52 protein-coding genes, 5 tRNA genes and 1 riboswitch (1 of these 58 running past the window's edge) are annotated in these 55,495 nt (G+C 72.7%); of the genes, 27 read left to right on the top strand and 30 right to left on the bottom strand.

Annotated features, from left to right (window positions below):
* Positions 1 to 166 precede the first annotated feature (166 nt).
* Genes bioD through ACWD6N_RS18625 form a run of 3 tightly spaced genes read left to right on the top strand, consistent with a single transcriptional unit; the run spans position 167 to position 3,195 of the window.
* A complete protein-coding gene (bioD, locus tag ACWD6N_RS18615; RefSeq protein ID WP_354963306.1) occupies positions 167 to 871 on the top strand; it encodes a dethiobiotin synthase in 705 nt (234 codons plus the stop codon).
* 54 nt (positions 872 to 925) lie between these two features.
* Entirely contained in the window at positions 926 to 2,521 is a 1,596-nt protein-coding gene (locus ACWD6N_RS18620; protein ID WP_354963042.1) for a sensor histidine kinase, read from the top strand.
* A complete protein-coding gene (locus ACWD6N_RS18625; RefSeq protein WP_354963041.1) occupies positions 2,518 to 3,195 on the top strand; it encodes a response regulator transcription factor in 678 nt (225 codons plus the stop codon). Before ACWD6N_RS18620 ends, ACWD6N_RS18625 begins: the two co-directional genes overlap by 4 nt.
* 29 nt (positions 3,196 to 3,224) lie before the next feature.
* On the opposite strand, the gene ACWD6N_RS18630 is transcribed toward ACWD6N_RS18625, so the two are convergent.
* From ACWD6N_RS18630 to ACWD6N_RS18650, 5 genes are all read right to left on the bottom strand, one after another.
* A complete protein-coding gene (locus ACWD6N_RS18630) occupies positions 3,225 to 4,025 on the bottom strand; it encodes an ABC transporter permease subunit (protein ID WP_354963040.1) in 801 nt (266 codons plus the stop codon).
* Complete coding sequence (locus tag ACWD6N_RS18635; RefSeq protein ID WP_354963039.1) at positions 4,022 to 4,954, bottom strand: ATP-binding cassette domain-containing protein; 933 nt, start codon at positions 4,952 to 4,954, stop codon at positions 4,022 to 4,024. The genes ACWD6N_RS18630 and ACWD6N_RS18635 overlap by 4 nt, the downstream gene beginning before the upstream one ends.
* A gap of 89 nt (positions 4,955 to 5,043) precedes the next feature.
* Entirely contained in the window at positions 5,044 to 5,892 is an 849-nt protein-coding gene (locus ACWD6N_RS18640) for a polysaccharide deacetylase family protein (protein ID WP_354963038.1), read from the bottom strand.
* A 35-nt stretch (positions 5,893 to 5,927) separates the two neighbouring features.
* Positions 5,928 to 7,115, bottom strand: a complete 1,188-nt coding sequence (locus ACWD6N_RS18645; protein ID WP_354963037.1) for a cytochrome P450 — start codon at positions 7,113 to 7,115, stop codon at positions 5,928 to 5,930.
* A gap of 9 nt (positions 7,116 to 7,124) precedes the next feature.
* Positions 7,125 to 7,793 (bottom strand): class I SAM-dependent methyltransferase, encoded by a 669-nt coding sequence (locus ACWD6N_RS18650; RefSeq protein WP_354963036.1) that lies wholly within the window; start codon positions 7,791 to 7,793, stop codon positions 7,125 to 7,127.
* A 150-nt stretch (positions 7,794 to 7,943) separates the two neighbouring features.
* Between ACWD6N_RS18650 and ACWD6N_RS18655 the strand changes: the two genes are divergently transcribed.
* Positions 7,944 to 8,828 carry a hypothetical protein gene (locus ACWD6N_RS18655; RefSeq protein ID WP_354963035.1) on the top strand — a complete coding sequence of 295 codons (885 nt, stop codon included), beginning with the start codon at positions 7,944 to 7,946 and terminating at the stop codon, positions 8,826 to 8,828.
* Between the two features lie 116 nt (positions 8,829 to 8,944).
* On the opposite strand, the gene ACWD6N_RS18660 is transcribed toward ACWD6N_RS18655, so the two are convergent.
* From ACWD6N_RS18660 to ACWD6N_RS18670, 3 genes are all read right to left on the bottom strand, one after another.
* Complete coding sequence (locus tag ACWD6N_RS18660; protein WP_354963034.1) at positions 8,945 to 11,875, bottom strand: M36 family metallopeptidase; 2,931 nt, start codon at positions 11,873 to 11,875, stop codon at positions 8,945 to 8,947.
* A gap of 225 nt (positions 11,876 to 12,100) precedes the next feature.
* Positions 12,101 to 12,679: a TIGR03086 family metal-binding protein gene (locus ACWD6N_RS18665; RefSeq protein ID WP_354963033.1), complete on the bottom strand. Its 579-nt coding sequence runs from the start codon at positions 12,677 to 12,679 to the stop codon at positions 12,101 to 12,103.
* A 94-nt stretch (positions 12,680 to 12,773) separates the two neighbouring features.
* On the bottom strand, positions 12,774 to 13,376 hold the full coding sequence (locus ACWD6N_RS18670) for a TetR/AcrR family transcriptional regulator (protein WP_354963032.1): 603 nt from the start codon (positions 13,374 to 13,376) through the stop codon (positions 12,774 to 12,776).
* Between the two features lie 373 nt (positions 13,377 to 13,749).
* Here ACWD6N_RS18670 and ACWD6N_RS18675 point away from each other — a divergent pair.
* From ACWD6N_RS18675 to ACWD6N_RS18685, 3 genes are all read left to right on the top strand, one after another.
* Positions 13,750 to 13,822, top strand: a tRNA-Gly gene (locus tag ACWD6N_RS18675).
* 34 nt (positions 13,823 to 13,856) lie between these two features.
* Positions 13,857 to 13,927, top strand: a tRNA-Cys gene (locus ACWD6N_RS18680).
* A gap of 14 nt (positions 13,928 to 13,941) precedes the next feature.
* Positions 13,942 to 14,016 (top strand) — tRNA-Val (locus tag ACWD6N_RS18685).
* Between the two features lie 76 nt (positions 14,017 to 14,092).
* On the opposite strand, the gene ACWD6N_RS18690 is transcribed toward ACWD6N_RS18685, so the two are convergent.
* Positions 14,093 to 14,620: a PadR family transcriptional regulator gene (locus tag ACWD6N_RS18690; RefSeq protein ID WP_354963031.1), complete on the bottom strand. Its 528-nt coding sequence runs from the start codon at positions 14,618 to 14,620 to the stop codon at positions 14,093 to 14,095.
* A 61-nt stretch (positions 14,621 to 14,681) separates the two neighbouring features.
* Between ACWD6N_RS18690 and ACWD6N_RS18695 the strand changes: the two genes are divergently transcribed.
* Complete coding sequence (locus tag ACWD6N_RS18695; RefSeq protein WP_354963030.1) at positions 14,682 to 15,434, top strand: alpha/beta fold hydrolase; 753 nt, start codon at positions 14,682 to 14,684, stop codon at positions 15,432 to 15,434.
* Positions 15,435 to 15,459: 25 nt separating this feature from the next.
* Here ACWD6N_RS18695 and ACWD6N_RS18700 read toward each other — a convergent pair whose 3' ends face one another.
* Complete coding sequence (locus ACWD6N_RS18700; protein ID WP_354963029.1) at positions 15,460 to 15,945, bottom strand: GNAT family N-acetyltransferase; 486 nt, start codon at positions 15,943 to 15,945, stop codon at positions 15,460 to 15,462.
* Between ACWD6N_RS18700 and ACWD6N_RS18705 the strand changes: the two genes are divergently transcribed.
* Positions 15,928 to 16,110, top strand: coding sequence for a zinc-binding dehydrogenase (locus tag ACWD6N_RS18705; RefSeq protein WP_450004997.1), 183 nt, complete (start codon positions 15,928 to 15,930; stop codon positions 16,108 to 16,110). The genes ACWD6N_RS18700 and ACWD6N_RS18705 overlap by 18 nt on opposite strands.
* A gap of 57 nt (positions 16,111 to 16,167) precedes the next feature.
* On the opposite strand, the gene ACWD6N_RS18710 is transcribed toward ACWD6N_RS18705, so the two are convergent.
* On the bottom strand, positions 16,168 to 17,148 hold the full coding sequence (locus tag ACWD6N_RS18710) for an ArsR/SmtB family transcription factor (RefSeq protein ID WP_354963027.1): 981 nt from the start codon (positions 17,146 to 17,148) through the stop codon (positions 16,168 to 16,170).
* Between the two features lie 70 nt (positions 17,149 to 17,218).
* Between ACWD6N_RS18710 and ACWD6N_RS18715 the strand changes: the two genes are divergently transcribed.
* Entirely contained in the window at positions 17,219 to 18,034 is an 816-nt protein-coding gene (locus ACWD6N_RS18715; protein ID WP_354963026.1) for an isocitrate lyase/PEP mutase family protein, read from the top strand.
* Positions 18,035 to 18,172: 138 nt separating this feature from the next.
* On the opposite strand, the gene ACWD6N_RS18720 is transcribed toward ACWD6N_RS18715, so the two are convergent.
* On the bottom strand, positions 18,173 to 18,415 hold the full coding sequence (locus tag ACWD6N_RS18720; RefSeq protein WP_387325239.1) for a DUF6458 family protein: 243 nt from the start codon (positions 18,413 to 18,415) through the stop codon (positions 18,173 to 18,175).
* A gap of 148 nt (positions 18,416 to 18,563) precedes the next feature.
* Here ACWD6N_RS18720 and ACWD6N_RS18725 point away from each other — a divergent pair.
* The 3 genes from ACWD6N_RS18725 to ACWD6N_RS18735 all read left to right on the top strand — a co-directional run bounded on the left by ACWD6N_RS18725 (position 18,564) and on the right by ACWD6N_RS18735 (position 19,896).
* A tRNA-Gly gene (locus ACWD6N_RS18725) sits at positions 18,564 to 18,636 on the top strand.
* Positions 18,637 to 18,683: 47 nt separating this feature from the next.
* Positions 18,684 to 18,758, top strand: a tRNA-Val gene (locus ACWD6N_RS18730).
* A 145-nt stretch (positions 18,759 to 18,903) separates the two neighbouring features.
* Positions 18,904 to 19,896 (top strand): NAD-dependent epimerase/dehydratase family protein, encoded by a 993-nt coding sequence (locus ACWD6N_RS18735; RefSeq protein WP_354963024.1) that lies wholly within the window; start codon positions 18,904 to 18,906, stop codon positions 19,894 to 19,896.
* Between the two features lie 34 nt (positions 19,897 to 19,930).
* Here ACWD6N_RS18735 and ACWD6N_RS18740 read toward each other — a convergent pair whose 3' ends face one another.
* Positions 19,931 to 20,908 (bottom strand): Acg family FMN-binding oxidoreductase, encoded by a 978-nt coding sequence (locus ACWD6N_RS18740; RefSeq protein WP_354963023.1) that lies wholly within the window; start codon positions 20,906 to 20,908, stop codon positions 19,931 to 19,933.
* A 219-nt stretch (positions 20,909 to 21,127) separates the two neighbouring features.
* Between ACWD6N_RS18740 and ACWD6N_RS18745 the strand changes: the two genes are divergently transcribed.
* Positions 21,128 to 21,766, top strand: coding sequence for a response regulator (locus tag ACWD6N_RS18745; RefSeq protein ID WP_089017008.1), 639 nt, complete (start codon positions 21,128 to 21,130; stop codon positions 21,764 to 21,766).
* A gap of 15 nt (positions 21,767 to 21,781) precedes the next feature.
* Here ACWD6N_RS18745 and ACWD6N_RS18750 read toward each other — a convergent pair whose 3' ends face one another.
* The 5 genes from ACWD6N_RS18750 to ACWD6N_RS18770 form a co-directional block, all read right to left on the bottom strand.
* Positions 21,782 to 23,458, bottom strand: a complete 1,677-nt coding sequence (locus tag ACWD6N_RS18750) for a sensor histidine kinase (RefSeq protein WP_387325519.1) — start codon at positions 23,456 to 23,458, stop codon at positions 21,782 to 21,784.
* Between the two features lie 94 nt (positions 23,459 to 23,552).
* Entirely contained in the window at positions 23,553 to 24,548 is a 996-nt protein-coding gene (locus ACWD6N_RS18755; RefSeq protein ID WP_387325516.1) for an Acg family FMN-binding oxidoreductase, read from the bottom strand.
* Positions 24,549 to 24,689: 141 nt separating this feature from the next.
* Entirely contained in the window at positions 24,690 to 25,547 is an 858-nt protein-coding gene (locus ACWD6N_RS18760; protein ID WP_354963022.1) for a universal stress protein, read from the bottom strand.
* A gap of 10 nt (positions 25,548 to 25,557) precedes the next feature.
* Entirely contained in the window at positions 25,558 to 27,951 is a 2,394-nt protein-coding gene (locus tag ACWD6N_RS18765; RefSeq protein ID WP_354963021.1) for a phosphoketolase family protein, read from the bottom strand.
* A gap of 72 nt (positions 27,952 to 28,023) precedes the next feature.
* The gene (locus ACWD6N_RS18770) at positions 28,024 to 28,884 is read right to left on the bottom strand and encodes a universal stress protein (protein WP_354963020.1); all 861 of its coding nucleotides are present in this window, start codon (positions 28,882 to 28,884) and stop codon (positions 28,024 to 28,026) included.
* A gap of 168 nt (positions 28,885 to 29,052) precedes the next feature.
* Between ACWD6N_RS18770 and ACWD6N_RS18775 the strand changes: the two genes are divergently transcribed.
* The 6 genes from ACWD6N_RS18775 (at position 29,053) to ACWD6N_RS18800 (ending at position 34,355) form a co-directional block, all read left to right on the top strand.
* Positions 29,053 to 29,289 carry an HTH domain-containing protein gene (locus tag ACWD6N_RS18775; protein ID WP_074318164.1) on the top strand — a complete coding sequence of 79 codons (237 nt, stop codon included), beginning with the start codon at positions 29,053 to 29,055 and terminating at the stop codon, positions 29,287 to 29,289.
* The gene (locus tag ACWD6N_RS18780; protein ID WP_387325232.1) at positions 29,289 to 29,867 is read left to right on the top strand and encodes a Clp protease N-terminal domain-containing protein; all 579 of its coding nucleotides are present in this window, start codon (positions 29,289 to 29,291) and stop codon (positions 29,865 to 29,867) included. Before ACWD6N_RS18775 ends, ACWD6N_RS18780 begins: the two co-directional genes overlap by 1 nt.
* Positions 29,868 to 29,965: 98 nt before the next feature.
* On the top strand, positions 29,966 to 30,970 hold the full coding sequence (locus ACWD6N_RS18785; RefSeq protein ID WP_354963019.1) for a diacylglycerol/lipid kinase family protein: 1,005 nt from the start codon (positions 29,966 to 29,968) through the stop codon (positions 30,968 to 30,970).
* On the top strand, positions 30,963 to 31,964 hold the full coding sequence (locus ACWD6N_RS18790) for a YihY/virulence factor BrkB family protein (RefSeq protein WP_387325229.1): 1,002 nt from the start codon (positions 30,963 to 30,965) through the stop codon (positions 31,962 to 31,964). The genes ACWD6N_RS18785 and ACWD6N_RS18790 overlap by 8 nt, the downstream gene beginning before the upstream one ends.
* 80 nt (positions 31,965 to 32,044) lie before the next feature.
* Positions 32,045 to 33,535, top strand: a complete 1,491-nt coding sequence (locus ACWD6N_RS18795; protein WP_354963017.1) for a phosphatase PAP2 family protein — start codon at positions 32,045 to 32,047, stop codon at positions 33,533 to 33,535.
* A 10-nt stretch (positions 33,536 to 33,545) separates the two neighbouring features.
* Positions 33,546 to 34,355, top strand: coding sequence for an endonuclease/exonuclease/phosphatase family protein (locus ACWD6N_RS18800; RefSeq protein ID WP_354963016.1), 810 nt, complete (start codon positions 33,546 to 33,548; stop codon positions 34,353 to 34,355).
* A gap of 417 nt (positions 34,356 to 34,772) precedes the next feature.
* Here the strand turns inward: ACWD6N_RS18800 and ACWD6N_RS18805 are convergent, their stop codons facing one another.
* On the bottom strand, positions 34,773 to 35,735 hold the full coding sequence (locus tag ACWD6N_RS18805) for a TIGR03557 family F420-dependent LLM class oxidoreductase (protein ID WP_354963015.1): 963 nt from the start codon (positions 35,733 to 35,735) through the stop codon (positions 34,773 to 34,775).
* 380 nt (positions 35,736 to 36,115) lie between these two features.
* On the opposite strand from ACWD6N_RS18805, the gene ACWD6N_RS18810 reads away from it, so the two are divergent.
* Entirely contained in the window at positions 36,116 to 37,480 is a 1,365-nt protein-coding gene (locus tag ACWD6N_RS18810; RefSeq protein ID WP_450004998.1) for a cellulase family glycosylhydrolase, read from the top strand.
* 45 nt (positions 37,481 to 37,525) lie between these two features.
* Here the strand turns inward: ACWD6N_RS18810 and ACWD6N_RS18815 are convergent, their stop codons facing one another.
* From ACWD6N_RS18815 to ACWD6N_RS18845, 7 genes are all read right to left on the bottom strand, one after another.
* Positions 37,526 to 37,855: a DMT family transporter gene (locus tag ACWD6N_RS18815; RefSeq protein ID WP_354963013.1), complete on the bottom strand. Its 330-nt coding sequence runs from the start codon at positions 37,853 to 37,855 to the stop codon at positions 37,526 to 37,528.
* 7 nt (positions 37,856 to 37,862) lie between these two features.
* Positions 37,863 to 39,146, bottom strand: a complete 1,284-nt coding sequence (locus ACWD6N_RS18820; RefSeq protein ID WP_354963304.1) for an RNA polymerase sigma factor — start codon at positions 39,144 to 39,146, stop codon at positions 37,863 to 37,865.
* Between the two features lie 3 nt (positions 39,147 to 39,149).
* Positions 39,150 to 39,542 (bottom strand): YciI family protein, encoded by a 393-nt coding sequence (locus ACWD6N_RS18825; protein ID WP_354963303.1) that lies wholly within the window; start codon positions 39,540 to 39,542, stop codon positions 39,150 to 39,152.
* A 114-nt stretch (positions 39,543 to 39,656) separates the two neighbouring features.
* Positions 39,657 to 41,795, bottom strand: coding sequence for an alpha-galactosidase (locus ACWD6N_RS18830; protein WP_354963012.1), 2,139 nt, complete (start codon positions 41,793 to 41,795; stop codon positions 39,657 to 39,659).
* The gene (locus ACWD6N_RS18835; RefSeq protein WP_354963011.1) at positions 41,792 to 42,703 is read right to left on the bottom strand and encodes a carbohydrate ABC transporter permease; all 912 of its coding nucleotides are present in this window, start codon (positions 42,701 to 42,703) and stop codon (positions 41,792 to 41,794) included. The genes ACWD6N_RS18830 and ACWD6N_RS18835 overlap by 4 nt, the downstream gene beginning before the upstream one ends.
* Positions 42,700 to 43,656, bottom strand: a complete 957-nt coding sequence (locus tag ACWD6N_RS18840) for a carbohydrate ABC transporter permease (RefSeq protein WP_354963010.1) — start codon at positions 43,654 to 43,656, stop codon at positions 42,700 to 42,702. The genes ACWD6N_RS18835 and ACWD6N_RS18840 overlap by 4 nt, the downstream gene beginning before the upstream one ends.
* Before the next feature lie 21 nt (positions 43,657 to 43,677).
* Positions 43,678 to 45,003, bottom strand: coding sequence for an ABC transporter substrate-binding protein (locus ACWD6N_RS18845; protein WP_354963009.1), 1,326 nt, complete (start codon positions 45,001 to 45,003; stop codon positions 43,678 to 43,680).
* A 284-nt stretch (positions 45,004 to 45,287) separates the two neighbouring features.
* On the opposite strand from ACWD6N_RS18845, the gene ACWD6N_RS18850 reads away from it, so the two are divergent.
* From ACWD6N_RS18850 to ACWD6N_RS18860, 3 genes are all read left to right on the top strand, one after another.
* Positions 45,288 to 47,291 carry a beta-galactosidase gene (locus tag ACWD6N_RS18850; protein WP_354963008.1) on the top strand — a complete coding sequence of 668 codons (2,004 nt, stop codon included), beginning with the start codon at positions 45,288 to 45,290 and terminating at the stop codon, positions 47,289 to 47,291.
* A 36-nt stretch (positions 47,292 to 47,327) separates the two neighbouring features.
* Positions 47,328 to 48,104 (top strand): DeoR/GlpR family DNA-binding transcription regulator, encoded by a 777-nt coding sequence (locus ACWD6N_RS18855; RefSeq protein ID WP_354963007.1) that lies wholly within the window; start codon positions 47,328 to 47,330, stop codon positions 48,102 to 48,104.
* Positions 48,105 to 48,156: 52 nt separating this feature from the next.
* A riboswitch (ZMP/ZTP riboswitch) is annotated at positions 48,157 to 48,239 on the top strand.
* A gap of 54 nt (positions 48,240 to 48,293) precedes the next feature.
* Positions 48,294 to 49,139 carry a bifunctional 5,10-methylenetetrahydrofolate dehydrogenase/5,10-methenyltetrahydrofolate cyclohydrolase gene (locus tag ACWD6N_RS18860; protein WP_354963006.1) on the top strand — a complete coding sequence of 282 codons (846 nt, stop codon included), beginning with the start codon at positions 48,294 to 48,296 and terminating at the stop codon, positions 49,137 to 49,139.
* Here ACWD6N_RS18860 and ACWD6N_RS18865 read toward each other — a convergent pair.
* Entirely contained in the window at positions 49,136 to 49,372 is a 237-nt protein-coding gene (locus tag ACWD6N_RS18865) for a hypothetical protein (protein WP_387325513.1), read from the bottom strand. The two genes, ACWD6N_RS18860 and ACWD6N_RS18865, sit on opposite strands and share 4 nt — an antisense overlap.
* Positions 49,373 to 49,739: 367 nt before the next feature.
* Entirely contained in the window at positions 49,740 to 50,474 is a 735-nt protein-coding gene (locus tag ACWD6N_RS18870; RefSeq protein WP_387325215.1) for a TetR/AcrR family transcriptional regulator, read from the bottom strand.
* 43 nt (positions 50,475 to 50,517) lie between these two features.
* Between ACWD6N_RS18870 and ACWD6N_RS18875 the strand changes: the two genes are divergently transcribed.
* The 3 genes from ACWD6N_RS18875 to ACWD6N_RS18885 all read left to right on the top strand — a co-directional run bounded on the left by ACWD6N_RS18875 (position 50,518) and on the right by ACWD6N_RS18885 (position 53,424).
* Complete coding sequence (locus tag ACWD6N_RS18875) at positions 50,518 to 51,543, top strand: ATP-binding cassette domain-containing protein (RefSeq protein ID WP_354963004.1); 1,026 nt, start codon at positions 50,518 to 50,520, stop codon at positions 51,541 to 51,543.
* On the top strand, positions 51,540 to 52,322 hold the full coding sequence (locus ACWD6N_RS18880) for an ABC transporter permease (RefSeq protein WP_354963003.1): 783 nt from the start codon (positions 51,540 to 51,542) through the stop codon (positions 52,320 to 52,322). Before ACWD6N_RS18875 ends, ACWD6N_RS18880 begins: the two co-directional genes overlap by 4 nt.
* Positions 52,323 to 52,464: 142 nt before the next feature.
* Positions 52,465 to 53,424, top strand: a complete 960-nt coding sequence (locus tag ACWD6N_RS18885; RefSeq protein WP_450004999.1) for a sporulation protein — start codon at positions 52,465 to 52,467, stop codon at positions 53,422 to 53,424.
* 74 nt (positions 53,425 to 53,498) lie between these two features.
* Here the strand turns inward: ACWD6N_RS18885 and ACWD6N_RS18890 are convergent, their stop codons facing one another.
* Together ACWD6N_RS18890 and ACWD6N_RS18895 are read right to left on the bottom strand one after the other, a co-directional pair.
* Positions 53,499 to 53,876 (bottom strand): hypothetical protein, encoded by a 378-nt coding sequence (locus ACWD6N_RS18890; protein WP_354963001.1) that lies wholly within the window; start codon positions 53,874 to 53,876, stop codon positions 53,499 to 53,501.
* Between the two features lie 173 nt (positions 53,877 to 54,049).
* Positions 54,050 to 55,495 carry the 3' portion of a glycerophosphodiester phosphodiesterase family protein gene (locus ACWD6N_RS18895; RefSeq protein WP_354963000.1) on the bottom strand. It continues 597 nt past the right edge of the window, so 1,446 of the gene's 2,043 nt are visible here — the last part of the coding sequence; the start codon falls outside the window, past its right edge; the stop codon is at positions 54,050 to 54,052.

A 55,495-nucleotide genomic window follows, 5' to 3' on the forward strand; every position in this document is an offset into this window, starting at 1 on the left:
CCCGCAGTCGCGAACCGAGATGGCCCCGTGAGCGCTAGGAGTGAGCCGGTGTTGCGAGCCCCGCAGTCGCGAACCGAGATGGCCCCGTGAGCGCGAGGAGTGAGCCGGTGTTGCGAGCCCCGCAGTCGCGAACCGAGATGGCCCCGTGAGCGCGTGGCAGGGGGTGGTGCTGGTCACCGGTACCGATACCGGTGTCGGCAAGACGGTGGTGACCGCGGCGATCACCGCCGCCGCGCAGGCCGCCGGGCTGCGGGTGGCCGTGGTCAAACCAGGTCAGACCGGTACGGCCGGCGGTGAGCCCGGCGACGTGGACGCGGTCAACCGGCTGGCGGCGCCGCTCACCGGTCGCACCCTGGCCAGCTATCCAGACCCGCTCGCGCCGCTGGCCGCCGCCCGGGTCGCCGAGCTGCCGCCGCTGGAGCTGTACACCGCCGTGGACGCCGTCCGTGGCGAGACCGACAAGCACGACCTGGTGCTGGTCGAGGGGGCGGGCGGACTGCTGGTGCCGATGGGGCTGCGCCCGTCTGGTGAGCCGTGGACGATGGCCGACCTGGCGGTGTCGCTCGGGGCGCCCGCCGTGGTGGTCGCCCGTGCCGGGCTGGGCACCCTCAACCACACCGCGCTGACCCTGGAGGCGCTGGACCGCCGGGCGGTGCCCGCCGGCGTGGTGATCGGCGCCTGGCCGAACACGCCGGAGCTGGTGCACTGGACGAACCTCACCGACCTGGTGCCGAACCTGCTCGGCGCGGTGCCCGCCGGTGCCGGCGCGATGGACCCGGGGGTGTTCCGGCGCTCCGCTCCGGGCTGGCTGACGCCGTCGCTGCACGGCGTGCTCGACGACTGGCGTGCCTGGGCCGAGGAGAGCGGCTGAACACCTCACTTTCGTCAGTGTCCGCCCAGGTCGAGCGTGGGTAGCGTGGCCGCCGTGAGGATCGCGAGGTGGCTGGCGGACGGGGCGTCGGGGGTGGTGCGGCGACAGGGTCTGGCGGATGCGCTGCTCTGGGCGGTGCTCGCCGCCCCGATCGGGTACGCGAGGCTGACCCCGCCGCACTCGCGGCACAACCTGGAGTTGCTGCTGGCTGGGCTGACGGTGCTGGCCGTGGCGGTGGCACTGGGACGGCGTCGGCCGCTGGTCGGGCTGCTGCTGGTGGTGCTCGGGTCACTGGTCGACGGCAACTTCGTGTTCGCCATCCCGGTGTTCAGTTACCTGACCGGGCGGCGCAGCGCCGGGGCGGCCCCGGCGGCCGTGCTGTTCGGCGTGATCGCGGTCGGTGGCACGACGCTGAACCTGGGTTTGCTCGGCACCGGGGCGGGCACCTGGTTCCTGCTCGCGTCGGTGCTGCTGTTCGCCGGGGTGTTTCCGTGGCTGGTCGGCCGGTACCGCCGGCAGCAGCAGGAGCTGGCCGACGCGGGCGGCCGGCACGCCGAGGCGCTGGCGCGCGAGCAGCGCGGCGCCGCCGAGCGGATCCGGTTGCGTGAGCGCGCCCGGATCGCCGAGGAGATGCACGACTCGCTCGGTCACGACCTCAGCCTGATCGCGCTGCGCGCCGCCGCGCTGGAGCTCGCCCACGACCTCGATCCCGGGCACCGTGCGGCGGTGGGGGAGCTGCGGACCAGCGTCGCCGCCGCCACGGAACGGCTGCACGGCATCATCGGGGTGCTCCGGGAGGAGGGCGGCCCGGCGGGGCTCCGACCGGCCGGCGAGACCGTCACCGACCTGGTGGACGGGGCTCGGGAGGCCGGGATGGCGGTGCGGCTGGACGCGCCGCCCGGTGCCGTGGAGCTGCCCGGGATGACCGGGCCAGCCGCGCACGGGGTGGTCCGGGAGGCGCTCACCAACGCGGCCCGGTACGCCCCGGGCGCCCCGGTCACCGTCACCCTCGCCCCCTTCGGGGACGGGATCGAGGTGCGGGTGCGGAACGGGCCGCCACCGGCCGGCCCGCTGCCCAGCCCGCCGTCCTCCGGCAGCGGTCTGCTCGCCCTCGCCGAGCGCGTCCGGCTGGCCGGCGGCGTCCTGGACACCGGTCCGCACCCGGACGGTGGTTTCGCGGTACGGGCCCGGCTGCCGCTGTCCGCCGACGCGGCGGACGTCGTTCCCGCCGAGCCGTGGTCGGCCGTGGTTGCCGAGCCCGGCGTGGGGACCGGCGGTGGTGCTGTCGACGGGGTGGAGCGGCCGGTCGACGCCGCGCGTCGGCTGAGCGAGGCCCGCCGCCGGGTACGCCGCAGCCTGTTGACCGCGCTCGCCGCCCCGGCGGGGCTCGCGCTGGCCCTGTCGCTGGTCTACTACTCGTTCGCCACGGCCGGCACGGTGCTGGACGAGTCGGCGTTCGACCGGATGCGGCCCGGCACCCCGCGCTCCGATCTGGCCGATCTGCCCCGCCGGGCGCTCACCCCGCCAACGGGCGCGGAGAAGGTCGGTTGCGAGTTCTACACCGACGGCAACTTCCCCCTCGCCGAGCCGACCTGGCGGCTCTGTTTCACCGATGGCCGGCTGGTCAGCAAGGAGCGGATCGCAGGATGACCACGGATACCTTCGCGGCCACGCCGGTTCGGGTGGTCCTCGCCGACGACGAGGCGATGATCCGGGCCGGCGTCCGCGCCATCCTCGCCGCCGACCCGGGCATCGAGGTGGTCGCCGAGGCCGGCGACGGGCGGACGGCCGTGGAGCTGGTGCGCGCGCACCGGCCCCGGGTGGCGCTGCTGGACATCCGGATGCCGCGCCTGGACGGGTTGGCCGCCGCCGCCGAGATCCGCCGGGTGGCGCCGGACACGGCCACGCTCATGCTGACCACCTTCGGTGAGGACGACCACGTGGCCCGGGCGCTCGGGCACGGTGCCAGTGGGTTCCTGCTCAAGGCCGGCGACCCGCGCGAGCTGATCGCCGGGGTGCACGCGGTCGCCGAGGGCGGGGCGTACCTGTCGCCTCGGGTGGCCCGCCGGGTGATCGAGCTGGGCGCCGGGCGGTTGGCCCGCCGGCCCGCCGCGCGGGACCGGACGGCCGGGCTGACCGAGCGGGAGCGGGAGGTGCTGGCCCTGGTCGGGGCGGGGCTGTCCAACGCGGAGATCGCCCGCCGGCTGCACCTGGTGGAGGGCACCGTGAAGAGCTACCTGACCAGCATCTTCACCCGGCTGGATGTCCGTAACCGGGTGCAGGCCGCGATCATCGCGTACGAGGCGGGGCTGGTCGACGGCTGAGCGGGGGCCCGGGAGCCCCCGCTCAGCGCTCAGGCGTCGCGGCGGCGCAGCGCGGCCCGGCCCAGCAGCAGCGCCGCGCCGGCCCATCCGGCGAGCAGCAGCAGCCCGATCGCGGCCGGGTACGGCTCGGTGTCGCCGGCCATGAAGTGCGCGCCGGCCACGCCCGGGAAGACGTCGGCGATCCGGTTCAGCACGGTGATGTCCGGTTCCTGGAGCGACAGCGGCACGATCATCAGGGTGGCGAAGAGCACGGTGAGGGTGAGCACCGCGCTGCGCAGCGCCGCGCCGAGGCCGAGCGCGAGGACGCCCACCAGCGCCAGGTACGTCGCCACGGCCACGATGTCGCCGATCGTGCCGGCGGCCGGTGCGCTGCCCCACTCGCCCAGCAGCGGCCGGGCGGCCAGTGCGCCGACGCCGCCGAGCAGCAGCCCGAGGACGAAGATGACCGCGCCGGTGACCACGGCCTTGGCCAGCAGCACCCGACCCCGGGACGGGGTGCACTGCAGCGTGGTCCGGATGGTGCCGCTGGTGAACTCGGCGGTGATCGCCAGCAGGCCCAGCGCCAGCACCGCGTACTGGGTCAGCTCGACCGAGTCGATCAGCACGGTGCCAACGGTGACGATGCCCCGGTCGTCGAGCGGGTCGTCGTTGGTGTTGTCGTTGGCCGCGTAGATGGCGAGCTGTGCGGCGCTCGCGGCCATCAGCACCAGCCCGGCCAGCGCCGTCCACCAGGTGGTCCGCACCGAGAACAGCTTGGTCCACTCGGCGGCCACCGCGCCGCGGAAGTCGGCCGGGGCGGGGCGGGTGTCCGGGATGGTGATCGTGCTCATCGTGCCTCGCTTACGGTCGGGCCGCCGGCGTACTCGACGCTGTCAGCGGTCAGCTCCATGAACGCCTGCTCCAGCGACGCGCCGTGCGGGCTCAGCTCGTGCAACCGCACCCCCAGCTCGTACGCCAGGTCACCGATCCGGTCCACGGCGCTGCCGCTGACGGTCAGCTCGTCGGGCCCGGCCGGCTCGACGGTGGCGCCGGCGGCGGTGAGGCGGGCGGCGAGGGTGGCCAGCCCGTCGGGGTGCGGACTGCGGACCCGGACGGCGACGGCGCTGCCCGCGATCACGTCGTCGATCGGCGCGTCGGCCAGCAGCCGTCCCCGGCCGATCACCACGAGCTGGTCGGCGGTGAGCTGCATCTCGCTCATCAGGTGACTGGAGACGAAGACGGTCCGACCCTGGTCGGCCAGCGAGCGCATCAGCTGCCGCACCCAGCGCACCCCGTCCGGGTCGAGGCCGTTGACCGGCTCGTCGAACATCAGCACCGGCGGGTCGCCGAGGAGTGCGCCGGCGATGCCGAGCCGCTGGCCCATCCCGAGGGAGAGGGTCCGGCCCGGCTTGGCGGCGGCGCGCCCGTCCAGCCCGACGGTGTCGAGCACCTCGTCCACCCGGCGCGCCGGGATGCCGTTGCTGCGGGCCATGGCCAGCAGGTGCGCCCGGCCGGCGCGGGCGGGGTGGATGGCCCGGGCGTCGAGCAGGGCGCCCACCTCGTGCAGGGGGCGCCGCAGCTCCCGGTACGCCCGTCCGCCGATCAACGCCTGCCCGGCGGTGGGGCGGTCCAGGCCGAGGATCATCCGCATGGTGGTGGACTTGCCGGCGCCGTTCGGGCCGAGGAAGCCGGTGACCCGGCCGGGTGCGACGTCGACGGTCAGCGCGTCGACCGCGGTGGCCGCCCCGAACCGTTTCGTCAAGCCACGTAATGTGATCATGCGTTGACGCTAGGCGTGCGGACCGCCGCCCCACTGCGCCCGAACGGCACCACCCGACCCTGACTTTCGTCAAGCCGGGGGCGGTTTGGTCACCGTACGTAGTCTTCCAGCAGCGCCGGTGTGAGCCCGGCCCGGTGGATGGCCTTCAGCGCCGCGAGAAGGTCGTCCATGAGCGCCGGCCGGAAGTGCATCAGCAGGACGTCGCCGGGCCGCACCACCTTCTCCGGGGTCTGGTAGCGAACGACCCCCTTGTGCACGGTCTCGGTCCAGTGGAAGACGGCCTTCATGCCGCAGTCGTGCGCGGCCCTCAGAGTGGTGGCGTCACGATCGCCGAACGGTGGGCGGAACAGTGTCGGGCGCTTGCCGAACAGCGTCTCCAACGTGTCCGCCGCCCCGCAGATCTCCTGCTTCTGGAAGTCGTACGACCTGCCGGGCAGTGACGCGTGCCTGCTGGTGTGATTCTCGACGACCCCACCCGCCGCCTCGATCTGCCGGAAGTAGTCGGTGTGTTCCGCCGCCGCCGGCGAGTTGAGGAACATGGTGACCGGGATGTGGGCCTCGCGGATGAAGTCGATCACCGCGGGCGGACGGGCCAGCGCGCCGTCGTCGATGGTGATGAAGGCGACCTTCTGCTTGGTCGGCAGCCGGTGCCAGAACGGGGCCGGACCGTTCGTGGGCAGCGGCACCGGTTGCGGTGGTGGCGCCGCGGGAAAGACCGGCACCTGCGACAGGTACCAGGCCAGGCTCCCGGGTACGGGCTTCTGCGTCGGCGACGGCGAGGTCGACGGTGTCGGGGGCAGGGCGGACGGGCTGGGCTGGGTCGCGGTGATCTGCCGGGCGTGGAATGTCTGGCCGGGGCTGGCTGCGCAGGGACTCAGCGCCAGCAGGGCCAGAAGTGGGACGACGACACGGATCCGACGGGCGGGGGTGGCTGACACGCCCGGAAACCTACCGAGTTGATGTCAGGAGCCGGTCAGCTCGGTGTGGTGATCCTGTCCTCCCGGCGACGGACGATGAAGGCGTCGGGCATCCGGAAGGTGAGATTGTCGGGACACCACGGCGCGCGGACCACGGTCGTTGCGTCGAGCAGCGGCGCGGCCTCGGCCACCACAACGGCCGCCTCCATCCGGGCCAGCACGTCGCCGACGCAGCGGTGCGCGCCCGCCCCGAACGCCAGGTGCCGGCGCGATCCCCGCTGGCCGGGGCGGAACTCGTCCGGCGATTCGACGACTGCCGGGTCCCGGCCGGCGCGGGCCAGCCAGAGTACGAGGCTGGTGCCCGCCGGCACCGCGGTCCCGCCCAGCGTGCTGTCCGCCGCCGCCACCCGGCGCCAGGTGACGATGGGCGGTTCCAGTCGCAGCCCCTCCTCCACCACGTCGGCCACCGTGACCTCGCCGGTGCGGAGCCCGGCCCGCACCGCGGGTTCGCCGGCCAGCCGGTGCAGGAGCAGGGTGAGGAACTGTGAGGTCGTCTCCTGCCCGGCGACGAGCAGGAAGAAGAGCGCACCGACCACGACGTCCGGCGTGTGCCCGGCCGCGCGGAGTTCGGCGGCCAACCCGCCGCCGGTGGCCGCGAAGTCGCGCAGCACGCCGTGGAACCGGCCCACCTCAGTGGCGAGCGCCAACTGGCGGTCGGCGTCCAGCGGCGCCCAGAACAGCTCCAGTGCGGCCCGCGCGAACTCCTTGACCGCGCCGACCGGCGCGTCCGGCAGCTCGACCAGTCGGGCCAGCACCAGCAGTGGCAGGTCGGCGGCGAGTTCCGCGTAGAGATCGACCGGTTCACCGGCGTCGAGCGTCGCGGTCAGCCGGGCGACCCGGTCCCGGACCAGCGCGGTGAGCCAGGGACGCTGCGCGGCGACCCGAGCGGGGTGCAGCGCGTCGGCGACGATCGACCGGATGGCCGGATGGCTGGCACCGGAGTTGTTGGCCAGGGTGGGCGGCAGCCGGAACCGATGCCCGGCGAGCACCCGCAGCGCCGTCACCGGCATCGGAGTCACCGCGTCCAGCGCGTTGTCCGGCCGGTAGGTGACCGGGTCGGCGAGGACCTCGCGGACCAGCGCGTGGCGGGTGGCCACCAGGTGGCGTACGCCGACGTGGTCGGCCACCGTGGCCACGTCCGGCCACGGTGCCCCGACCGCGGACTCCCAGCTCCGGAACAGCACGCCGACACGCTAGCCGGCGGCTCCCGGCAGGCCGGCCCGCAACCGCCAGACGGTGGTGCGCTTCACCCGGACGCTCTCCAGTGCCTCCGGCACCGGCACGTCGTAGTGGGCCAGCTCGTCGAAGCGGTCCCGGGGCAGGAACGCCCGACCGGGGTCCCCGACCAGCACCAGGGCGCCGGCGCGGGTGGCGCGGAGCAGGAACCGCAGCATCCGGCGGGCCATCGCCTCGCTGTAGAAGGCGTCCCCCGCGAGCACGACCTCGGCGTCACCGGCGTCGCCGTCGAGGATGTCGCCGAACTCGGCGTCAACGCGTACTCCGTTGGCCTCGGCGTTGAGCGCGACTGCCGCGACCGCCAGTTCGTCCACCTCGACGGCCCGCACCGACGCCGCGCCGGCGCGGGCGGCGGCGATGGCCACCAGCCCGGAGCCGGAGGCGAGGTCGAGCACCCGGCGGCCGGCGACCAGCTCCGGATGGTCAGTCACGTAGCGCGCGAGGGCCTGGCCGCCGGCCCAGGCGAAGGCCCAGAACGGTGGGGGCCGGTCACTGCTGAACTCACCCTCGGTCAGCTCCCAGAGCCCGATCGGCTCGTCCGCCTGGTGCAGCCGCACCTCCGGGACGAAGGCGACCGGGGCGAGCCGGGCGTGCAGCCGGACGAACGTGCTGGAGAGTTCGGACACCCGGGAATTGTCCCAGCGACCCGGTGTCCGGCGTGTCGCGGGGGAGCGGTGACCGGTTCACCACCGTCGGTGATAACCCGCCCCGTGCTTGCCGCCCGGTGCGAACACACCCGTCTGGTCGGGTCGAGGCCGCGCTCCTAGCGTTGCGGGGTGGGGACGACCGAACGGAGGACGGCGGTGGTGACGGTGTGGCGGTACGCGCTGAGGCTCGGGGTGGTGCTGGCCTGTCTGAGTGGCGTGGAGCTGGTGCTCGCCGCTCCGGCGCAGGCGGCGTTCACCACCGAGCTGAGTGGGTTGCCGGCTCGGTTCACGGCCGGCGACCAGGTGCGTACGGTCTCCGCGGTGGTCTCCCGGACGGACCGGCGCGGTGGATGCGTGAAGGTGCGCTGGTCGATGGTGCTCAGCGTGCAGGGCATCCGACTCGACCAGGTGAAGATGGACCGGGTGGAGGAGACCGGCGACTTCCCGCTGGAGATCCGGACCGAGGGCGACGTGGCCCGGCTGACCGACCGGCAGCTCGACCCCGGCACTCTCTGCCCGAACCGCACGGTCACCGCCCGCTACCGGTTGGCCTTCGCCGAGGACGTCACCGACGGGCGGGTCACCCTCGCCGCAGAGGCGTACGACGAGAACCTGCGCCTGCTGGCCCGGCAGACGGCCACCCGCTCGGTGGTGGGAGTGGGCGGCACCCCGAGCGCGGCGGCGGAGCCGACCGCGACACCGGCGGAGCCGAGCGACCCGGCGACCGAGCCAGCCGGGGCCGAGAGCGACCCGGCGGAGGAGCCGGTCGGCGACGAAGCGATCGACGCGGCCCCTCCCGCGGCCGGCGCTGGTCGTCCGGTGGCGCAGTCCGGCGGTTTCGGTCTGGTGCAGGCCGCGTTCCTGCTCGGCGGATTGCTGCTCTTCCTGGGGGTGGGGTTGCTGCTGCGGCTGCGTCACCTGACCCGAGCGGCGACCGCCGAGGCGGACGACCCACCGGTGGACCGGCGCTGGGAGCGCCCCCCGACCGACCGCTGGCGGCCGGCCCGCTGGTGACCGGGTCGTGGGGCCGTTGAGGATCTGTCCGGCGTTGGCCGGAGGGCCCGCTGGTGACCGGGTCGCGTTGATCGGGGGCCGTCGGGGCCGGCGGAGGTCCGCCGGCCCCGACGGTGTCACTTCGAGAACGCCTGGAACTCGGCGATCCTGACCTGGTCCCGGGCCGGGCTGGCGGTCGCGCAGTCCGTCGTCGTGGCCGGGTCGTTGTCCTGCTCACCGGCGTAGTGCGGGCCGCCGGTGCACTGGCTGGCCAGCACCTCCAGTCGCAGGTGGGTGGCGAGCGTGGTGGGCACCGCGAACGTCCGGAGGTTGATGTCCCGGCTGTACGCCCGGTACGCCCCGCCGGGGAACGCGTCGCCCGCACTGGTGTAGATCCGCTGCCAGCGCGCCGGATCCGCGCAGTCGGTGGTCTTCGCGTTGCAGGCGGACACCGCGAACGAACGCAGCGCGCTGAGCGCGTTCTGACTGCCGGTGTCCGGGTCCGCGACGATCGCCGGGCGCAGCATCGCGCTGACGTTCACCCGCTTGACCACCTGGGGGGCGTCCCCGGGAAGTGCCACGGTGAGCTGCCGGCCGGCCACCCCGTCCAGCGAGGCCCAGTTCGTCGCCTCGGTGTCGTCGCCGATCCGTTCCAGGTTGACCCCGTCGCCGGTGATGGTGGCGCCGGACGCCGTGGACGCGAGGTTGCGGCTCATCCGCAGGTCCACGTACCCGTCGTGACCGGCCTTCGCGACCACGCTGAGCCGCTGGTGCCCGAAGCCGGGCGCCACGGCGAGCAGGTTGTACGTGCCGGCCACCAGCTCCACGGTGTCCGGCAGCGGCGTCGCCGGGTCGGTGTCCGCCACCGGCACCGCCCGCGCCTCGTACTCCCCGGCGTACACCCGGATCGGCGCGTCGGCGCTGTCGCCCCGCGGCCGTAGGGTGAGCGTCGCGTTGCCGCCGCTCGGCGAGGCGAAGCTCGGCGTCGGGTCGGTGTCGGCGGCGCCGTTGGTGACGGCGTCCCGGCCCATTCCGGAGCGCGCGAACTCGGCCCAGATCAGGTCCTGGTTGGCGCCGCCGAAGCGGAGCAGGTCGGCGGTGAGCATGTTGTCGCGCATGTCGAGCATGCTGACCTGGCTGGCGGCCTGGAGCAGGAACGAGTCGAAGACCAGCTGCGACCAGCGTCGGTTGCCCGGGCACTTGTCCGCGGCGACCTTCCCCTGCGCGCACTCCAGTTGCCGTTGCGGGGTGCCGAGGCCGTACCGCTTCACCAGCGCGGACCGGACCCGGAAGTTGGTGGCGCCCCAGATCTCCCCGTCGGCGTGCACGGCGGGTCCACCGGTGTTGTAACCGATGTCGGAGTAGTTGAGCGGGCTGCGGCTGAGGTCGTAGTTGCGGATGCCGCTGACCAGGTTGCCGGTGACGTAGCCGCCGGTGACGAAGGGCGTCTCGCCGGGGGCCCGCAGCCCGTTCTGGAAGAGGTACTCGGCGGCGAGCAGGTCGCCCCAGGACTCACCCATCGCACCGCCCTGGTGGCCGCCGATCCCGCTGTCCGGGCCGGCGATCATCCGGTTGGTGATCGCGTGGGTGTACTCGTGGCCGATCACCGTCATGTCGTAGTCGCCGTCCACGCACGGCGGGTACGGCCCGCCGGCCTGCGGCTGCCACAGGTACATGTTGGTGGTCGGCGGCAGTCCGTCGCGCGGGGTGCCCTGGTTGGCGTTGTTCCGGTTGCCGCTCAGCGCCCCCTGCTGGGCGCGGCCCTGCTCGGCGTCGCCGCCCAACCCGGCCGGGGTGAGGTTGACGGCCTGGAGGTTCCACGCCGACTCGGTGAAGCCCAGCTGGTACGACCAGTCGTGCATCCGGTTGTGCATGGCGAACAGGTTGGCGATCGACGCGTCCGCGTCGTTGCGCTGGGCGGACGTGAACACGTCCGGGTTGCACTTCGCCTGGTGCCACTGGTCGGTGAACGGGTATTCGTAACGGCGTTCCAGGCTGGGCGGGGCCGGGACGACCGGGGTGCCGGCACCCCAGGACAGCACCGTGTTGGCCGAGTTGCCGCGCGAGGTGAAGGTGGGCGTGCCGGTGGCCGCGTCGACATCCCACGGCTGGCCGGTGGCCGGGTCACGGAAGGCCGCCTGGCAGCCCGGCGCGGGGTCGCCGCACCAGCGCACCCGAGGGTCCTGCCCGGGGCCGAGATCGCGGGGCGGGGTGGCCGGGAAGACGGCCCAGCTCGGGTTGTCGGAGTCGAAGTCGACGAGGTCCTCACGGACCAGCACCTGCCCGGTGATCCCGTCCACATAGGTGGTGAAGGCGGCCGGGTGGTCGGTGTCCGCGCTGATCAGGGTCACCTCGTACCCGGCCCGGGGCCCGTCCAGCGGGGTCGGCACGGCCACCGCGCGCACGGTGTGGCTGGCCACCGCGCTGGCGTCCAGCTTGGCGTCGGTGAGCGCGGCGGCGTACGCCTGCTCGGCCGTGCGGGTGGCCGGTGCGGGTACGCCGGTGGTGCGGGCCAGCGAGGAGCTGACTGAGAGCACCGTGCCGCCGGTGACCGCGACGGTGACCAGGCCGTCCGGCCCGGCCGGCAGGTCGCCGAAGCGCTGCCGCAGGGTGACCACCGCTCCGCTGCCGATCGGCCGGACCAGCACCCGTTCCAGGGCGGCCACCGCGGCGGTGTCCATCCCGAACAGGTCCCGGTTGGCGGCCAGGTAGGCGCGGGCGGCGGCCTCCGGGTCGGTGGGCAGCCCGGTGGCGAGCGGGGCGCGGCCGGGGCCGAGCGCCTGCGGGGTGCCGAGCCGGTTCCATCGCACGTCGGGGTCGGCGGCGCGGGCCAGCCCGCGTTGGCGGGCGTCCGGTGCCGCCGTACCCCGGCGGTTGTCGACGTCGGCGTGCTGGTGCCCTTCGGCGAACGGCCCGGACCGGCGCTCGGCGGACGGCGCGCCGCCGGCGGGGGCTGCGGTGCTGACGCCGGTGGGGAGCAGCGCGGCGACCGTCGCCGTCGACGCCAGGATGGCGATGAGCCGGCGTCGACGCCGGCTCATCGGGGGTGACCACTCCGGTTGTGGCACGGGACCTCCTCGTGGGAGCGGATGACCGGCGGCCGCCGGCCGACGCTGCGCGGTAGCGCATGTGCATCTGTGGATATCAGCCGGTCGGGGTGGCGGCAAGGTCCGGGCACGCCGACGCGCCGACGGATCGAGATAATTTAACTTTACAAAGTAGGCAGCCTAGTAAAATGAGCGTGACGCGCGCCGGCCCTGGCGCTGGTTCCGCCGCTGCGACGGGCGGCGCGCTCAGGCGACCGGCGACCAGTCGGGGTCGCGGCCGAAGGCGGCAAGGAGGCGGTCCTGCTCGTCGTCGCCGGACACCCGCACCCCGCCCCGGACCAGGTCGTCGCGCCGGTAGTCGTCGACCCGGCCGGCGAACCATCGGGCGCACACCCGCACCACGTCTGGGTCCAGCCGCGGCTCGGCGCCGATCGCCACCGCCACGTCCCAGCCGTGCACCATGTGTTCGGCGAGGAGCTGCTGGAGGTACTCGTCGGCCGGGGTGTCACCGGCGGACAGGTGCACGGTGCGATCGCGCGCGCCGGGATGGGTGGCGGCGATCTCGGCCTGCGCGGCGGCCTCCCGCGCCGTGGTGGCCGGGTCGGCGCCGAGCTGGTCGCCGTCGAACCGGCCGCCCACCTCGTCGACGGTCCGGCCGGCGAGCAGCGGCACGCTCCACCGGTCCTCGCCGACCACATGGTTGACCAGGGTGCGCACGTCCCAGTCCGGGCAGGGTGTCGGGTCGGACCACTGGCCGGGCCCGACCTGGTCAACCCGGTCGACGAACTCGGCCAGGCTCCGGCGGTACGCCTCCAGCAGATCCATGCTGCCGATTGTTCCGGGCGGCGTGGCGAGGCGAGTGGTTTTGCCGGGCCCCGGCAGGGTGATCCGCGCTGGCCGGCGGTCGGCCGCCCGCGGATCAGTCCAGGTCGGTCGGGTCCAAGCCGAGCTCCCGGGCGGTGACCAGGCGGACCCACTCGCCGAACTGCCGGCGGGAGATCACCCGGTCGTGCACGGCGAACTGCACGGCCAGGCCGTCCATCACCGCGCTGATCCGCCAGGCGGCCCCGTCCGGGTCGGCGCACTGGAAGGTGCCGTCGGCGACCCCGGCGGAGATCACCGCGGCGAGGTCCTGCCGCCAGCGCAGGTCGAGCCGGCGGGAGACCTTCTCCACCTCCGGGGTGCGTAGCGACTCGGACCAGCCGTCGATCCACATGGACCAGGAGGTGGCCCGCCCGGCCGGGGTGTAGAGCTTGAGGATCCGGCGGAGCTTGGTCAGCGGCGGGGCCGAGGATCGGGTCACCGCGTCCAGCCGGGCCAGATCCTGCTCGACCGCGTACGCGAGCGCCTGCGCGAGCAGCCGCTCCTTGGTGACGAAGTGGTAGAAAACCAGGGCTTGACTGACCCCGGCGGCCTGCGCCACGTCCGCCGTCCGGGTGTTGGCCAGACCGCGCTCGACGATCACGTCACAGGCGGTGCGCAGCAGGGCATCCAGGCGGATCTCGGCCGCACGTCTCGTCACGACCGTTACGGTAGCCCATCCGACCGAACACGAACAGTTACCCGTCACCGTCCGATCCGCGACGCGACAGTCGGAACCCGGACACTTCCAGACGGTGCCTTCCGTCGTTTTCCTGAGGGCGTACGTCGAGGTCCGCCGGCACCAGCTGACGCGCCGGAACGCTCGTCGCCCGCCGCGCCACCCGGCGACGGGCATCTCGACCCCGCGACGTCGGAGTGTGACGGCTGCCAACCATCAGGGCAGCCCCCTAGGAAGCCTGGCGGTGGTGGGGCTGGTCCCGCCCGGGCGGACGCGCCGACGCGGACCCCGAGTTGGCAGTCGTTCACCGGCTCGGCTAAAGTTCTCATCCGTCACCCGGGAACGCCGGGGGCGTGCGGACGTAGCGCAGCTGGTAGCGCATCACCTTGCCAAGGTGAGGGTCGCGGGTTCGAATCCCGTCGTCCGCTCGGAGCTGCCGCCACGTACGACGGGGGCAACCTCGGTGGGGTGGCCGAGAGGCGAGGCAACGGCCTGCAAAGCCGTGTACGCGGGTTCAAATCCCGTCCCCACCTCAGCAACAAGGCACGGGCGATTGGCGCAGTGGGAGCGCGCTTCCTTGACACGGAAGAGGTCACTGGTTCAAACCCAGTATCGCCCACCAGCAGAAAACGGCTCGTTACCGGAATCCCGGTAACGAGCTTTTCTGTATGCGCTCGCCAGGTCGCGAGCTCGCCAGCTCACTGCGTGAGCGACGTCAGCAGCTCCCGCAGCCAGGCGATCTCGGTGCGGCTGGTGGCGGTGGCGATGCGGAACAGCCCTCGGCGGAAGGGGTCGTCGGGGAAGTCGTCGGCGCGCAGCGGTCGGTCACCGTCCCAGAAGAAGCTCGCCGGCTGGGTGAGGAAGTCGAGCCGTCGCCGCAGCACGGCGGCCTGACCGGCTGGGTCGTCCAGGTGGCGCAGGAAGGCCAGCAGCGTGAACCAGCGGTTCTCGTCGGTGATGAACAGTTCGTCGGGGGTGCGCAGCCGGCGCAGCAGTTCCGCCTGCCCGGCGGGGCTGAGGGTGAGCACGTGCCGTGGCGCCGCCACCTGGCCGGCCTGAACGTCGCGACGTAGCAGGCCCGCGCGCTCCATGCGCTTGATCGTCGGGTAGAGCGTCCCGTCCGCGATGGGCCGGACGTGGCCGGTGAGCGCGGCGACGCGCCTGCGCAGCTCGTACCCGTGCAGCGGGGCGTCGGCCAGGAAGCCCAGTATCGCGAACTCCAACATCGTGTTAGCTTACCTCCACAAAGGGATACCTCGACTTCGAGGTATCGGTCAGGAGGTAGTAATGCACGGCGCCCAGGTGCGGCCAGACGGCACGACGATTCGCTGGGTGGAGTTGCCCGGCGCCGAGCCCGCCCGGGTCTACCTGCACGGGCTCGGCGCCTCCTCACCGGTGTACTTCGCGGCGGTGGCCACCAACCCCACGCTCGCCGGACGGCGCACCCTGATGATGGATCTGCTCGGGCACGGCATCAGCGACCGGCCGGCCGACGCCTCCTACACGCTGGAGGAGCACGCCGACCTGCTCGCCACCGCGCTGACCACGGCCGGGGTCAGCGCCGCGGAGGTGATCGCGCACAGCATGGGCGGCTCGGTCGCCATCGTCCTGGCCGCCCGCCACCCGCACCTTGTCGCGGCCCTGGTTCTTGTCGATGCCACCCTCGACCCGCAGCCTCCGGGCGTCGGGATCCGCGCCCGCTACACCGAGGAGCAGTTCCTGCACGGCGACGGCCGATCCGAGACGCTCGACCGTGTCGGGCCGGCCTGGGCGGCGACGATGCGACTCACCGGTGCGGAGGCGCTCTACCGGACCGCCTCCCACCTCGGCCGCGGCACCACACCCACCATGCGCGACCTGCTGCTCGACCTACCGGTGCCGCGCACCTACCTCCACCCGGCCGACAGCGAGCCGACGGGTGTGCGTGCCCTCACCGACGCCGGCGTGCGGGTGGTCGCCGTGCCGGACGCCGGTCACAACATCATGTTGGACAATCCGGAGGGCTTCGTGGCGGCCACCGCCGAGGCACTGCGGGCGTAGGCCACGCGCTCGCTTCCGGCTCGGCTCAGAAGGTCAGCAGCCGGAACGTGCCCACGGTGCGGAAGCCGAGGCGGCGGTAGACCGGCTCGCCGACGGGCGTCGAGGTGAGTGCCGCCGTGCGGACGCCCCGCCCGGCGGCCAGGTCGAGCGCGGCCCTGGTCATCGCCGCGCCGATGCCCCGCCGGCGCTGCTCGGGCTGGGTGCCGACGAAGTACAGGGTGAGCAGCCCGTGGCTGAGCCAGGCCACGGCCGTCCCGACGATCCGGCCGTCGTCGAGGCGACCGGCCAGCCTGATCACCGTGCCGTCGCCGGCGAACGCCTTCTCCCGCTCGATCGCCGCCGCCGCGCCTTCCGCCGGGATTCCGGACACCCGGGCGTAGGCGCCGACGAACGCGTCCAGGTCGGTGGCTTCGGCGATGTGCAGGCCGGCCGGTGTCGGCGCGCGCCGGATCCGGCGGAGCTTGCCCGGGCCGCCCGTCCGGACCTCACCCTGGTGCCGGCGTTCGTGCACGACTACGACGGACGGCGCGACAAGCTCGACCTGCTTCGGCGGCTCGCCGAGGAGGGTGCCCTGACCCTCCGTGTCGCCGGCCGGTTCCCGCCGGAGGAGGCGTCCCGGGCGCACCGGATCCTTGAGGCGGGCGGGGTGCGGGGCCGGCTGGTCATCGAGTTCTGACGCGGCGGCACCCGGAGCGCCCGGTCCGGCGCCGACCCACCCGCACGCCGCATCGGCCTACCCGGTCGCGGAGAGCAGCGCCTCGGCGAGGTCGGTGCGGGTGTTGAGCAGCGTGCGGCCCTGGCGCTGGGTCACCACCAGACCGGCCGCGCGTAACGCGGTGAGATGTTGGGAGACCCCGCCGGGCGACATGCCACTGCGCCGGGCCAGCTCGGTGGTGCTCACCGGCCCGATCAGCTCGGAGAGCAGCCGGGCCCGGCCGCGCCCGAGCACGGCGGCCAGCGCGTCCGGGACGCCGGTCGGATGCTCCCAGAGCGCGCCGAGCCCACGGGCGGGATAGGCGAGCTGCGGCGCGTCCCCGGCGGACACGCTCGCCACCGACGGCCACACGAAGACCGACGGAACCAGCACGAGGCCCGGACCGTCCGCGACGTCCGGGGCCAGGCAGTGCCGCTGCGCGACGAGCAGGGTGTCGTCCTCCCACCGGACCTGGCGGTGCAGATCGTTGAGGAGCACCGCCGCGCCGTCCTCGGCGAGCAGGCGAGCGCGGGCGGCGACGTCGGCGTCCAGCAGCAGCCGCAGCCGGGGCCAGTGCGGGGCCAGGGCGATCCGCCAGTACGCCTCGATCTCCTCGGTCAGCCGGCGCAGCCCGACCGGCGGGTCTGCGTACAGGGCGGCGAGCGCGGGCGTGCGGTCGCCCGGGTACAGGTCCAGGTGCGCGCGGACGGTGTCGGTCGGGGTGGCGCGGACGGCGGCCAGTTCGGCGGCCAGGTCCGGGATGAGGCCGGCGGGCGGCGGGGTGAGGAAGTCGGCCAGGTAGCTGGGCCGGGCCGGCACCAGCTGCCAGAGCAGCCCGCCGTTAGCGTCGATCAACCCGGCCTCGACCAGCGGTGGACGGACCCGGCGTACCCAGGGCAGGTGGACGGCGTGGTCCCCGGGGTCGCGCAGCACCCGGATGCTCGCGACGACCTCCCACAGGCAGGAGACGGCGAACCGGATGCGGGCGACCGCACCCGCCGACAGGCTGATGGCGACCACGGCACCCCCGGTGGATTCAGCTGGGACTGAAACATTACCGCCAGGGTCGGGGCCGGCCGAGACTTGCCGTGTGAGCGAACAACACACCCGAGCCGAACTGTTCCGATCCCTGCACACACCAGGGTCGCCGCTGGTCCTGGTCAACGCCTGGGATGCCGCGAGCGCCCGCATCGTGGCGGCCGCCGGCGCCCGCGCGGTGGCCACCACCAGCGCCGGCGTCGCCTGGAGCCTGGGTGTACCCGACGGCGACGTCCTCGGCCGCGACGCGGCCGTCGATATGGTCGGCCGGGTCGCCGCCTCGGTGGCGCTGCCGGTCACCGCGGACATCGAGTCCGGGTACGGCGCGACGCCGGCGGAGGTCGGCCTGACCACCCGCGCCGTGCTCGACGCCGGTGCGGTCGGCGTGAACATCGAGGACGCCCGACGCGACGCCGGCGCGCCGTTGCGCGACGTGCCCGACCAGTGCGCCCGGATCGGCGCGGTGCGGGGCGCGGCCGACGCGGCGGGGCTGCCGCTCTACGTCAACGCCCGGATCGACACGTTCCTCAGCGGCGCCGGGGACGTCGACGAGACCGTGGCCCGGGCCACCGCCTATCTCGCCGCCGGCGCGGACGCCATCTTCGTGCCCGGGGTGGTGGACCCCGTGACCATCCGCGCGCTGGTGCGGGCGGTGCCGGCGCCGCTGAACGTGCTCGCCGGGCCGGGTGCGCCGACGGTGGGGGAGCTGGCCCGGCTGGGGGTGGCCCGGGTGAGCCTCGGCTCGTCGGTCGCGGAGGCCGCGTACGCGGTCGCCCGCCGGGCGGCGGACGAGGCCCTCGGCGCGGGCACGTACGGCGCGCTGGCGGACGCCCTCGACTACGGAACGCTCAACGCGCTGATGCGTTGAGCGACGAGGGCCGTGCGGTGCCGGAAGGAGGCGGTGCCTCCCGCGGTCAGTCGGGGTCACGGATGCGACGGGCCGGCCACCTCGATCGAGGTAGCCGGCCCGGCATCGCGTGATCCGCCGGCGCCGCCGGTGGTCGTGTCACAGCGGCGGGCCGATGTCCCGCCGCTCCTCGACCCGGCGGTACTCCACCGGCTGCTCACTGGTGGTGACCACCGCACGGCGGCGACCCCAGATCAGCGTGGTCATGATCAGGCCGAGCACACCGGCCGCCATCAGGATCCAGCCGACCACGTCGAGGTTGATGCCGCCGACGCTCGCGTCCAGCGCGAAGGTGAGGATCGCGCCGAGCGCGATCAGGAAGATGCTGGTGCCGATACCCACGACAGCCTCCTTAGGGGGATGTGGTGCGCTGTCGAGCCCTTCAGTACCCCGGCGCCGACCAACGCAACCCGCCACCGGCCAGGGTGGCGCTCCGGGCGATCTTGCGATCGGGTAGAGTTCACCTGTCGCCGGGGCACACCGGCGACGTGCGGACGTAGCGCAGCTGGTAGCGCATCACCTTGCCAAGGTGAGGGTCGCGGGTTCGAATCCCGTCGTCCGCTCGCGATCCGCCCCACGGGGCCTGGCTGCCGGTTCGGGCGGTCACCACGGGCGATTGGCGCAGTGGGAGCGCGCTTCCTTGACACGGAAGAGGTCACTGGTTCAAACCCAGTATCGCCCACCAACGAAAACGGCTCGTTACCGGAATACCGGTAACGAGCCGTTCCGCGTTGGACGACGTCGCCGTCGGAGCGCGTTCTGCTGTGGGGAGATCCGCTACGGGTGAACACGGGTGCCGCCCGTCGCCACGACCCGGCAGGGTGGACCGCATGAGACTGCTGGTGCTGGGCGGGACGGGTTTCGTGGGTGGTGCGACGGTCGCCGAAGCGGTCCGTCGGGGCTGGTCGGTGACGGTGTTCAACCGGGGGCTGCACGGGTCGACGCCACCCGGCGTACACCGGTTGCGGGGTGACCGGAGCGCGCCGGGCGGCCTGGCGGCGCTGGCGGGCGGTGAGTGGGACCTGGTGGTCGACACCTGGGACAGCGCTCCCCGGGCGGTGCGGGACGCGGCCCGCGCGCTGGTCGGGGCGGTCCCGCACTACGCCTACATCTCCAGCGGATCGGTCTACGCCCCGCCGGCGCCGACGCACGTCGGCGAGGAGGCACCCACTGTGGACGCGTCCGCCGATGCCGTCGACGGGGACTACGCGGAGTGCAAGGCGGGCGGGGAGCTGGCCGCGACGGAGGTCTACGGCGAGCGGGCGCTGCTGGTGCGTGCCGGGTTGATCCTCGGGCCGGGGGAGGACATCGGCCGGCTGCCCTGGTGGTTGCGGCGGGTGGCCCGCGGCGGTGACGTGCTCGCGCCCGGCCCGGTGGACCTGCCCGTGCAGTACATCGACGTACGCGATCTGGTGGGGTGGACGCTGGACCGGGCCGCCGAAGGGGTCGGCGGTGCGTTCAACGTGGTCAGCCGTTCGGGGCACACCACCATGGGTGAGCTGCTGGATTCGGTCGTCAAGGTCACCGGCTCCGGCGCGACGCTGCGCTGGACCGACCCGGCAGCGATCCTGGCCGCCGGCGTCGTGCCCTGGAACGACCTGCCGATCTGGATTCCGCCGCGTCACGAGTTCCGGTGGTTGCAGGAGCGCGGCGTGGAGAAGGCGTACGCGGCGGGGCTGACCTGCCGCCCGGTGACGGAGACCGTCGCCGACACCTGGCGCTGGCTGGACGCGGTGGGGTCGGTGCCGCCGCGTGCCGGCAAGCCGCGCCGGGCGACGGTGGGGTTGGACCCGGCGCGGGAGGCGGCGCTGCTCGCCGCCTGAACGGGGGTTCGTCGAGCGGGGCGGTGGCGCCGGCTCAGGGGGCCGGCGCCACCGGCAGGTCCAGCACCTCGTCGACAGCGCGGCGGGGGGTCGGCCGGCCGGGCTGGCCGTAACCGATCCGCAGCACCATCTGCGGCGTGCCGAACCGGCCCAGTGACAGCCGTAGCTGCTCCCGCGCGCCGGGTACCTCGATCGGCTGGGAGAGCAGCGACACGCTGAGCCCGGCGTCGGTGGCGGTGAGCAGCACCCGTTGCAGGGCCTGCCCGGCGACCACCTGGTCGACGGCGGTGTTGCCCACCGAGCCGAGCACCCCCACCAGTGGCTCCGGCTCGAAGTCGCGCCTCGGGGCTCGGTCGCGCCCGCCGAAACCGCGCGCCGGCAGCACGTCCTGCGGCTCGCCCTGCGGACCGCCGGCCGAGGCCGGCACGCCGTCCGGCGCGGGCTCCTGGCGGAGCCACCGCTCGCGCTCTGACCGGTAGGCGGGGTCACGCTCCAGTACGCGGTGCGCGCCGCGGGCGATCTCGCCGAACGCGGAAAACGCGCTCACCCCGATCAACAGCTCCAGCCAGCACTGCTCGGCGCGGGCCGCCTCGCCGAGCCGCCACCGTGCGTCCGCCGGCACCGGGTTCGGCCAGAACGGCATCCGGTTGCTGAACCGGCGGGGGATGGCGGCGTGCAGGCTCTGCTCGCCGGGCGTGGGCGGGCGCGGAACGTCCGGGACCAGGCGGGCCAGCAGGTCCGGCTCGGCCGGGTCGGGGCGGAGCCGCACCCGGGCCGGGACGCCGGCCACGGCCAGCGCGATCCGCAGGTTGAACAGCGCCGCGCCGCAGGCGATGCGGACACCCCACCCGCTCGGGTCGGTCGCCGGCAGCCGCCGGGCCGGGTCGGCCAGCACCTCGATCCCGCCGTCGCGCAGCCGCAACCGCCACGGCTGGGTGTTGTGCAGCGAGGGTGCCCGGACCGCGTCCACGGCGGCGGTCCGCAGGTGGGCCGATGTGTAGCCGATGTCCATGGCGGTGCTCCTCTCCGATGGCCGGCAGCCGGCGGTGCTCCGACGTTCGCCGCACCCCTACGGTCCGTCCGTCGGGTGGGTGCCGGGCAGGGCCGGACGTCCCGACCCGTCGGGCCCCACCGCCCCTGGCTGGTGCGCCGGCCCACCCCGGACCTCGGACCGCCCCGGTCGGGACCTTCGGCCCGTGCGCGGGTCGCGGGACCGGGGTAGAAACGAGGAATGATCCGGGTGTTCCTCCTCGACGACCATGAGGTCGTCCGCCGTGGCCTGGCCGACCTGTTGCAGAGCAGCGGCGACATCGAGGTGGTCGGCGAGTCCGGCTCCGCCCTGGAGGCGGCCCGCCGTATTCCGGCGTTGCGGCCCGACGTGGCGATCCTCGACGCGCGGCTGCCCGACGGCAACGGCATCGACGTGTGTCGGGACGTGCGCGCCGTCGACTCGTCCATCAAGGGTCTGATCCTCACCTCGTACGAGGACGACGAGGCGCTGTTCGCGGCGATCATGGCGGGTGCCGCCGGGTACGTGCTCAAGCAGATCCGCGGCACCGACCTGGTCGACGCGGTGCGGCGGGTGGCGGCCGGGCAGTCGTTGCTCGACCCGGCGATCACGACCCGGGTGCTGGAGCGCATCCGCAACGGCGTCGAGCAGCCGCGCGAGCTGAAGTCGCTCACCGAGCAGGAGCGGCGGATCCTGGAGTACGTGGCGGAGGGGCTGACCAACCGGGAGATCGCCGGGAAGATGTTCCTGGCCGAGAAGACGGTGAAGAACTACGTCTCCAGCGTGCTGGCCAAGCTGGGTCTGGAGCGCCGCACCCAGGCCGCCGTCCTGGCCACCCGCCTGCTCGGTAAGACCTCCTGAGCCGACCCGCCCCGGTCAGTCGCGCAGCGGCACGGACCAGCTGACCTCGGTGCCGTGCGGCTCGACCGGGCGGACCGTGAAGGTGCCGCCGTGACGTTCGGCGCGTTCGCTCAGGTTGATCAGGCCGCCCCGGGCGGCGGCGGGGTCGCAGCCCACCCCGTCGTCGGTGACCGTGACGGTGACGTGTCTGGCGTCGACGCGGACGCCAACGGTGACCTGGGTGGCCTGCGCGTGGCGTACCGCGTTGGACAGCCCCTCGCGTAACACGGCGGTGAGGTCCGGGCGGACCGCGTCCGGGACGGCGCTGTCCACCGGCCCGGTCAGCTCCAGGTGGGGTTTGTGGCCCAACGACTCGGCGGCCACCTCGATCGCCTCACGGATCTCTGTACGCAGAGCCGCGGTCATCGGCGTACGCAGCTCGAAGATGGTCCGGCGGATGTCCCGGATGGTCGCGTCCAGATCGTCGACGGCGGCGTTGATCCGCTTGGCCACCTCTGGGCGGGTCATCATCGGCGCGGCGCTCTGCAGTTGCAGGCCGGTGGCGAAGAGCCGCTGGATCACCACGTCGTGCAGGTCGCGGGCGATCCGCTCACGGTCCTCCAGGACCACCAGCAGCTCCCGCTCCTCCTGGCCGCGGGCCCGTTCCATGGCCAGCGCCGCCTGACCGGCGAAGCTGCCCAGCAGGGCCACGTCGTCCTCGGTGGCGCCGCCACCGCGGTCCGGCCGGTGGGCCACCACCAGCACGCCGTGCAGGGTCTCGGCGGTGGCCAGCGGGGAGATCACCGCCGGCCCGGTGTGCAGCAGCGCCGGCCACGGGGCGGCGTGCGCGAGATCGTCCACCTGGTCGTGCCGGCCCTCGGCGATCGCCGCGCCGAAGCTGGTGTCGGCGGCCGGCAGGACCGTGCCGACCAGCGCGCGCGCCTGCTCGTCGGCGCCGTCGACCACCTCGACGGTGTACTGCGCGGCGTCGGTGTCGTAGAGCATGACCAGCGCCAGCTCGGCTTCGGCGACCTCCCGGGCGCGGCGGGCGACCAGCGCCAGCGCGTCGGTGCGGCGGACCTCGCCGAGCAGCACCGTGGTGATCTCGGCGGTCGCCGCCAGCCAGCGTTCCCGCCGGTGCGCCAGGGCGTACAGGCGGGCGTTCTCGATGGCCACGCCGGCCGCGGCGGCGAGCGCGACCACGATCTCCTCGTCGTCCTCGGTGAACTGCGCGCCGCCCTGCTTCTCGGCCAGGTAGAGGTTGCCGAACACCTGCTCCCGGATGCGCACCGGCACGCCCAGGAAGCTGTGCATGGGCGGGTGGTTGGGCGGGAAGCCGTAGGAGCGGGGATGCTGGGTGATGTCCGGCATCCGCAGCGGCCGGGGGTCGTCGATGAGCAGGCCGAGCACGCCCCGACCGTGCGGCAGGTCGCCGATCTGCGCGTGCTGCTCCGGGGTGATGCCGTGCACGATGAAGTCGTAGAGCAGCCGGTCCGGGCCGACCACGCCCAGCGCCCCGTACCGGGCGCCGACCAGCTCGCAGGCCGCCTGCACGATGCGTTGCAGGGTGCTGCGCAGATCGAGGTTGGTGCCGATGCCGACCACCGCGTCGAGCAGGGCGCGCAGCCGCTCCCGGCTGGTGACCACCTCGCCGACCCGGTCCAGCATCTCCTGGAGCAGCTCGTCGAGGTGGACCCGGGACAGCGGGCTCAGCCCGAGCGACGGGGTCACCTGGGCTTCCTTGCGGGGCTGTGGCGTGCTGGTCACCGCGCGATGGTATCGCCGGTGCCCGTCCTGTCCAGGCCCGTCAGCCGTGCCCGCCGCGGACCGCGGAGGTGTCGACCACCTGCGCGGTGGTCAGCCGCGGGGTGTGTGGCGGGCCCGCGTGCGCCGGGTCCGCGATCCCCAACCGCAGCACGAGGTACGGGAAGCCGAGGCCGGAGAGCAGCTGTCGCAGGGTCTGCCGGGTGCCCGGCACCTCCACCACCGCGCTGAGCGGCACCGCCGACACGCCGAGCCGGGTGGCGGTCAGCCAGGCGGCGGAGAGCGCCTCGCCGGCGCGCAGCCAGCTGTCCGGTTCGTCCTCGTCGCCGTGCAGCAGCGCGTACACCGCCATGCGGTCGTGGCCGGGGCCTACCGGCAGGCTGCCGGGGCGGCCGAAGTCGCGGGCCGGCACGGTGGTCTGCGGGGGCTGCTCGGGCAGCACCTCCGGCGGCAGCCCGGTGCCGGTGCCGGCGCGGCTGGTCCAGTACGCCAGCTCGGCGCGCAGCGCCGGATCCTCGGCCTCGACCGTGTCGGCGTGCGCCGCCGTGGCGGCCAGCTCCAGCACCTGGTCGCGGTCGAGGATCTGGAGCCGGCAGCCCTCGGCGGTGACCGCTCGGATGATCTCTTCGATCGCGGCGGTGGGCACCGGTTCGTCGCTGACCGGCCGCCGGTCCGTGTGCCGGACCTGCATGCACTGCACCATCCGCATCGCGTCCGGGTCGACCTCGGCGCGGTCCAGGGTGGTCAGCCGGGCCAGCAGCTCGGTGTCGCTCGGGTCGGGCAGCCGCTCCACCACCGCGCGCCACCCCTCGGCGGCCAGCGCCAGCCGGGCGTGGTGCAGGGCCGCGCCGCAGCTCAGGGCGAGCAGCCGGCCCTCCGGGTCGGTGGCCGCGAGCTGGCGGTCGCGGACCGTGCGCAGCTCCAACGCGTCGGGCAGCACCCGCCAGCGCCACGGCTGGGTGTTGTGCACCGAGGGGGCGTGGCCGGCGGTTGCCGCGGCCGCCGCCAGCGCGGTGGTCAGCTGGCCTTCCTGACTCATCGTCACGACCTCTCCGTCTCTGCCAATCGTGCCTGACGTGGCGGTGATGCGCGTGGGGTTGCCCGCTCCATCCTGTGGCATCCGACGACGGCGCGCAGGGGTCGTAGGTCCCGGTCGGGCCGGGTCGTTACGCCCCCGGGGTCAACGTTCCCGGACGACGGCGACCGGGCAGTGGGCGTGCTGGATCAGCTGCTGGCTGACCGAGCCCAGCAGCATGCCGGCCAGCCCGCCCCGGCCCCGACTGCCCACCACCACCAGCCGCGCGTCACGGCTCGCCTCGATCAGCATGGCCGCCGGGCTGCCCGGGACCAGGTCGATGCTCACGGCGAGATCCGGGTACGTCCGCCGCCACGGCTCCAGCGACTGCTCCACGGCGGCCCGCTCGTCCGGCGCTCCGGCCGCCCCGCCGGGGCCCTGGGTCCAGGCGTGCAGCACGCGCAGCGGCACCCGCCGCTGGGCCGCCCGTTCGGCGGCGAAGCCGAGCGCCACCAGCGACGGCTCGGAGCCGTCCACGCCGACCGCCACCGGTCCACCCGACGCGTCGGCCGGTGCCCCGCTGGCCCCGTCCCGGACCACCACGACCGGGCAGTGCCCGTGCGCGGCGACCGCCACCGCCGTCGACCCGACGAGCAGTCCACCGAACCCGCCGTGGCCGCGGCTGCCGAGCACCAGCAGACCGGCCTCGGCCGAGCGTTCCTGCAACACCAGGGCGGGCGGGCCGTCGTACACCTCGCCGGTGACGGTGAGCCCGGGATGCGCGGCGGCGGCCTGCGTCGCCGCCTTCCGGACCAGTTCCTCCACCTGCCGCCGTGCGGTGTCGTCCGGCCAGACGCCGGGCGCCACGCCCGGACCGACCCAGCCGGCCACGGTCAGCCATTCGAAGACGTACGCCAGCCGCACCGGCTGGCCGCTGTGCTCGGCCTCGTCCAGCGCCCAGTCCAGAGCCACCGAGGCGTCGGTCGAGCCGTCGTAGCCGACCAGGATCTCCGCGTCACGCACGTCGTCCTCCTCAGCGGTTGGTCGGATCGGTTTCGCGGATCCAGCGCCACTCCGCGACCTGTGGGTCGTCCTCGCCGTACCGGCGGGTGTAGTCGCGCGCCGACTGCCGGGCGTCGACCATCTGCTGCCGCAGGTGCGCGGCGCGGGCGGCCAGCCCGGGCACACGGTCGATGACGTCGATGACCAGATGGAAGCGGTCCAGGTCGTTGAGCATCACCATGTCGAACGGGGTGGTGGTGGTGCCCTCCTCCTTGTAGCCGCGCACGTGCAGGTTCTCGTGGTTGGTACGGCGGTAGGTGAGCCGGTGGATCAGCCACGGATAGCCGTGGTACGCGAAGATGATCTGGCGGTCCTCGGTGAAGATGGTGTCGAACTCTCTGTCGGTCAGGCCGTGCGGGTGCTCGGTGTCCGGCTGGAGCCGCATCAGGTCCACCACGTTGACGAGTCGCACCTTCAGCTCCGGGAGATGCTGACGCAGCAGCTCGGCGGCGGCCAGCGTCTCCAGGGTGGGCACGTCACCGCAGCAGGCCAGCACCACGTCCGGCTCGGTGCCGCCGTCGTTGCTGGCCCACTCCCAGATGCCCAGGCCACGCCGGGTGTGCTGGATCGCCTCGGTCATCGTCAGCCAGTTCGGTGCCGGCTGCTTGCCGGCCACCACCACGTTGATGTAGTGCCGGCTGCGCAGGCAGTGGTCCATCGTGGCGAGCAGGGTGTTGGCGTCCGGCGGCAGGTAGACCCGAACCACCTCGGCCTTCTTGTTGACCACGTGGTCGATGAAGCCCGGGTCCTGGTGGGAGAAGCCGTTGTGGTCCTGCCGCCAGACGTGGCTGGAGAGCAGATAGTTCAGCGAGGCGAGCGGCTGCCGCCAGGGGATGGCCCGGGTCACCTTCAGCCACTTGGCGTGCTGGTTGAGCATCGAGTCGACGATGTGGATGAACGCCTCGTAGCTGGTGAACAGGCCGTGCCGGCCGGTCAGCAGGTAGCCCTCCAGCCAGCCCTGGCACAGGTGCTCGGAGAGCACCTCCATCACCCGGCCGTCTGGGGAGAGGTGCTCATCGCCCGGCACCGTGCCCGCCACCCAGGCCCGGTCGGTCACCTCGAAGGCGGCGTCCAGCCGGTTGGAGGCGACCTCGTCCGGGCCGAACAGCCGGAACGTCTGCGGGTTGGCGGCGATGACGTCCCGGAGCCACGGGCCGAGCACCCCGGTCGCGCCGGCCATCGGCTCGCCCGGGTGGGGAACCTCCAAGCCGTAGTCGCGGAAGTCGGGCAGGCGCAGGTCGCGGAGCACCACGCCGCCGTTGGTGACCGGGTTGGCGCTCATCCGCCGGTCGCCGCGCGGCGGCAGTGTCCGCAGCTCGTCCACCGGCGCGCCGGTCGCGTCGAACAGCTCCTCCGGGCGGTAGCTGCGCAGCCAGTGCTCCAGCTCGGCCAGGTGCGCCGGGTTGTCGCGTACCTGTGACAGCGGCACCTGGTGGGCGCGGTAGGTGCCCTCCACCTGCTTGCCGTCGACGTCGCGGGGGCCGGTCCAGCCCTTCGGCGTCCGCAGGATGATCATCGGCCAGCGGGGACGCTCGACGACGCCGCCGGAGCGGGCCCTTTGCTGGATCGCGGCGATCTCGTCCAGCGCCCGGTCCAGCGTCGCGGCGAGGGTGCGGTGCACCTGGGCCGGGTCGTCACCGGCCACCACGTACGGCTGGTAGCCGGAGCCGCGCAGGAGGTCGAGCAGGTCCGCCTCGGGGATCCGGGCGAGTACGGTCGGACTGGCGATCTTGTAGCCGTTGAGGTGCAGGATGGGCAGCACCGCGCCGTCGCGGGCCGGGTTGAGGAAGACGTTGGAGAGCCAGCTGCCGGCCAGCGGCCCGGTCTCGGCCTCGCCGTCGCCGATCACGCAGGCCACCACCAGGTCCGGGTGGTCGAAGGCGGCGCCGTAGGCGTGGCTCAGCGCGTACCCCAGCTCGCCGCCCTCGTGGATCGAACCCGGCACCTCCGCCGCCACATGGCTGGGGATGCCGCCGGGGAAGGAGAACTGGCGGAACAGTCGGGCCATTCCCGCCTCGTCGCGCGACACGTCGTGGTAGCGCTCCGACCAGGTGCCCTCCAGCCAGGTGTTGGCCACGATGGCCGGCCCGCCGTGCCCGGGGCCCGTGACGAACATGGCGTTCAGGTCGCGCGCCACGATCACCCGGTTGAGGTGGGCGTAGATCAGGTTGAGCCCGGGGCTGGTGCCCCAGTGGCCGAGCAGCCGCGGTTTGATGTCGTCGGGGGTCAGGGGCTCCCGCAGCAGCGGGTTGTCGAGCAGGTAGATCTGCCCGACGGTGAGGTAGTTCGCGGCGCGCCAGTAGGCGTGCAGTCGGCGCAGCTCGTCGTCGGTGATCGACCGGTTCGGATCGAGTGCGGTGTCCATGATGCTGTGCCTCTCGCAGATCGGGGAGTGGGGCATCCGACGTCCAGCCTCGCCGTCGCCTGCGCCCCGAGGTCAGGGCCGTTGGTCCCGGTTCGGGCGGGCGTCGGGCCCGGTGAGCGGGGCCTCGGCCAGCCCTCGGACGACGATCACGGGGGCCGGGGAGTGGTAGAGCATGGACTGGGCGACCGCCCCCAGCATCCCGCGGCCCGGTTCGTCGCCCCGGGCGGCGACCAGCGCGACCTGCGCCGAGCGGGACACGTCCACCAGCACCTGTCCGGGATCGCCACGGATGACGCGGCACTGGGCCTCCACGTCCGTCCGACGGGTGGAGAACCGGGCCACGACCTCGGCCAGCTGGTCGCTGACCCTGTCGGTGTCCTCGTCGGGCTCCACCACCCGCAGCGCCAGCAGCCGGGTGCAGCGCCGGGCCGCGCACTCGAAGGCCCACTCCAGAGCGAGGGTCGAGCTGGGCGATCCGTCCACCCCGACCAGCACCGGGCCCGGCGGCGGCTGCTCCTGGCGGACCACCAGCAGCGGGCAGCCGGCCCGCGCGGCCAGCTGCACGGCGGACGTGTCGGCCGGAATGCACCTGGCGGTGCCGGCCATCCCGCTGTCGCCGACCGCGAGCAGGAAGGCTGCTTCCGATCGACGGATCAGGATCGGCAACATGCCGCCCTCGACGATCTCCCCGCGGACGGTCAGCCCCGGTTCGATCCCGTGGGCCAGTTGCGCGCCCCGCGTGATCAGATCCTCGGCGTGGTCCCGGGGCGCGGCGACGGTGTCGGCGGAGAAGGCCGCGTGCCAGTCGAAGGTGTGCAGCAGGTGCAGTGGCCGGCCGTGCGCGGAGGCCTCCTGCGCGGCCTGGTGAACGACCGGGAGGTCGCGGTCCGAGCCGAGGCCAACCAGCACCGCTGCATCGGCGGATGTAGCCATCCGACATCACCTCCCGGGCGTCGCGCCCGGCACGACCACGCTGTCCCTGACCGAGGGTAGTCGGGTGGTAACGATGGCGGGCCGGATCGGGCAGCGCCGCCGGACGTGATGGCGGCAGCTCGTCAACGATGGTTGACACGAGTGGCACCGTCAACGTATGTTGACGACATGAGTCAGGCGACGGAACTCGCGGCGGCAGCCGGCAGCACCGACCCCCGGGTCGGGCTGCGCGCCGTCCGCGCGCTGCGCCGGCTGCTCGAGCGGCTCGAGGTGGTCCAGGTGGACAACGCCCGTCGACAGGGCTGGTCCTGGCAGGAGATCGCCGACGCGCTCGAGGTCAGCCGGCAGGCGGTTCACAAGAAGCACGCCGGGCGGCCGGCGGTCAATCAATCCTGGGAGGCGTGATGTTCGAACGGTTCACCGACCGGGCGCGCACGGTCGTGCGGCGGGCGCTGGAGGAGGCGCGGGCCGAGGGCCAGCGCCCGGTCGGCACCGAGCACCTGCTGCTCGCCCTGACGGCCGACGAGGCGGGTCTGGCCAGCCGGGTGCTGGCCGACGCCGACGTACGCGCCGACGACCTGCGTGAGCGAATCCGCCGGCACACCGCCAGCGGTGGCGCCGGCCTCGGTGACGCCGACGCGGCGGCACTGCGGGAAATCGGCATCGACCTGGCCGCGATCGTGGCCCGCATCGAGCAGTCCTTCGGCCCGGACGCCCTGCGCGAGGCCGTGCCGGCGCCGCGCCGACGCTGGGGCCGCCGGCGGTACCTGGGCGGGCCCTTCTCGCCCCGCTCGAAGAAGGCGCTCGAGTTGTCGCTGCGGGAGGCGGTGCGGCTGCGGCACCACCACATCGGCACCGAACACATCCTGCTCGGGGTGCTCCGCGAGGGGCAGGGGATGGGCGCGCTGGTGCTCACCGAGGCCGGGGTCGACCTCGACGACCTGCGCCGCCGGGTGGAGAGCGCGCTACGGACGGCGGCCTGACGATGCGGTGGCCGGCGCGTTGAAACCTGTCTGTGGCACTTCCGACGCGGGCCGCTCGCGGGCTCGCTGAAGCCGCCCCGGTGCTGCACACTGGCGCCGTGGATGCTCGACAGGACAGGCGGCCCTCGGGCGGCGACGGTGGACTGCGCTCCGCCGTGGTGGTCAACCCGGTGAAGGTCGCCGATCTCGACGACCTGCGCCGCACCGTGAACGACGCCCTGGCCGCCGCCGGCTGGCCCGAGCCGCAGTGGTTCGAGACCACCGTCGACGACCCCGGCCGCGGCCAGACCGAGCAGGCCGTCAAGGCCGGCGTCGACCTGGTCTTCGCCTGCGGCGGCGACGGCACGGTGATGTCCTGCGTCAGCGCCCTGGTCGGCACCGACGTGGCGTTGGCCGTGCTGCCTCAGGGCACCGGCAACCTGCTCGCCGCCAACCTGGGTCTCTCCACCGACCTGGCCGCCGGGCTCCAGGTCGCCGTCGAGCGCGGCCGGCGGCTGCTCGACGTCGGCGCCGTCGAGGACCGGTACTTCACGGTGATGGCCGGGATGGGCTTCGACGCCCAGATGCTCGCCGCCACCTCCGAGACCACCAAGGCCCGCATCGGCTGGCCGGCATACGTGGTGGGCGCCGCGCGTCACCTGCGGGACCGGCCGATGCGGGTGCAGATCCGCATCGACGACCGGCCGCCGGTACGCCGCCGGGCCCGCTCGGTGCTGATCGCCAACGTGGGCCGGCTCCAAGGCGGCGTGCGGCTGCTCACCGAGGCCGAGCCGGACGACGGCTGGCTCGACGTCGCCGTGCTCACCCCGCGCAACCTGCGGCACTGGCTCGCGCTCGGCTGGGCGGTGGTCCGCCGCAACGGCCGGGTGCCGCAGATGGAGGTGTTCCGCGGTCGGCGCGTGGTGGTCACCAGCAACCGGGCCCAGCCCCGGGAGCTGGACGGCGATCTCATCTCCCCCAGCCGGCGGCTGCGGGCGGAAGTCCGACCCCAGGCGCTCTGGCTGTGTGTGCCCCAGCCTGAGCAGGCCCCCGACCTGGCCGTCGACGCGCGAAGCGCCGGGGAGCGAGGCGAGCAGCTGATCGAGGAAGCACGCCGTGAGTAGCACCCGGATCGTGCCGGAGACCCGGCTGATGGCCGACGAGGAGCTCTCCGCTGACGACGCCTGGCACACCCTGCGCCGCCAGGGCGGCTGGCACCTGCTGCGGGACGCCTTCATCCGGTTCCGCTACGGCGACGGGTTCAGCCACTCCCGGGCCTTCGGGCTGCAACTCTGCCTGGCCGTGGTGCCGTTCCTGATCGCCCTCACCGGTCTGATCAGCGAGCTGGGCGTCGAGGAGGGCGGCCGCATCGTCGCCGACACCGTGCTGGCGCTGACCCCCGGCCAGAGCGAGCAGATGGTGGCCGAGCTGCTCGGCGAGGGTGAACGCGTCGAGGACGCCGGTGAGCTGGCGCTCACCCTCGGTCTGCTCACCGGGCTGGTCGCACTGACCACCACGATGGCCCAGATCGAACGGGGAGCCAACCGGATCTACGGCGTGGAGCGGGACCGCCCGGCGCTGTGGAAGTACCTCCGCGCCGCCGTGCTGGCCGTCACCGCCGGCCTGCCCGCGCTCGCCGGCTTCCTGATCCTGGTGGGCGGCGGCGCGATGGGCGACTCGGTGCGGGAGCACTACGAGTGGGGCGAGGTCGCCGACGGCATCTGGACCGTGGTCCGCTTCCCGCTGAGCCTCGCGCTGACCGTGCTCGCCGTCGCGGTGCTGTTCCGGCGTGCGCCGCGCCGCAAGCAGCCTGGCCTGTCCTGGCTGTTCTTCGGCGCCGGCATCGCCACCGCGCTGTGGTGGCTCGCCAGCCTGCTGCTCGCCGCGTACGTGCGGTTCAGCGACGGCTTCGGGCAGACGTACGGCGCGCTGACCGGGATGATGGCGCTGCTGCTCTGGGCCAACCTCACCGGGATGGCGCTGTTCGGCGGGCTGGCCTTCGCCGCCCAGCTGGAGGCGCTGCGCATCGGCGTGCAGGAGCCGGCCCAACCGGACCTGTGGAAGCCCGAATCGGACCGCGCCGAGCTCTTCGACACCGGGGACATGACCGCCCTCTAGTGCCCGCCGCCGGTCGCCCGCGTGTACGGGCAGCGCCGATCGGGTAAAGCGCCCTCGCCAATGGACATGGGAGGTGCGGGGTGACGGCGCTCAAAGAGGTGGCGCGGCGTCCGATCGGGCATTTCGCCGAGCGGAGCATCGCCGGCCTGGTAGCCGTCACCGGCGCCGGGGTGGCTTTCGGGCTGCTGTTGTTGCTCGTCCGGATGCGGTGGAGCCCGTTGCAGGACGCCGACCACGCGGTCGCCGAGTGGTTCAACGGTCTCGTCGCCCCGCACCACGCGCTGGTCACCGTGCTCCAGGCGGTGACCGACCTGGGCGGCCGGCCGATCCTCATCTGGCTGGTCACCATCGCCGTGGTCGGGCTGCTGATCCGGCGGCAGCCACGGTTGGCCGTCTATCTGATCATCACCGGGGTCGGTGGCCTGATCCTCGACCCGTCCCTGAAGACGCTGGTCGGTCGGCTCCGCCCGGTCGTGGACGTGCCGATCGCCAGCGCGCCGGGCAACAGCTTCCCGAGCGGGCACGCGCTCGGCTCGTTCGTCGCGTACGGGGCGCTGCTGCTGGTGTTCCTGCCGGCGATGGCGCCCCGGTGGCGTAGGCCGGCGATCGCCGGTACGGCCGTGCTGGTGGCGCTGGTCGGGCTGACCCGGATCGCGCTGGGCGTGCACTTCGTCTCCGACGTGCTGGCCGGCTGGCTGCTCGGCGCCGCCTGGCTGGGCGTCACCGCGTACGCGTTCCGGCTGTGGCGGCGCGAGCGGGGGCGCCCGGTGCCGCCGCTGAGCGAGGGTCTGGAACCGGAGGCCGGGCACGACATCGCCCCCGCCCCGGCCGAGGAGCACGTGCTGGCCCACCCTCGCTCGGCGGTGGCCGAGCTGCTGGTCGGTTGGGTGCTGGTCTTCGGGGCGCTGTACGCCTTTGGCACGTACGTCAGCTACCACGCCAAGGGCACCTTCTTCGCCACGCTCGACACCGAGGTGCCGCGCTGGTTCGCCGATCGGCACACCGAGGTGCTGACCGAGGTGAGCTGGTGGTGGAGCAAGTTCGGCGACACGCACGCCATCCTGCTGATCTCGCTGGTGTTCTGTCCGCTGGTGCTGGCGGTGTGGCGGCGTTGGCGGCCGGTGCTGTTCGTGGCGCTGGCGATGGTCGGCGAGCTGACCCTCTTCCTCGCCTCCGCCCGGGCGGTCGACCGGCCACGCCCGCCGGTGGAGAACCTGGACGGGCAGATGCCCACCTCCTCCTTCCCGTCCGGGCACATCGCGGCGACCATCTGCGTCTGGCTGGCGATCGCCGTCATCGTGCTACCGCGTACCGACCGCTGGTGGCGCTGGATCTTCGTGGCGCTGGCGGTGATCATGCCGGTCGGGGTGGCCACGTCCCGGATGTACCGCGGGATGCACCACCCGACCGACTTCATGGGCGCGATCCTGCTCTCCGCGCTCTGGATCGGGCTGCTCTACCTGGTCATCCGCCCCAACGCCGACCTGAAGGAAGGCAATCAGCCGGCCATCGAGTCGGAGGACGTGGACACCCTCGACGACGAGCTGGCGCGGGCCGGCCGGGCCGACTGAGCGCCGCGCCGTGCTGCGCGTGATGACCTGGAACATCCGTACCGGCGGTCGGGACCGGGGCGGCCCCGACCGGCTGGACGCGGTGGTCCGGGTCGTCACGGCGCAGGCGCCGGACGTGCTGGCCCTGCAGGAGCTGCGCGGCTTCGACCGGGGCGGACTGATGGCCGAGATCGCGGGTCGGGTGGGGATGACACAGCACCTGGCCCGGTCGTGTTTCGGGCAGCCGGTGGCGGTGCTGGCCCGGCCGCCGCTTCGGGTCGTCGCCGCGGGGGCGCTGCGTCGGCCGTTCCACCACGCGGCCGCCCGCGTCGTGGTGGCCACCTCGGCCGGCCCGCTGACCGTGCTCAGCACCCACCTCCACCCGTACTCCGGGGGACGGCGTCGGATGGAGGTCGACTGGCTGGTGGCCGCGGTGCGACGCGCCCAGGGGCCGCTGACGCTGGTCACCGGTGACCTCAACTCGCTCGACCCGACCGTCGACCACACCGCGCGCCTGGCCGGGATGCCCGATCTCTACCGTCGGCGCCACCTGCAGCGGACCGGAGGCGCCGTGGACACCCGCGCTGTCGCCCGGCTGCGGGCCGCCGGCCTGGTCGACCTCTGGCTCTCGTACGCCGCCGGAGCACCGGAGGCCGACGGCCTCACCGTGCCCACCCGGTTCGGCGGGGAGGAGTTCGCGGGGATGCGGCTGGACTACCTGTTCGGCACTGCGGCGGTGGCCGAGCGGAGCCGGTGCGTCCGGGTGGTCCGCGAGGGGGACGCCGAGACCGCCTCCGACCACTACCCCGTCGTCGCCGAGCTGGACCTCGACCCGGCCTGAGCCGGGCCCGTGCGCCCCGGCCCGGGACGCACGGCGCCGGGCGGGTCAGAGGACCAGGTTGAGCAGGACGGTCAGCACGACCGAGGCCACGATCGAGAAGAGGATCATCAGGAGGCAGCCGAGGCCACCGCCGAGCGGGCGGATCTCCGTGTTGCCGAAGCGCATGGGGTTCACCTGTCCGTGAAAGCGGGGGTGGGGGCGAGCGCGACGGCCAGCGGGGTGAGGTAGCGGTGCGAGACCGCCAGGCCGTGCACCAGCACGATCGGCGGCGCCCCGGTCCCGGGATCCGTGCTGCGCCGGGTGTGTGTCCGCAGTCCGCCGACCTGCCGCCACTCGCTGGTCAGCCCGGCGGCCGGCCGGGGCGCGGCCAGCGCCAGCCGCAGTTCGGCCCGACCGAACCGCCCGGCCGGGTTAGCCTCACAGCTCGCGCAGCCGGGGCAGCAGCTGCTCCTGCGCCCAGTCGAGGAACATCGGCTGGGTCTCCCCGCCGATCTGGACGATCGCCACGTGGGTGTAGCCGGCGTCGACGAACTTCCGGAACGCCTCGACGTGCGCGTCCACGTCCGGGCCGCAGGCGATGCCGTCGGCGACGTCCTCCTCGCGGACGAACTGGGTGGCGGCGGCGAAGGAGTCCGGGCCCGGCAGTTCGGCGTTGACCTTCCAGCCCATCCCGAACCAGCGGAACTGGTCGTGCGCGATCTTGCGGCACTCGGCCTCGTCCGGGCCGTAGCAGATGGCCACCTGCCCGTAGCGCGGCTGGCCGGCGCCGCCCGCGTCGTCGTACATCTCGATGATGTGCCGGTCGGGCTCGGTGGCGACGATGCCGTTGCCGTACTCGGCGGCCAGGGTGGCGGACTGTCGGCCCGAGGCGGCGATGGCCATCGGGACCGGCTGCTCCGGGCGGTCCCAGACGTAGGCGTCGGGCACGTCGAAGTGGTTGCCGGAGAAGGTCAGCGACTCGCCGTTGAGCAGCGGTCGGATGATCTGCAGGGCCTCCTCGAACATCTCGTGCCGCTGCTGCACGTGCGGCCAGCCACCGACCACGTGCTCGTTGAGGTTCTCCCCGGCGCCGAGGCCGAGGGTGAACCGGCCGTCCGAGAGCGCTCCGATGGTGCTGGCCTTCTGCGCGACCACGGCCGGGTGGTAGCGGCGGATCGGGCAGGTCACGAAGGACATCAGCTCCGCCCGGGAGGTGGCGTGGGCGACCGCGCCCAGCACCGACCAGGCGTACGGGGAGTGGCCCTGGGCATCCAGCCAGGGATAGTAGTGATCGGAGATCACCAGCTGGTCGAAGCCGGCCGCCTCGGCCCGTACCGCGTGGTCGACCAGTTGCTTCGGACCGGCCTGCTCGCACATCAGGGTGTAGCCGACGCTGACCATTCTGGTTTCTCCTTCCCGCCGACGGATCGTCCCGGGATACCCAGCTCGGCAGCGGTCAACCCTCCCGTCCGGTTCGGACGGGAGGCGCTTGACGGATGACCGTGACCTGCCTACGGTCGGTCTTAACCGGTTAAGAGTGCCGGGTGTGGCGCACACCCTGTGGTGGGGATGACCGCCCCGTGACGGCCCGCGTTCGCGTGGGCCGTCACGGCCGTCCGCCGGCTGCGGCTCGGCCACTGAACCGGTTGCGCCGACCAATCCATCGCCCTACGCTGATGCGTGCGCCGCCGGGATCCGGGCGGCGGCTGTCGGGCTGCAGCCGCCTTCCCCTGTCACGTCCCACCCCTGTCGGGCACCGGGGGTCCTCCCTGAGGAAGGCCATGAAGACTCGACTCTCCGCCGCCGGCGCGGCCCTGCTCGCGCTGCTCGTCGCCGTGCTGGCGTTCGGCCAGCCGGCGCACGCCGCGGCCGGTTTCACCGTCGCGGGCGGCAAGCTGTACGACGCCAACGGCACCGAATTCATCATGCGCGGGGTCAACCACGCGCACACCTGGTACCCACAGCAGACCAGCTCGTTCGCCGACGTGAAGGCGCTCGGCGCGAACACCGTCCGGGTGGTGCTCTCCAGCGGCGACCGGTGGACCCGCAACACCAACGCCGACGTCGCCAACGTCATCTCGCTGTGCAAGGCCAACCGGCTGATCTGTGTGCTGGAGGTGCACGACACCACCGGCTACGGCGAGCAGAGCGGCGCGATCACCCTCGCCCGGGCCGTCGACTACTGGCTCAGTCTCGCCGACGTCCTGGCCGGCCAGGAGAAGTACGTCATCGTCAACATCGGCAACGAGCCCTACGGCAACCAGAACTACGCCTCCTGGGCCACCGACAACGCCAACGCGATCACCCGGCTACGCGCCGGCGGTCTGACCCACACGATCATGGTGGACGCGCCGAACTGGGGGCAGGCCTGGTCGTTCACGATGCGCGACAACGCCGCCTCGGTCTTCGCCGCCGACCCGGCCCGCAACACCGTCTTCTCCATCCACATGTACGGCGTCTTCGACACCGCCGCGGAGATCAGCGACTACCTGGGTCGCTTCCGGGCGGCCGGCCTGCCCATCGTGGTCGGCGAGTTCGCCTTCAACCACTCCGACGGCGACCCCGACGAGGACACCATCCTCGCCTACAGCCAGGCCAACGGGATCGGCTGGCTGGGCTGGTCGTGGAGCGGCAACGGCGGCGGCGTGGAGTATCTCGACATGGCCACCGCCTGCAACCCGGCCGGCCTGACCAGTTGGGGCCAGCGGATCTTCAACGGCGCCAACGGCATCCGGCAGACCGCCCGGGAGGCCAGCGTCTTCGGCGGCACCACTCCGCCACCCACCACTCCACCGCCCACCACTCCGCCGCCGACGACCCCGCCGCCGACCACGCCCCCGCCGGCCGGTGGGTGCACGGCGACGTACACGGTCATCGGCCAGTGGCGGGGCGGCTTCCAGGGTGAGGTGCGGGTGACCGCCGGCGCGACCGCGATCACCGGCTGGAGCGCCCGGTGGACCTTCGCCAACGGCCAGAGCGTCAGCCAGTCCTGGAACACGACGCTGACCAGCAGCGGAGCCGCGGTGACCGCGCGCAACGTGGCCTACAACGGCCGGCTGGCCGCCGGCGCCAGCACCAGTTTCGGCTTCCTCGCCAGCTGGACCGGCAGCAACGCCAGGCCGGAGGTGAGCTGCACCGCGAGCTGATCGACGCGCAGGTGGCCGGGCCCGCACCGGGCCCGGCCACCGTGCTCAGCCGTGGTCGGTGCTCCCGGCCAGGTTAACGATGACGACCCCGGCGATGATCAGTGCGATGCCGGCGAGTTTGGCCAGCCCGACCGGCTCATCCAGGAAGACCGCGCCGATCGCCACGATGGTGGCGGTGCCCAGGCCGGACCAGAGGGCGTACGCGACGCCCACCGGTATCTCCTTGACGGCCTGGGCCAGCAGAATGAACGCCAGCAGATAGCCGCCGAGGCAGGCCACCGTCGGCCCGATCCGGGTGAACCCGGCGGTGGTCTTGAGCAGGCTGGTCGCCAGCACCTCGGCGGCGATGGCGATCCCCAGCAGCACGTACGCCATGCGGTCCTCAGTCCTGAGTGTTCGGTGGGTCGGTCGGTCCGGGTTCGGCGGCGAGCCGGGCCGCCCGCACCATGAGGTAGCGATGCTCGGGCAGGCTGCTCGTCCGCCCGGCGGCGGCCCGGTAGTCGGCGATCGCCCGGGCTCGGTCGCCGGCCATCTCGTGCAGGTGCGCGCGGGCGGCGGAGAGCCGGTGGTGCCCGGCCAACCGTGGGTCGTCGGCCAGCGCGTCGAGAGCGGCCAGGCCGGCTGCCGGCCCGTGCACCATGGCGGCCGCCACGGCCCGGTTGAGCGCCACCACCGGGCTGCCGGAGAGCTGTTCCAGCACCCCGTAGAGCGCCAGGATCTGCGGCCAGTCGGTCGCCTCGGTGCTCGACGCCTCGTCGTGCAGCGCGGCGATGGCGGCCTGAACCTGGTACGGGCCGACCGGCCCGCGCGGCAGCGCACGGGTGACCAGCGCGACGCCCTCGGCGATGGCCGAGGCGTCCCAGCGGGCGCGGTCCTGGTCGGCCAGCGAGATCAGCTCACCGGACGGCCCGGTCCGCGCCGGGCTGCGCGCCTCGGTGAGCAGCATCAACGCCAGCAGGCCGGTCGACTCGCTGTCGTCGGGCAGCAGCGTGTGCAGCGCGCGGGTCAGCCGGATCGCCTCCGCCGCCAGGTCGACCCGGCGCAGGTCCGGGCCGGTGGTGCTGGTGTGCCCCTCCGTGAAGATCAGATAGAGCACCTGCCGTACGGCGGCCAGCCGGTCGGCCCGCTCCGCCGGCTCCGGCATCCGGAACGGCAGCCCGGAGGAGCGGATGCGCTGCTTGGCCCGGCTGATCCGTTGCGCCATGGTCGCCTCGGGCACCAGGAACGCGCGGGCGATCTCGGCGGTGCTCAGCCCACCGACCGCCCGCAGGGTCAGCGCGACGGCCGACGCGGGCATGAGCGCCGGGTGGCAGCAGAGGAAGAGCAGGACCAGGGTGTCGTCCCGTTCGGCGGTCAACTCCTCGTCCGCCGCGGGCGCGTGCTGGCGGTCGTCCGGGTCCCGGCGGGCGACCAGGTCCTCGCGGCGGCGCCGCGCCTGCTCGCCGCGGACCAGCTCGATCATCCGGCGGTAGCCGACCTGGATCAGCCAGCCGCGCGGGTTCGCCGGCAGCCCGTCCGCCGACCACTGGGTGGCGGCGGCCAGCAGCGCCTCCTGCACCGCGTCCTCGGCGGTGGCGAAGTCACCGAACCGGCGGGCGAGCACACCGAGGACCTGCGGCGCCAGCTCGCGCAGCAGGTCCTCGACGCGGGGATCGGTGGTGGCCAGCCCTCACAGCTCCTGGGCTGGGGCGGACATGATCGGGTGCACCTCGATCGGCATGTTCAGCGGCCGGCCGCCGGGGCCGGGTGCGGTGGAGATGTACGCGGCCAGCTCCACCGCCCGCTGCGGGCTGTCGCAGTCGACGATCCAGAACCCGGCGAGGAACTCCTTCGTCTCGGCGAACGGTCCCTCGGTGACCACCGGCGCCCCGCCCTCACCGGCGCGGACGATCCGCGCCTGCTGCGGGCCGCCGAGGCCCTGCCCGTCGACCCACTCCCCGGCCGCGGTGAGCTTGCCGTTGACCTCACCCATGAACCCGATGTGCGCCTGGATCTCCTCCGGAGTCCAGGTGTCGATGCCCGGGAAGTCGGTCCCGGCGGCGCTGAACTGCATCAGCAGCATGTACTTCACGATTCGCTCCTCACGCCTGCGCACCATCTTCGGTGCTCTCACCCTGAGGTAGAAGCAGCCGGCACCGTTCTCGACACCCCGGCCAGAGATGTTCCGGGAATTTTCTCAGTCGATGGCGTCGACCTCCAGCACCAGGCTCTGCTCCGGATGCAACGCGGGCACCTGCACCCCCACCCGGGCCAGTGCCGCCCCGCTGAGGGTGACGCCGCCGGCCAGCCAGGCCGGCGCGGACCGGTCGATGGTCGCCGGGGCCGGCACGTCCGACACCGGTCGCACCCGGTACCGCCGGCCCGGGTCCAGACCGGGCAGCCGGACCGCGCCCGGGGTCTGCGCCACCGAGGTGGCCAGCCGGGCCACCGCGTACACCGCTCTGGTGCCGTCGTGGTCGACCACGCCGTGCGCCCAGACGGCCGGGTCCGGATGGTCGACCCGGACCACCCGGCCGGCGTGCAGCAGCGGACGCAGCCGCTTGTGCAGCGCGACCCAGGCGGCCAGCTCGGTCTGCTCGACGGCGCTAATCGACGCGATGTCCCACTCGATGCCGTGGTGGCCGAAGAGCGCGGTGGCTGCCCGGAAGCCGAGGTCGTGCACCCGGTGGGTGGTGTGCGAGCGTTCCGGCCCGACGTGCGTGCCGATCAGCTCCGGTGGCAGCAGCAGCCCCGTCCAGCGCTGGATGCTGAGCCGTTCCAGGGCGTCGTTGCAGTCGCTGGCCCAGACCCGGTCGGTGCGCGCCAGGATGCCCAGGTCCACCCGGGCGCCGCCGGATGCGCAGCTCTCGATCTCCACGCCGGGGTGGCGGCGGCGCAGCTCGTCGAGGAGCCGGTAGACCGCCAGGGTCTGCCCGTGCACCCCGGGGTGGCCGTGGTGCCCGGCCTCGGTGAGGTCCCGGTTGTGGTCCCACTTGAGGTAGCTGATGCCGGGGTGCTCGGTGAGCAGTTTGTCGAGCCGTTCCAGCAGGTGGTCGTACGCCTCCGGGCGACCCAGGTCGAGCACCTGCTGGTTGCGCCAGAGCGGCGGCAGCCGCCCCGGCACGGCCAGCAACCAGTCGGCGTGCGCGCGGAACAGGTCGGAGTCGGGGTTGACCATCTCCGGCTCCACCCAGAGGCCGAACTCCAGACCCCGACCGGTCACGTGGTCGATCAACGGTTGCAGGCCGTCCGGCCAGACGCCCTCGTCGACGAACCAGTCGCCGAGCCCGGCGGTGTCGTCGCGCCGGCCGCGGAACCAGCCGTCGTCGAGCACGAACCGTTCGACGCCGATCTGCGCGGCCCGGTCGGCGAGCGCCCGCAGCCGGTCCAGGTCGTGGTCGAAGTAGACGGCTTCCCAGACGTTCAGGGTGACCGGGCGGGGGGAGCGTGGGTGCCGGGGCCGGGCCCGCAGGTGGGTGTGCAGCACGTCGCTGAGCCCGTCCAGCCCGGCGTCGGACCAGACCGCGTAGAGCAGGGGAGTGGCGTACGACTCGCCGGGGCCGAGCCGGACCTCGCCGGGGGCCAGCAGCTCACCGCCGCCGAGAGTGGACTCGCCGGTGGGCCGGCGCTCGGCGAAGGTGACGTGGTCGCCGCTCCACGCGGTGTGCACCGCCCAGACCTCGCCGTGGCCGAAGCCGAACCCGGCGGTGCCGGCCACCAGCAGCAGGGTGGCGTCGTGCCCGGTGCGCCCGTGCCGGCCTTCCCGGACCCAGCTGCCCAACTGCCACGAGTGCCGCTGCGGGGACCGCTCCCGGCACCACCGGCCGGTCAGGTCGAGCAGTTCGGTGGCGACCGCCGGCACCGGCAGCACCGGGGTCAGTTCGCGCAGCTCGTACGCGTCGTCGCCGTCGTTGCGCAGCCGGTGGCGCAGCAGCAGCAACCCGGTCGGGTCCACCTCGATCTCGATGGTCAGGGACAGCTGTGCGTCCGGGTCGCTGGCCCGTACGGTCACCCGTGCCGAGCCCTCGTCGGCGGGTGGTTCGACGTCGAGGCCGTCCAGGCGGAAGGCGGTGGACCAGCCGGTGCCGCCGCGGTGCCCGGCCAGACCCGGCCGGCCGCTCCAGCCGGCGCTCGGCTCAGGCAGCAGGGAGAGCACGGTCGGCTCGTCGAAGCTGCTCGGCACCACCGGCGGTACGGTCGCGTCGACGAGCTGGCGCAGGTCGTCGTCGTCGAGGTCGCCGATGTCGCCGCCCCAGTGCGCGATCCGGGGCAGCCCCGGGCCGCGCGCGTCGAGCACCAGGCTGGTCCGCGCGCGGCGCAGGTGCAGGATTGTCATCCCTTTGAGGCTCCCAAGGTCAGGCCCCGGACGAAGTGCCGCTGGAGCATAAAGAAGATCACCAGAGTGGGGATCGCGACGAGCACGCTGCCCGCCGAGACCAGGTTGTTGTCGGTGAAGAACTCGCCGCGCAGGTTGTTCAGCGAGCTGGTCACCGGGAACTTGTCGCCGGTGCGCATGAGGACGGTGGCCCAGAAGAACTCGTTGTAGATCCAGGTCACCTCCAGGGTCGCCAGCGCGGCCAGGGCCGGCCGGCACAGCGGCATGGTGACCTGCCAGTACTGCCGCCAGATGCTCGCCCCGTCGACCATCGCCGCCTCGTACAGGTCGCGGGGCAGCGCCTTCATGTAGTTGCTGAGCACGAAGACGCAGAACCCGCACTGGAAGGCCACGTTGATCAGGATCAGACCCCAGTAGCTGTCGTAGAGCAGCTCGGAGTCGCTCATGAACTCCGGCAGTGGCACCTCGGTGAACAGCCGGAACAGTGGGATGAGCAGCGCCTGCTGGGGCAGCAGGTTGGCCGCGGTGAACACCCCGAGCAGCACGAGGTTGAGTTTCCAGCTGAACCGGGCGATGACGAACGCCACGCAGGAGGCGAGGAAGAGCGTCAGCAGCACCGCCGGCACGGTGATGTACACCGAGTTGAGGAAGTGCTTGCCGAACTCCGCGGTCCGCCAGGCGGTGACGTAGTTGTCGAGGGTCCAGCCGCCGAACGAGACGTAGCCGTTGGCGGCGGTGTACTCGTAGGAGCGCAGCGACGTGAGCACCGCCCAGGCGATCGGGAAGAGCCAGGTCAGTGCGACGGTGATGAGGAAGCCGTGCAGCAGCAGCCGGAGCGGGGTCAGCTTGCGGCGGGCCGGGGCCTCGACCCCACCCTCGGTACGCCGGGTCACGGTCGCCGTGCTCATTGCCGGTTCTCCCTCATCACGGTCGCCAGGTAGATGGTGATGAAGACCAGCGAGACGACCAGCATGATGGTGGCCAGCGCCGAGCCGAATCCGATCCGGCTCGCCTCACCCACCACGTTCTGGGTGACCAGGGCGGAGATCAGCTCCAATCCGTTGCGGCCCTTGTTGACCACCCAGACCAGGTCGAACGCGCGCAGTGACTCGATCACCGTCACCACCAGCACGATGATGTTGATCGGCCGCATCACCGGGAACACCACCCGGAAGAACGTCCTGCTCTCCGAGGCGCCGTCGACCGCCGCGGCTTCCCGCAGCGACGGGTCGACGCCCTTCAACCCGGCCAGGTAGAGCAGCATGATGTAGCCGACGTGCCGCCAGCCGGAGGCGACCATCACCGCCCAGATGTTGACGTTCGAGTCGCCGTACCAGTCGACGTTGCTGCCGAACACGGCGTTGATCAGACCCTGGTCGCGGGAGTAGAGCAGCTGCCAGACGAAGCCGATCAGCGCCAGCGAGAGCACCACTGGCAGGTAGAGCGCGGTCTGGTAGAAGCGGCTGCCGCGCAGCTCCTTGTCGAGCAGGACGGCCAGGAACATGCCGAACGGGCTGGCCACCAGGAACAGCGCCGCCAGCCAGAGCAGGTTGTGCTGGATCGCCGGCACGAACGGCGGGTAGATGTTCACCACGTCGCTGTAGTTGCGGGCGCCGACGAATTCGATCTCGTTGAGTGGGCCGATGCCGTCCCAGTTGGTGCCGGAGAGCAGCACGGTGGCCGCTGCCGGCAGCCAGACGAACCCGGTGACGAGCAGCAGCGGGACGAGCACCATCAGCGTGATGACCACGCGGTCGGTGCGGGACAGGAGCCGTAGCCGCCGGCGACGACCACCCGTGGGGGTGGTCGCGGCCGGCGAAGGCACGGCGCGATCCGCTTGGATCAGGGGCAGGTCGGACACGATGTCCTCCCCCTTCCGCCGTCAGTCGGTGAAGATCGACTTCTTCTGGTTCTCGATGCTCGAGGTGAGCCCGCCGATGTCCTTGGGGTCCTTGATGAACTGCTGGAGCGCCGGGATGATCACCGTGGAGGCGAAGTCCGGCCGGGTGTCCCGGTCGAGGAACTGGGCGATCTCGGTGGCCGACCCGACCAGCTCGGCCGCTTTCTTCTGCAGGGCGGTGTAGCCGCTGACGTCCGCGCCGGAGTTGGCGACCAGGGTGGCCGGGTCGTTCTTGACCGTGATGTCCGCGGCCGCCTTGCCGCCGAAGTACTCCAGCAGCTTCCGGGCGTTGTCCTCGTTCTTGGGCTTGCGGGCCATCATGTAACCGTCGATCGGGGCGTCCAGGGCCTTGGCGCCGATCGCCGGGTCGATCTCCGGGAACGTGAAGAAGTCGAGGTCGTTCTGCTCCTCGTTGCTGAACTGCTGGCCGACGAAGAGACCGAGCAGGTACATGCCGCTCTTCTTCTGCTGCAACGACTGCGCCGCCTCCTGCCAGGTGCGGCCGAGGCTGTCCGGCTGGTGCAGGGGGAGCAGGCCGGCCCAGGTGTCGAAGACCTTCTTGACCTTGTCGGAGGTCCAGGCCTCCTTGCCGGCCATCAGGTCGACGTGGAACTGGTAGCCGTTGATCCGCAGGTTGAGGATGTCGAAGGTGCCCATCGCCGGCCAGCCGTCCTTGTCGGCGAAGGCGATCGGGGTCAAGCCGTCCTTCTTCATCTGAGCGGCGAGGGTGGTCAGGTCGTCGAGGGTCTTCGGCGTCTGGTAGCCGTGCTGCTGCCAGACCGACTTGCGGTAGAAGACCGCCCACGGGTAGTACGACGCCGGAACGAAGTACTGCTTGCCATCGTCCCCGGTGGACGCCTTCTTGAAGGCGTCGGAATAGCCGGAGAGCTTGCCCCACACGTCGCTGATGTCGCTGGCCAGGCCCTTCTGGGCGAAGAAGCGCATCCGGTAGCCGGCGAACCAGGTGAACACGTCGTCCGGCTTGCCCTGCAGGTAGTTGTTGATGTTCTCCTGGAACGTGTTGTGGTCGACCGTGTTCACCGCGACCTGGACGCCGGACGAGGTCTTGAAACCGTCCGTGACCTTGGCGAGGACGTCCTTCGGCTTCGGGTCGGACTGGTTCGAGCCGAGGGACACCTCCTTCGACTCGGACCCGCCGGAGTCGTCGCCGCAGCCGGCGAGCAGGCCGGTGCCGAGCAGCGCGCCCGTGCCGGCCGCGCCGGCCAGCAGCGAGCGTCGGTTGATGCCGGCTACGGAGGGCGGTACGAGCCGAGCCAGGTACTCGGCTTGGGATCGGGGACGGGACATCTGTGCCTCCTGCGGATGAAGAGGTGCTACGCCCAAGGGCCGTCGGGGGTGGTGAAGGCAGGTTCAGCGCCGTGAATGCACATTCGGATCCCACGAGAATCCACAATGGCGAACACGAACGGCCATTGGGGCCTCAAGCTACCCGTCCGCCGGGCGCTGTCAAGAGGGCAATTCGCCTCCCGGAACCCAGTCGTGACACGGCCGTTACGTGGTAAACGTTGGAAAAGAAGTCGATGTTGGAACCTGTTGACTTTCGTGGGCTGCCGGGTGCAACCTCAGCTTTCATGCGGCGATGGCAGGGCAACGGCATCTATTTCGGCGGCGACTACAACCCCGAGCAGTGGCCTGAGCAGACCTGGTCGGAGGACGTCGAGCTGATGCGTCGGGCCGGGGTCAACCTGGTCTCCGTCGGCATCTTCTCCTGGGCCCTGCTGGAGCCCACCCCGGGCCGGTTCGAGTTCGGCTGGCTGGATCGGGTGCTGACCCTGCTGCACGACGGCGGCATCCAGGTCGACCTGGCCACCGCCACCGCCAGCCCGCCTCCGTGGCTGGCCCGCGCACACCCGGAGACGCTGCCCCGCCGGGCCGACGGCGCGATCCTCTGGCCGGGCGGGCGGCAGGCGTACTGCCCCAGCTCCCCGGTGTTCCGGGAGCGGTCGCTGGAGCTGGTACGCGCGGTCGCCGGTCGGTACGCCGAGCACCCGGCGGTGGTGATGTGGCACGTCTCCAACGAGCTGGGCTGCCACAACGTGCACTGCTACTGCGACGTCAGCGCCGAGGCGTTCCGCGACTGGCTGCGCGAGCGGTACGGCGACCTGGACCGGCTCAACGACGCCTGGGGCACCGCGTTCTGGAGCCAGCGCTACGGCGACTGGGCCGAGATCAACCCGCCGCGCACCGCGCCGACCTTCGCCAACCCCACGCAGCAGCTGGATTTCCTGCGCTTCTCCTCCGACGAGCAGCGGGCCCAGCTGCGCGCCGAACGCGAGCTGTTGAAGACGCTGGTCCGCCAGCCGGTGACCACCAACTTCATGATCGGCACCGGCATCAAGCACATGGACTACCACTCCTGGGCCGACGACGTGGACCTGGTCTCCAACGACCACTACCTGACCGCCGCCGACCCGCAGGCGCACCTCGGGCTGGCCCTCTCCGCCGACCACACCCGCGGCGTCGCGGGCGGTGATCCGTGGCTGCTGATGGAGCACTCCACCAGCGCGGTGAACTGGCAGCCGCGCAACGTGGCGAAGCTGCCGGGGGAGATGCGCCGCAACAGCCTGGCGCACGTCGCCCGGGGCGCCGACGGGGTGCTGTTCTTCCAGTGGCGGGCCGCCCGGGCCGGCGCCGAGAAGTTCCACTCCGCGCTGGTGCCGCACGCCGGGCCGGACACCAAGGTGTTCCGCGAGGTCTGCCAGCTGGGCGCGGACCTCAGGGCGCTGGCCGAGGTACGCGGCAGCCGGGTGGACGCCGAGGTGGCGATCCTGTTCGACTGGGAGGCGTGCTGGGGCGTCGAGCTGGACTCGCACCCCAGCGTGGACGTCCGCTACGCCGACCGGTTGACCGCCCTGTACGGCGCGCTGTGGCGGGCCGGCGTGACCGCCGACATCGTCCACCCGTCCGCCGGCCTCAGCGGCTACCGGCTGGTCCTGGCACCCACCCTCTACCTGGTCCGCGATGCCGACGCCGACGCGCTGAGCCGGTTCGTCGAGGCCGGCGGCACCGTGGCGATCACCTACTTCAGCGGCATCGTGGACGAGAATGACCACATCCGGCTGGGCGGCTACCCGGGCGCGTTCCGGGAGCTGCTCGGCGTACGGACCGAGGAGTTCTTCCCGTTGCGCGAGGGCGAGCAGGTGCGGCTGGACGACGGCAGCACGGCCGACGTGTGGACCGAGTGGCTGCACCCGGAGGGCGCCGAGGTGCTCGCCTCGTACACCGATGGGCCGTTGCCGGGCGTGCCGGCGCTGACCCGGCGCCCGGTCGGCGCGGGCGCCGCCTGGTACGTCGGCACCCGGCTGGACGAGCCGGCCACCGATCGGCTGGTCGCCCGGCTGCTCGACGAGGCCGGCGTCCGCCCGGCGGCGCCGGCGCCGACCGGGGTGGAGGTGGTCCGGCGCCGCGACGGTGAGCGAAGCTGGCTGTTCGCGATCAACCACACCGGGAGCGAGGTACGGCTCGCGGTGACCGGCACCGAGTTGTTGACCGGAGCACGGTGCGCCGGTGAGCTGACAGTGCCGGCCGGCGAGGTGGCCGTGGTCCGGGAGGATCGGGCTGACGGACCGGCCTGACCCGGTGACAGTCACGGCGCGAAGGAGGTTCCCCAGGTGCTCGCCCAGCAGCGGCAGACCGCCATCCTCGATCTGATCCGCCAGCGTGGCGGCGTACGGGTGAGTCAGCTCGTCAGCCGGTTCGGCGTGTCCGACATGACGATCCGTCGCGACCTGGAGGTGCTGGCCGAACGCGGGCTGGTGGACAAGGTGCACGGCGGCGCGACGCTGGCCGGGCCGGGCTCCGCCGAGGAGCCCGGCTTCGCCGCGAAGTCGATCCGCCAGCAGGCGGAGAAGCGGGCCATCGCCGAGCGGGCGGCGACCATGGTGGAGCCGGGGATGGCCATCGCGCTCTCCGCCGGCACCACCACCGCCGCGCTGGCCACGCTGCTCTCCGACGTGCGGGGGCTGACCGTGGTGACCAACTCGATCCCGGTGGCCGACGCGCTCTACCAGAATCCGCGCGCGGATCAGACGGTGGTGCTCACCGGCGGCATCCGTACCCCGTCGGACGCGCTGACCGGGCCGGTGGCCGAGGCGGCGATCAGCGCGCTCAACGTCGACCTGCTCTTCCTCGGCGTGCACGGGCTCAGCCCGCGGACCGGCTTCACCACGCCCAACCTGCTGGAGGCCGGGGTCAACCGGTGTCTGATCGGCGCGGCCCGACGGCTGGTGGTGCTCGCCGACCACACCAAGTGGGAGACCATCGGCATCGCCACCATCGCCCCCTTGGAAGCGGCCGACGTGTTGATCACCGACGTCGGGCTGCCGGCGGAGGCGCGTACCGCGATCGGCGAGCAGGTCGGCGAGCTGGTCGTCGTCCAGGCCAGCTGACGGCCCGCAGCTCCCAGCCGGTTGGTCCGCTGCCCGGGTCGTCGGGCAAAATGGGTGGCGACGCGACTGGCGGCACCTGGGATGGCAGAACCATCGGGGAGCTCATCGCGGGGGTCGACCGCCTGGGCTTCCGCGCCGAGGAGAGCCATGCCGTCAACCGATGAGCAGACCACCCCGCACACTGCCACTATGCTGCCGGGTCAGCCGGTGGCCGACGCGGTCCTCGCCGATGTTGCCGAGCGGGTGGCCGTGCTCCGCGCCGCTGGCGTCGTCCCGGCCCTGGCCACCGTTCTGGTCGGCGACGACGATGCCAGTGCCGGCTACATCGGCATCAAGCAGCGCCAGGCCGCCCAGTTGGGCTTCGCCTCGCCGCACCGCCACCTGCCCGCCGACGCCACGCAGGAACAACTCCACGAGGTGATCGCCGCCTTCAACGCCGATCCCGCCGTGCACGGGATCCTCGTCCAGTACCCGGTCCCCGACCACCTGGACTACGACGCGGCGTTGCAGAGGATCGACCCGGACAAGGACGTCGACGGCATGCATCCGCTGAACCTCGGTCGGCTCGCGCTCGGGCTGCCGGGGCCGGTGCCCTGCACGCCAGCCGGCATCGAGGCGTTGCTGGCCCACCATGGCATTCCGGTCTCCGGGCGCGAGGTGGTCATCCTCGGTCGCGGTGCCACGCTCGGGCGGCCACTCGCCACCCTCCTCGCCCAGAAGCGCCCCACCGCCAACGCGGCCGTCACCGTCGTGCACACCGGCGTCGCGGACTGGCCCCGATACACCCGCCGGGCCGACATCCTGATCGCCGCCGCTGGCGTACCCGGCATCATCCAGCCCGAGCACGTCAAAACGGGGGCCGTCGTCATCGGCGGCGGCGTGCGGTACGCGGGTCGGCGGCTGCTGCCGGACGTCGACGAGGCGTGCGCCGAGGTCGCCGGGGCGATCACCCCCCGAGTGGGCGGGGTGGGCCCCACCACGGTGGCCATGCTCTTCCGCAACGCCGTGGCCGCCGCCGAGCGTCAGGTCGGCTAGGGAGCATCGGCGGGCAGGCAGGGCCCGCGGTGGTCGGCCGGGCGCGCGCACCGCCGGCGACCGGGCATGATCCGGTCGCAGAACACCCAATGTCGTACGTGCTGCGCGTCCTCGGCCGAGACGGTGGCGCCGGTGACGTCGACCTGCGGCGTCGAGGCCAACGACCGGGCGATCGTACGGGCCAGGTCCAGCGCCCCGGCCAGGTCGGCGACCGTCACCGGCAGGTGGATCACGTGCCGGGGCGGCGGCTCCGCCGGTTCGGTGTACGCCTCCACGGCGAATCGCGGCAGCGGCGTGAAGAGCCCGCTGTACTGGTGTTCCCATCCCGGGCTCACCGCTGACGCCGCTCGGACCAGGCGCCCTGCCAGTCGCACAGCGCCCGCTTCACGCGGGCGTTCTCCCCGCTGAGCCGAGCCAGCCTCGTCGGCGGCGTCAAGAGCGGCACGTTCGGGCGCGCAACCCACTGATTCCGGTTGCACCCTTCCAGGCGGTGGCGTCAGTTGATCGACTCGGTATCGCGGATGTCGGGGTGTCCCGCGACCGGGATACCCCGATTTCGCTGATGTCGAGTTGATCAGCAAGGGGGAAGGGGCGGAGGTTTCAGGTTTTCCGGGCGAGACGGTGCTCGATGAGGACCTGGACACCGTCGAGGATCCGTTGCAGGCCGAACTGGTACAGCCAGTCCCGGTCGGCCTCGGGGTCGTCGGTCGACGCGAAGCCACCGCCGCTGAACGCGGCCATCAGCGCGGGGAACCGGGCCGGATCGATGATCCGGGTGAAGAGCGTCTCGTAAGGGTCGGCGTCGGCGATCGCGGTGGGCGCACCGGCCGCGTGGAACGTCAGGTCGGCGAAGCTGTGCGCCTGGATGAGCAGGATGGCCGACACCTTCTCGTTCTCGTCGAGCGGAGTCGGGCCCAGGGCGCGCAGGCCGTACTCGAACCAGCTGAGCTGGTGCGGGGTGGCGGGCGGGCCGAACATCGACAGCGTCTGCAGGATCCACGGGTGGCGGCGGAGCTTGCGGACCGCGGCCCACGACCAGCGGTCCAGGTCCGACCGCCAGCCCTGGCCGGTCACCAGGTCCGCGGGTGGGGGGCCGACGGCGGCGTCCTGCATGTGCAGGATCAGCTCTTCCTTCTTCGCGACGTGCCGGTAGAGCGACATCGTGGTGAACCCGAGGCTCTTGGCGACCCGGCTCATCGACACGGCGCCGAGGCCGTCGGTGTCGGCGACCTCGATCGCGGCGCCGACGATGCGCGCCAGCGACAGCCCCTCCCGTGCCTCGGGGGCGGGCTTGGCCGTCCAGACCGCCTCGAGCGGTGACATCGCGCGTTCCATGAGGGGTTGATCCTATACCCGGTGTATGGCATACACTGAGTTTATGGCATACACAGTTGAACTTGAATCAGTCACGAAACGGTTCGGCGGTGTCGCCGTACTCGATGGGGTCGACCTGCGGGTCGAACGCGGCAACGTCGCGGCACTGCTGGGGCCGAACGGGGCCGGCAAGACGACGGCGGTGAAGGTGCTCTCCACGCTGCTGCGTCCGGACGGCGGCCGGGCGGTGGTGGCCGGGCACGACGTCGTGTCCGCGCCGGCGGCGGTACGCCGATCGATCAGCCTCACCGGCCAGTACGCGGCGGTCGACGAGATGCTGACCGGCCGGGAGAACCTGGTCCTCATGGGCCGGCTGCGTCACCTGACCAGGGCAGCGGCGCGGGCCCGAGCCGACGAGCTGCTTGACCGCTTCGAGTTGACCTCGGCCGGCGGGCGGCGGGTGTCGACCTACTCCGGCGGAATGGCCCGCCGGCTGGACATCGCGCTGAGTCTCGTGGTCGAGCCCCGGGTCCTGTTCCTCGACGAGCCGACCACCGGGCTGGACCCGCGCAGCCGCCGCGACGTCTGGGGCTCGATCGCGGAACTGGCAGCCGCCGGAGTCACCGTCCTGCTCACCACCCAGTACCTGGAGGAGGCGGACCGGCTGGCGGACCGGATCACCGTGCTGCACGGCGGCCGGGTCGCCGCCGAGGGGACCGCCGAGCAGCTCAAGGCCCGGGTCGGCGGCGAAACCGCGCAACTTGTCCTGCCCGACGCCTACGCGCTCGCCCGCGCCGTGGCGGTGCTCGCCGCGAACGCGGTACCCGCCCGGGAGGACGCCGAGACGCTATCCCTGCACGTGCCCACCGACGGCAGCGCGGCCGCGATACGAGACCTGCTCGGTCTGCTCCACGCCCAGGGCATCGAGGTGGACCGGCTCGCACTGCACCGCCCCAGCCTCGACGAGGTGTTCCTCGCGCTGACCGAGCAGCCGCTGACCGAGCAGCCGCTGACCGAGCAGCCGCTGACCCAGCAGGCGGCCGGGCAGTCGCCGACCGAGCGGGCGTCGGCCGTGGCGGTGACCCGATGACCACGCCTCAGCTGACCCGGATGCCCGGCGTGCTCGTGGACGTGAGCGCGCTGGTCGGTCGCGGTCTGCGACGATCGGTACGCAGCGTCGACGCGTTGATCACCGCGATCCTGCTGCCGGTGCTGATCCTGCTGGCGTTCGTCTACGTCTTCGGTGGCGCGATCGAGACGGGCACCCGGTACCTGACCTATGTCGTGCCGGGGATCGTGCTGATCTGCGCGGCCTTCGGCTCGGCCTCCACGGGCGTGGGGGTGAACCAGGACATGACCACCGGGATGATCGCCCGCCTCCGTTCGTTGCCGGTCCTCGGCTCGGCGGTGCTGATCGGGCACATCGTGGCCAGCGTGGCGCGCAACCTGGTCTCGACCGCCGTCGTGGTCGCGGTGTCGCTCCTCCTCGGCTTCCGGCCGACGGCCTCGGTGCTCGACTGGGTGGCCCTGCTCGGGCTGCTGGCTCTGTTCATGTGCGGGATATCGGCGCTGTCGGCCGCGTTCGGCCTGCTGGTGACGAACGCGGAGGCGGCGGGAGCGTTCTCCTTCGTGGTGCTGTTCCTGCCGTACGTGAGCAGCGCGTTCGTGCCGCCGGAGACGATGCCGGACTTCCTCCAGGGATTCGCCCGCAACCAGCCGATGACGCCACTGGTCGAGACGGTCCGTGGGCTGCTGGTGGGCGGCCCCGTCGCCGAGTCGGCCCCGGCCGCGCTCGCCTGGGCCATCGGGTTCCTGGTGGTGGGCGTGGCCGCGTCCGGCGTGCTGTTCCGGCGCCGAGCGAGCCGCTGACACGACACAACACGCCGACATGGCGACACGGAGTGCCCACCGCCAGCACTTCACAGCCATCTCACAGGGCCTCCCGATAGGGTGCCCACGAGTCAACGTCCGACTCCATGGTGGAGCGGTCGGCTGTCGCACAGGAGTTCCGATGGTCTTCAAGAAGATGTTGAGCGCGTTCGGTGTCGGCGGTCCCAGCGTGGACACCGTGCTGACCAACCCCAACACCCGGCCTGGCCTGACCCTCGACGGGCAGGTCAACCTCGTCGGCGGTGACAGCCCGGCGGCCATCGAGCAGGTGGTGATCGGCCTGGTCACCCGGGTCGAGGTCGAGGGACACGACACCGAGTACGCGGGCACCATGGAGTTTCACCGCATGGCCGTCAGCGGCCCACTCCAGCTCGCGCCGAAGCAGCAGCTCTCGCTGCCGTTCCAGCTGCCGGTGCCGTGGGAAACCCCGATCACCGACGTGTACGGCCAGCGCCTGCACGGCATGACCATGGGCCTGCGCACCGAGCTGGCCGTGGCCCGCGCCGTGGACAAGAGCGACCTGGACCAGGTGGCGGTGCACCCGCTGCCGGTGCACGAGCGGATCCTGGAGGCGTTCCAGCGGCTCGGCTTCCAGTTCAAGCACGCCGACCTGGAGCGCGGTCACATCCGGGGCGTCCAGCAGACGCTGCCGTTCTACCAGGAGATCGAGTTCTTCGCGTCGCCGCAGTACGCCAGCACGATCCGGGAGGTCGAGCTGACCTTCGTGACCAGCCAGCGCGGGGTGGACGTGATCCTGGAGTGCGACAAGCGTGGCGGCTTCCTCAGCGCCGGGCACGACGCGTTCGGCCGGTACCAGGTGTCGCACGCCGACGTCGACCGGGTCGACTGGGCGCAGGTGGTCGACGGCTGGCTGCGCGAGACCACCTCCCGCTACGGCAGTCTGCGCTCCCAGGGCTTCGGGCCGGGTCACGGGCACGGGCACGGGCACGGGCACGGCCGGGGGCACGGGATGGGCGGAATGGTGGCCGGCGCGGCGCTCGGCGTGGCCGGCGGCATGATCGCCGGCGAGATGATCGAGGACGCCTTCGAGGGTGACTTCGGTGGCGACTTCGGCGAGTAGTCGTCCAGACGCGACAGTGGCCTCCGGGAGATTCCTCCCGGAGGCCACTGCGCGTAGTGCTACCGCGTACCCGGTCAGTGCCGGGCCTTGCGCTCCTCGCTGCTGCGGTGGTTGCTGCCGGCCTTGGCCAGTCCACGGCTACCGAGGTAGCCCAGCGTCAGCAGGGTGATCAGGAACCAGGCGTTGTTGGCGCGGAAGATGTCCACCCCGGCGGAGTTCTTCCCGACTACCTGCGAGGCGACCAGTACGCCGGCCACCGCGATCAGGTAGATCCAGAACTCGGTGGTCTTGAACGCCTGCTTGGTCTCCGTACCGGGTGCCTGCATGTCGTTCCGGCGCCCGTCCTGCATGACCGGCATCTGCCTGGTCTGCGTGTTCTGCATCGACGCCGGGTTCTGGACGTCCGACGTCGGCCGGTTCATCGGCCGGGTGGAAGCAGCCTGCGTGCTCATCTGGTCCTCCTCAGGATGCGATGAGTCGTACCTGCATTCCCTCGCCCCGCTACCGCGTTTCGGCCACGGCACGGTTCGTGTTCAGGCGGGGACATCCCCCGACTACCCGAGCCCCCTGAGCAGGTAACACCCGACCGCCGGCCAAAAAGATCCCGGCCGGCGGTCGGGTGCGGTCAGCGCAGGCCGTTGCGGACCGCGACGCTCACCAGCAGATCCGGGTCGTCGGTGATGATGCCGTCGACACCGAGGTCGATGACCCGCTGCATCACCCGCGCGTCGTCGACGGTGTACGGGATCACCTTCAGGTCGTACCGCGTCTGAAGCGTCCGTACGTCCGGTCCGTGGAAGTATGCCGGGTTCTCCCGCAGGTACCAGTCGGGCGAGGCGACCGTGCCCTGGTGCGGGTCGTGCACCTGCCAGTTCGCCGACACCGTGCCGGCGCCCGCGGCCCGGGTCAGCTTGCCGAGGTCCTGGGACTTCCACCAGTCCAGCCCATCGGTCCACGGGCTCTTCACCGACGGGTCGCCGTACACCGCCTCGAGCGAGCACTCGTCCGCGAGGGTGGTGCACTCGGCCGGGCCGTACTGCCAGACCAGGCCGACCGTGCCGATCCGGCGGTCGAGCTGCCGGGCGTAGGTGATGGTGCGCCAGTCGAACGACTGGATGGTGGCCCGGTCGGTGAAGCCGGCCCGCTGGATCGCGCCGACCAGCTTGCGGGTGAAGCTGCGGTACGGCTCGGTGTCGTTCACCACCGGGCTGATCTTCGTCTCGATGTTCATCCCGATGTCACTGCGGCCACTCGCCTTCACCAGGGCGAAGACCTCGTCCAGCGTGGGAATCCGGGCACCCGGCGCGGGCACCTGAGCGGGCAGTTCGGGCAGTGTCTTCGTGCCGCAGTCGACGGTCTTGAGCTGCGCCAGGGTCAGCTCGTGCACCGGCTTGCCGACGTACGGGAACGAAGGGTCACCGGGGCGCACCGGGGCGGTGTCGACGCAGTGCGAGCCGTTGACCGTGCGGTCGTGCAGCACCACGAGCTTGCCGTCGGCGGTCACCCCGGTGTCCAGCTCCAGCGTGGAGATGGCCCGGTTGGCCAGCGCGTTCGCGAAGGCCGGCAGGGTGTTCTCCGGCCGGGTGGCCCGACCGCCCCGGTGCGCCTGGATGTCGAACGGCGCCGCGTACGCCTTCGGCAGCCGGTAGCCGCGCTGCGCCAGCAGGGCGCGCAGCCGGTCCGGGTAGTCGGTGATGATGCCGTCCACGCCGTCGTCGATGAGCTTGGTCATGGTCGGCAGGTCGTCGACCGTCCACGGGATCACCTTGATCCCGTAGCGGTGCGCCTCGGCGACCATCTCCCGGGTCACGTACGGCTTGTAGCCCGGGTCGGTGACCGTGCCGTTCTGCGGGAAGCCGTGTACCGGGGAGAAGGCGCTGGCGCCGAAGCTGCGGATCGCCTTGATCGGGTTGCCGCCGAAGTCGTCGATGTCCAGCCCGCCGAGCCACGGCGAGGCGCCCGGCTGGCCGGTCTGCAGGAAGTCGTAGTTGGTCAGGGCGACCAGCGGGAGCTTCGGCTCGACCTGGCGCATGCGCATCAGCGCGCCCCAGTCGAAACTCTGGATGGTGAC

The organism is Micromonospora sp. NPDC005163 (genome assembly GCF_053599835.1).

Bases quoted from the DNA above. Each gene is read 5' to 3' on its own strand.
- ACWD6N_RS18875 (WP_354963004.1), top strand. From the start codon at position 50,518: ATGGCATACACAGTTGAACTTGAATCAGTCACGAAACGGTTCGGCGGT.
- ACWD6N_RS18695 (WP_354963030.1), top strand. From the start codon at position 14,682: ATGCACGGCGCCCAGGTGCGGCCAGACGGCACGACGATTCGCTGGGTG.
- ACWD6N_RS18625 (WP_354963041.1), top strand. From the start codon at position 2,518: ATGACCACGGATACCTTCGCGGCCACGCCGGTTCGGGTGGTCCTCGCC.
- ACWD6N_RS18735 (WP_354963024.1), top strand. From the start codon at position 18,904: ATGAGACTGCTGGTGCTGGGCGGGACGGGTTTCGTGGGTGGTGCGACG.
- ACWD6N_RS18740 (WP_354963023.1), bottom strand. From the start codon at position 20,908: ATGGACATCGGCTACACATCGGCCCACCTGCGGACCGCCGCCGTGGAC.
- ACWD6N_RS18825 (WP_354963303.1), bottom strand. From the start codon at position 39,542: ATGCTGCTGATGCAGTTCAGCGCCGCCGGGACCGACTTCCCGGGCATC.
- ACWD6N_RS18780 (WP_387325232.1), top strand. From the start codon at position 29,289: ATGTTCGAACGGTTCACCGACCGGGCGCGCACGGTCGTGCGGCGGGCG.
- ACWD6N_RS18860 (WP_354963006.1), top strand. From the start codon at position 48,294: ATGCTGCCGGGTCAGCCGGTGGCCGACGCGGTCCTCGCCGATGTTGCC.
- ACWD6N_RS18690 (WP_354963031.1), bottom strand. From the start codon at position 14,620: ATGTTGGAGTTCGCGATACTGGGCTTCCTGGCCGACGCCCCGCTGCAC.
- ACWD6N_RS18810 (WP_450004998.1), top strand. From the start codon at position 36,116: ATGAAGACTCGACTCTCCGCCGCCGGCGCGGCCCTGCTCGCGCTGCTC.
- ACWD6N_RS18770 (WP_354963020.1), bottom strand. From the start codon at position 28,884: ATGGCTACATCCGCCGATGCAGCGGTGCTGGTTGGCCTCGGCTCGGAC.
- ACWD6N_RS18880 (WP_354963003.1), top strand. From the start codon at position 51,540: ATGACCACGCCTCAGCTGACCCGGATGCCCGGCGTGCTCGTGGACGTG.
- ACWD6N_RS18775 (WP_074318164.1), top strand. From the start codon at position 29,053: ATGAGTCAGGCGACGGAACTCGCGGCGGCAGCCGGCAGCACCGACCCC.
- ACWD6N_RS18890 (WP_354963001.1), bottom strand. From the start codon at position 53,876: ATGAGCACGCAGGCTGCTTCCACCCGGCCGATGAACCGGCCGACGTCG.
- ACWD6N_RS18815 (WP_354963013.1), bottom strand. From the start codon at position 37,855: ATGGCGTACGTGCTGCTGGGGATCGCCATCGCCGCCGAGGTGCTGGCG.
- ACWD6N_RS18745 (WP_089017008.1), top strand. From the start codon at position 21,128: ATGATCCGGGTGTTCCTCCTCGACGACCATGAGGTCGTCCGCCGTGGC.
- ACWD6N_RS18870 (WP_387325215.1), bottom strand. From the start codon at position 50,474: ATGGAACGCGCGATGTCACCGCTCGAGGCGGTCTGGACGGCCAAGCCC.
- ACWD6N_RS18850 (WP_354963008.1), top strand. From the start codon at position 45,288: ATGCGGCGATGGCAGGGCAACGGCATCTATTTCGGCGGCGACTACAAC.
- ACWD6N_RS18845 (WP_354963009.1), bottom strand. From the start codon at position 45,003: ATGTCCCGTCCCCGATCCCAAGCCGAGTACCTGGCTCGGCTCGTACCG.
- ACWD6N_RS18630 (WP_354963040.1), bottom strand. From the start codon at position 4,025: ATGAGCACGATCACCATCCCGGACACCCGCCCCGCCCCGGCCGACTTC.
- ACWD6N_RS18830 (WP_354963012.1), bottom strand. From the start codon at position 41,795: ATGACAATCCTGCACCTGCGCCGCGCGCGGACCAGCCTGGTGCTCGAC.
- ACWD6N_RS18665 (WP_354963033.1), bottom strand. From the start codon at position 12,679: ATGGATCTGCTGGAGGCGTACCGCCGGAGCCTGGCCGAGTTCGTCGAC.
- ACWD6N_RS18755 (WP_387325516.1), bottom strand. From the start codon at position 24,548: ATGAGTCAGGAAGGCCAGCTGACCACCGCGCTGGCGGCGGCCGCGGCA.
- ACWD6N_RS18835 (WP_354963011.1), bottom strand. From the start codon at position 42,703: ATGAGCACGGCGACCGTGACCCGGCGTACCGAGGGTGGGGTCGAGGCC.
- ACWD6N_RS18765 (WP_354963021.1), bottom strand. From the start codon at position 27,951: ATGGACACCGCACTCGATCCGAACCGGTCGATCACCGACGACGAGCTG.
- ACWD6N_RS18805 (WP_354963015.1), bottom strand. From the start codon at position 35,735: ATGGTCAGCGTCGGCTACACCCTGATGTGCGAGCAGGCCGGTCCGAAG.
- ACWD6N_RS18635 (WP_354963039.1), bottom strand. From the start codon at position 4,954: ATGATCACATTACGTGGCTTGACGAAACGGTTCGGGGCGGCCACCGCG.
- ACWD6N_RS18885 (WP_450004999.1), top strand. From the start codon at position 52,465: ATGGTCTTCAAGAAGATGTTGAGCGCGTTCGGTGTCGGCGGTCCCAGC.